35 protein-coding genes are annotated in these 42,449 nt (G+C 69.0%); 14 read left to right on the top strand and 21 right to left on the bottom strand.

The window, feature by feature from the left end; translation table 11 throughout:
- Positions 1–273: 273 nt before the first annotated feature.
- Positions 274–357: a putative leader peptide gene (locus JS521_RS37500; protein ID WP_311307964.1), complete on the bottom strand. Its 84-nt coding sequence runs from the start codon at positions 355–357 to the stop codon at positions 274–276.
- Positions 358–449: 92 nt separating this feature from the next.
- Here JS521_RS37500 and JS521_RS10780 point away from each other — a divergent pair, with 92 nt between their 5' ends.
- Positions 450–872: a YjbQ family protein gene (locus JS521_RS10780; protein ID WP_205082504.1), complete on the top strand. Its 423-nt coding sequence runs from the start codon at positions 450–452 to the stop codon at positions 870–872.
- 273 nt (positions 873–1,145) lie between these two features.
- Here the strand turns inward: JS521_RS10780 and JS521_RS10775 are convergent, their stop codons facing one another.
- The 10 genes from JS521_RS10775 to JS521_RS10730 form a co-directional block, all read right to left on the bottom strand.
- A complete protein-coding gene (locus tag JS521_RS10775; protein WP_205082503.1) occupies positions 1,146–1,796 on the bottom strand; it encodes a CoA transferase subunit B in 651 nt (216 codons plus the stop codon).
- Positions 1,796–2,551, bottom strand: coding sequence for a CoA transferase subunit A (locus tag JS521_RS10770; protein ID WP_205082502.1), 756 nt, complete (start codon positions 2,549–2,551; stop codon positions 1,796–1,798). The genes JS521_RS10775 and JS521_RS10770 overlap by 1 nt, the downstream gene beginning before the upstream one ends.
- Positions 2,552–2,566: 15 nt before the next feature.
- Positions 2,567–3,346 carry an SDR family NAD(P)-dependent oxidoreductase gene (locus tag JS521_RS10765; RefSeq protein WP_205082501.1) on the bottom strand — a complete coding sequence of 260 codons (780 nt, stop codon included), beginning with the start codon at positions 3,344–3,346 and terminating at the stop codon, positions 2,567–2,569.
- Positions 3,346–4,089 carry an SDR family NAD(P)-dependent oxidoreductase gene (locus JS521_RS10760; protein WP_205082500.1) on the bottom strand — a complete coding sequence of 248 codons (744 nt, stop codon included), beginning with the start codon at positions 4,087–4,089 and terminating at the stop codon, positions 3,346–3,348. The genes JS521_RS10765 and JS521_RS10760 overlap by 1 nt, the downstream gene beginning before the upstream one ends.
- Positions 4,086–5,057 carry a fumarylacetoacetate hydrolase family protein gene (locus JS521_RS10755; protein WP_205082499.1) on the bottom strand — a complete coding sequence of 324 codons (972 nt, stop codon included), beginning with the start codon at positions 5,055–5,057 and terminating at the stop codon, positions 4,086–4,088. Before JS521_RS10755 ends, JS521_RS10760 begins: the two co-directional genes overlap by 4 nt.
- A 191-nt stretch (positions 5,058–5,248) precedes the next feature.
- Positions 5,249–6,187, bottom strand: coding sequence for a VOC family protein (locus JS521_RS10750; RefSeq protein WP_205082498.1), 939 nt, complete (start codon positions 6,185–6,187; stop codon positions 5,249–5,251).
- Between the two features lie 23 nt (positions 6,188–6,210).
- Positions 6,211–7,221: an amidohydrolase family protein gene (locus JS521_RS10745; RefSeq protein WP_205082497.1), complete on the bottom strand. Its 1,011-nt coding sequence runs from the start codon at positions 7,219–7,221 to the stop codon at positions 6,211–6,213.
- Between the two features lie 26 nt (positions 7,222–7,247).
- Positions 7,248–8,387 carry an FAD-dependent oxidoreductase gene (locus JS521_RS10740; RefSeq protein ID WP_205082496.1) on the bottom strand — a complete coding sequence of 380 codons (1,140 nt, stop codon included), beginning with the start codon at positions 8,385–8,387 and terminating at the stop codon, positions 7,248–7,250.
- 130 nt (positions 8,388–8,517) lie between these two features.
- The gene (locus JS521_RS10735; RefSeq protein ID WP_205082495.1) at positions 8,518–9,480 is read right to left on the bottom strand and encodes a cyclase family protein; all 963 of its coding nucleotides are present in this window, start codon (positions 9,478–9,480) and stop codon (positions 8,518–8,520) included.
- Complete coding sequence (locus JS521_RS10730) at positions 9,477–10,469, bottom strand: fumarylacetoacetate hydrolase family protein (protein ID WP_205082494.1); 993 nt, start codon at positions 10,467–10,469, stop codon at positions 9,477–9,479. Before JS521_RS10730 ends, JS521_RS10735 begins: the two co-directional genes overlap by 4 nt.
- Before the next feature lie 125 nt (positions 10,470–10,594).
- On the opposite strand from JS521_RS10730, the gene JS521_RS10725 reads away from it, so the two are divergent.
- The 6 genes from JS521_RS10725 to JS521_RS10700 all read left to right on the top strand — a co-directional run bounded on the left by JS521_RS10725 (position 10,595) and on the right by JS521_RS10700 (position 18,249).
- Positions 10,595–11,518, top strand: a complete 924-nt coding sequence (locus JS521_RS10725; protein WP_205082493.1) for a LysR family transcriptional regulator — start codon at positions 10,595–10,597, stop codon at positions 11,516–11,518.
- A gap of 351 nt (positions 11,519–11,869) precedes the next feature.
- Positions 11,870–14,335 carry a beta-glucosidase gene (locus JS521_RS10720; protein WP_205082492.1) on the top strand — a complete coding sequence of 822 codons (2,466 nt, stop codon included), beginning with the start codon at positions 11,870–11,872 and terminating at the stop codon, positions 14,333–14,335.
- Between the two features lie 161 nt (positions 14,336–14,496).
- Positions 14,497–15,735: an FAD-dependent monooxygenase gene (locus JS521_RS10715; RefSeq protein WP_205082491.1), complete on the top strand. Its 1,239-nt coding sequence runs from the start codon at positions 14,497–14,499 to the stop codon at positions 15,733–15,735.
- Positions 15,736–15,777: 42 nt separating this feature from the next.
- A complete protein-coding gene (locus JS521_RS10710; protein ID WP_205082490.1) occupies positions 15,778–16,809 on the top strand; it encodes a cupin domain-containing protein in 1,032 nt (343 codons plus the stop codon).
- A 37-nt stretch (positions 16,810–16,846) separates the two neighbouring features.
- Positions 16,847–17,731 carry a fumarylacetoacetate hydrolase family protein gene (locus JS521_RS10705; protein WP_205082489.1) on the top strand — a complete coding sequence of 295 codons (885 nt, stop codon included), beginning with the start codon at positions 16,847–16,849 and terminating at the stop codon, positions 17,729–17,731.
- A gap of 95 nt (positions 17,732–17,826) precedes the next feature.
- Positions 17,827–18,249, top strand: a complete 423-nt coding sequence (locus tag JS521_RS10700) for a MarR family winged helix-turn-helix transcriptional regulator (RefSeq protein ID WP_205082488.1) — start codon at positions 17,827–17,829, stop codon at positions 18,247–18,249.
- A gap of 24 nt (positions 18,250–18,273) precedes the next feature.
- On the opposite strand, the gene JS521_RS10695 is transcribed toward JS521_RS10700, so the two are convergent.
- The 5 genes from JS521_RS10695 to JS521_RS10675 form a co-directional block, all read right to left on the bottom strand.
- Positions 18,274–19,527, bottom strand: coding sequence for an ABC transporter substrate-binding protein (locus tag JS521_RS10695; RefSeq protein WP_205082487.1), 1,254 nt, complete (start codon positions 19,525–19,527; stop codon positions 18,274–18,276).
- 109 nt (positions 19,528–19,636) lie between these two features.
- On the bottom strand, positions 19,637–22,222 hold the full coding sequence (locus JS521_RS10690; RefSeq protein ID WP_205082486.1) for a family 78 glycoside hydrolase catalytic domain: 2,586 nt from the start codon (positions 22,220–22,222) through the stop codon (positions 19,637–19,639).
- A gap of 49 nt (positions 22,223–22,271) precedes the next feature.
- The gene (locus JS521_RS10685) at positions 22,272–23,063 is read right to left on the bottom strand and encodes a carbohydrate ABC transporter permease (protein ID WP_307847836.1); all 792 of its coding nucleotides are present in this window, start codon (positions 23,061–23,063) and stop codon (positions 22,272–22,274) included.
- A gap of 106 nt (positions 23,064–23,169) precedes the next feature.
- Positions 23,170–24,054, bottom strand: coding sequence for a carbohydrate ABC transporter permease (locus JS521_RS10680; RefSeq protein ID WP_205082484.1), 885 nt, complete (start codon positions 24,052–24,054; stop codon positions 23,170–23,172).
- 123 nt (positions 24,055–24,177) lie between these two features.
- Positions 24,178–25,491: an ABC transporter substrate-binding protein gene (locus JS521_RS10675; protein WP_307847833.1), complete on the bottom strand. Its 1,314-nt coding sequence runs from the start codon at positions 25,489–25,491 to the stop codon at positions 24,178–24,180.
- A gap of 247 nt (positions 25,492–25,738) precedes the next feature.
- Between JS521_RS10675 and JS521_RS10670 the strand changes: the two genes are divergently transcribed.
- Positions 25,739–26,782 carry a LacI family DNA-binding transcriptional regulator gene (locus tag JS521_RS10670; RefSeq protein ID WP_205082482.1) on the top strand — a complete coding sequence of 348 codons (1,044 nt, stop codon included), beginning with the start codon at positions 25,739–25,741 and terminating at the stop codon, positions 26,780–26,782.
- Positions 26,783–26,827: 45 nt separating this feature from the next.
- Here the strand turns inward: JS521_RS10670 and JS521_RS10665 are convergent, their stop codons facing one another.
- The gene (locus tag JS521_RS10665) at positions 26,828–29,419 is read right to left on the bottom strand and encodes a family 78 glycoside hydrolase catalytic domain (RefSeq protein ID WP_307847832.1); all 2,592 of its coding nucleotides are present in this window, start codon (positions 29,417–29,419) and stop codon (positions 26,828–26,830) included.
- Positions 29,420–29,429: 10 nt separating this feature from the next.
- Positions 29,430–31,241 carry a glycoside hydrolase family 3 protein gene (locus JS521_RS10660; protein ID WP_205082480.1) on the bottom strand — a complete coding sequence of 604 codons (1,812 nt, stop codon included), beginning with the start codon at positions 31,239–31,241 and terminating at the stop codon, positions 29,430–29,432.
- A 262-nt stretch (positions 31,242–31,503) separates the two neighbouring features.
- On the opposite strand from JS521_RS10660, the gene JS521_RS10655 reads away from it, so the two are divergent.
- The 5 genes from JS521_RS10655 to JS521_RS10635 all read left to right on the top strand — a co-directional run bounded on the left by JS521_RS10655 (position 31,504) and on the right by JS521_RS10635 (position 38,259).
- The gene (locus JS521_RS10655) at positions 31,504–32,199 is read left to right on the top strand and encodes a TetR/AcrR family transcriptional regulator (protein ID WP_205082479.1); all 696 of its coding nucleotides are present in this window, start codon (positions 31,504–31,506) and stop codon (positions 32,197–32,199) included.
- A 135-nt stretch (positions 32,200–32,334) separates the two neighbouring features.
- The gene (gene rhaI, locus JS521_RS10650; protein WP_205082478.1) at positions 32,335–33,495 is read left to right on the top strand and encodes an L-rhamnose isomerase; all 1,161 of its coding nucleotides are present in this window, start codon (positions 32,335–32,337) and stop codon (positions 33,493–33,495) included.
- Positions 33,496–33,550: 55 nt separating this feature from the next.
- Positions 33,551–35,596 carry a bifunctional aldolase/short-chain dehydrogenase gene (locus tag JS521_RS10645; RefSeq protein WP_205082477.1) on the top strand — a complete coding sequence of 682 codons (2,046 nt, stop codon included), beginning with the start codon at positions 33,551–33,553 and terminating at the stop codon, positions 35,594–35,596.
- Between the two features lie 135 nt (positions 35,597–35,731).
- The gene (locus JS521_RS10640; protein ID WP_205082476.1) at positions 35,732–37,216 is read left to right on the top strand and encodes a rhamnulokinase; all 1,485 of its coding nucleotides are present in this window, start codon (positions 35,732–35,734) and stop codon (positions 37,214–37,216) included.
- The gene (locus JS521_RS10635; RefSeq protein ID WP_205082475.1) at positions 37,213–38,259 is read left to right on the top strand and encodes a LacI family DNA-binding transcriptional regulator; all 1,047 of its coding nucleotides are present in this window, start codon (positions 37,213–37,215) and stop codon (positions 38,257–38,259) included. Before JS521_RS10640 ends, JS521_RS10635 begins: the two co-directional genes overlap by 4 nt.
- A gap of 371 nt (positions 38,260–38,630) precedes the next feature.
- On the opposite strand, the gene JS521_RS10630 is transcribed toward JS521_RS10635, so the two are convergent.
- Complete coding sequence (locus tag JS521_RS10630) at positions 38,631–39,248, bottom strand: hypothetical protein (protein WP_205082474.1); 618 nt, start codon at positions 39,246–39,248, stop codon at positions 38,631–38,633.
- 179 nt (positions 39,249–39,427) lie between these two features.
- On the opposite strand from JS521_RS10630, the gene JS521_RS10625 reads away from it, so the two are divergent.
- Positions 39,428–39,784, top strand: coding sequence for a hypothetical protein (locus tag JS521_RS10625; RefSeq protein ID WP_205082473.1), 357 nt, complete (start codon positions 39,428–39,430; stop codon positions 39,782–39,784).
- 118 nt (positions 39,785–39,902) lie between these two features.
- On the opposite strand, the gene JS521_RS10620 is transcribed toward JS521_RS10625, so the two are convergent.
- Positions 39,903–40,832 carry a MurR/RpiR family transcriptional regulator gene (locus JS521_RS10620; RefSeq protein ID WP_205082472.1) on the bottom strand — a complete coding sequence of 310 codons (930 nt, stop codon included), beginning with the start codon at positions 40,830–40,832 and terminating at the stop codon, positions 39,903–39,905.
- A 100-nt stretch (positions 40,833–40,932) separates the two neighbouring features.
- The gene (locus JS521_RS10615; RefSeq protein ID WP_205082471.1) at positions 40,933–42,258 is read right to left on the bottom strand and encodes a cyanophycinase; all 1,326 of its coding nucleotides are present in this window, start codon (positions 42,256–42,258) and stop codon (positions 40,933–40,935) included.
- Positions 42,259–42,449 lie beyond the last annotated feature (191 nt).

Genomic DNA, 42,449 nt, shown 5'->3' with positions numbered 1-42,449 from the left:
GGGCAGGAGGGGGCACGGCCACGGGCACGCCGGAGCACCCCCGTACCCACGAAGCCGGGACCGACCGAGGGACGGCAGGGGCGAGGAGGGCGGAAGAACGAGAGGAGCAGGAGGGGCGGGCGCGCTCAGTGGGCGCGGGGTGGCACGGAGCCGGACGCGACTACGGCAGGACGAGCGACGGAGAACCGTGAAGAACGCGGCTACCGCAGGCCCAGGTCCAGGCGCAGGAACAGCCGTACGGCCGGAAACGGCCCGGAAGTCGCTGAGAGAACGTCAGCAGCCGCGACAACACGCGGCGGAAGCCACTCGCAGCAGGTCGATGTGACCGCGCGAAGTGAGCAGAGCTGATCGGAACATGGCGCTGAACGTAGCCACCCGGTCGGGACACGGTCAATGTCGTCTCGGAGCGTGGACGCGTCATCTCACCGCTGTGCGGTGATGATGGAGGCATGTCCGATTCCTTCACCACCACGGTACTGAACATCACCACGGGTACGGCCGAGACCGTCACGGACCTGACGCGCGCCTGCGAGGAGTTCCTCACCCGCACCGCCCCCGGCCGCGACGGCCTGCTCAACGTCTTCGTCCCCCACGCCACGGCCGGCATCGCCGTACTGGAGACCGGGGCGGGCAGCGACGACGACCTCCTGGCCGCCGTCCACCACCTGCTCCCCGCCGACGACCGCTGGCAGCACCGCCACGGCAGCCCCGGCCACGGCCGTGACCACGTGCTCCCAGCCCTGGTCCCGCCCCACGCCACCCTGCCGGTGATCGGTGGCCGACTGGAGCTGGGGACCTGGCAGTCGGTCTGCCTGGTGGATACAAATCGCGACAATGCAAGCCGCCAGGTGCGTCTGACGTTTCTCGGGTAGGCCCCAAGAGGTGACGACTGTAGGGGTGTTTCCCGGCCTCACCAATCGAGAGGGACAGACCGAGCGGCCCAGGCGCTGCCTGCCTCGGGGTGGGCATCCCTCGGGGGGACGCCTGCAACAACACGGCGAAGCGGCTTGTTTCGCCGCATCTTTCGTCCAGGCCTGGCGCGAGGGAAGCCCCACCTCGTCGCTGATGAGCCTGCATCAGGCTCTCTGCGCGGCAGACCTCCAGCGTGCCAGGGTCAAGCCCGTGCCGGGCAAGGCTGTACTAGGTCAACAGGCGGCGAATGGATGCTCGGTGCGAAGGGGAGACGCGGTCAGCCGGGTGATGTCCTCGACGCTGACTCCTGGTGCGGTCTCCACCAGGGCCAGGCCGTTGTCGGTGACGTCGAGCACGCCCAGGTCGGTGATGATGCGGTCGACGCATTGCTCGCCGGTGAGGGGAAGTGTGCAGTCGGCGACGATCTTCGGGGTGCCGTACCGGGCCGTGTGTTCCATCAGGACGATGACGCGCCGGGCGCCGTGCACGAGATCCATCGCGCCGCCCATTCCCTTGACCATCTTGCCGGGGATCATCCAGTTGGCCAGGTCCCCGCGGGCCGATACCTGCATGGCTCCCAGGACAGCGGTGTCGATGTGACCGCCGCGAATCATCCCGAACGAGAGGGCCGAGTCGAAGAACGACGCACCGGGGAGGACGGTCACGGTCTCCTTGCCGGCGTTGATCAGGTCGGGGTCGACCTCGTCCTCGACAGGGTAGGGCCCGGTCCCCAGGATCCCGTTCTCGGAGTGCAAGGTGACGTGGAGGCCGGGCGGCAGGTGATCGGGGATCAGGGTGGGCAGTCCGATGCCGAGGTTCACGTACGTGCCGTCGGCCAGCTCGGTGGCTGCCCGCGCGGCCATCTGGTTGCGGTTCCAGGGCATCAGTTGCGCACCGTCCTCTTCTCGATCTGTTTGTCGGCCGCCTGGGCGGGGGTGAGGGGCACGATGCGCTGGACGAAGACACCGGGAAGGTGTATCTGGTCCGGGTCGAGGTCGCCCGGCTCGACGAGTTCCTCGACCTCGGCGATCGTGGTCCGCCCGGCCATGGCGGCCAGGGGGTTGAAGTTGGCCGAGGCGCGGCGGAAGACCAGGTTGCCGTGCCGGTCGCCGCGATAGGCCCGCACCAGTGCGAAGTCGGTGGTGATGCCGTGCTCCAGGACGTGCGTCTGCCCGTCGTAGGAACGTGTCTCCTTGGCGGGGGAGGCGACCGCGACACCTCCGTCGGCGGCGTACCGCCAGGGCAGTCCTCCGTCAGCGACCTGGGTGCCCACGCCTGCCGGGGTGTAGAAGGCGGGGATGCCGCAGCCGCCTGCCCTCAGCCGTTCTGCCAGGGTTCCCTGCGGGACGAGCTCGACCTCGAGCTCACCGCTGAGGTACTGGCGAGCGAACTCCTTATTCTCACCCACGTAGGAGCCGGTGACGCGGCCGATGCGCCCCGCGGTGAGAAGCACCCCCAGGCCCTGGCCTTCGACCCCGCAGTTGTTGGAGACGACCGTGAGGCCGGCCGCGCCCTGGGCGTGCAAGGCGCGGATCAGGGTTTCGGGGATGCCGCTGAGGCCGAAGCCGCCCACGGCCAGGGATGCGTCGTGAGGGATGTCGGAGACGGCTTCCCCCGCGGTACGGATGACTTTGTCCACGAGCGTGTGCTCCTTTCAGGCGGGTGAGCCCGGTAGTACGGGGGACCATGCGCCATCGACGACGAGGTTGGTCCCGGAGATGTTGGAGGCATCCTCGGATGCGAGGAAGACCGCTGCGGCAGCGACGTCCTGGGGGAGCCCCAGGCGGCCGAGAGGAAGGTGCCACGTGGTGTCGTGTAGCCGGAAGGCCTCGGAAGGAAGGTGGCTGCGGGACCTGTCGGAGCCGATCAGGACGGGGCTGACACAGTTGGCTCGGATGCCCAACTCTGCTCCCTCGGCCGCGAGCCGGCGGGTCAGGGCGGCCACCTCGCCCTTGGCCGCAGAGTGCGTGGTTCGGTGGGTAGCCATCGAGTCCGTGAGCCCTGCGGCCGAGTCGACAGTGATGATGCAACCGCGGCTTCTGACCAGGTGCTGCCAGGCCGCCCGGGCGGTCAGCCTCACTGAGTCGAGCTCTGCTCGCACGGTTGCCGGGCCGTCGTCGTAGGACTGATCGGCGAGGGGCCCGAACCACACCGATCCGGCATTGACGAGCACGATGTCGACGCCTCCGAATGCGGCGGCCGCCTCCTCCACCCATGCTGCGACGGATTCGGGGGAGGTGACGTCCAGGGGGCCTGGGGTGAGAGCAGTGCCGCCGTCCCGGGCGATCTGCCGCTGTGTCTCGACGGCCTCGTCGTGCAGGAGGTCGCCGACCACGACAAGGGCGCCTTCCGCGGCGAACATCAGGGCTGTGGCCCGGCCCAGCCCCCGAGCGGTCCCGGAGACCAGCGCGACCTTTCCCTCCAACCGCCTCATCATGCGGTCTCGGCGAGCAGGGTGTCGGACACCGACTTCACCCCGCCGTGCGAGGTGAGCCCGCCATCGACCGGGATCTCGGCTCCGGTGATGAATGACGACTCGTCGGACAGCAGGAACACCACCAGCGGCGTGACCTCGCCCACGGCCCCCACACGCCCCAGAGGCGTCTCGCGGATGTTCGCCTCCCGGAACGCCGGGGCGGCCGAGGCCGTCATCTCCGTCTCGATGAACCCGGGATGAACGGTGTTCACCCGGATCCCCCGCGGCCCCAGCTCCATCGCGGCGGTCTTCGACAGACCGCGCAGCGCCCATTTGCTTGTCGTATAGGCCACCGGATAGTGGGCGGTCAGGGCGGCGGAGGAGCCGACGTTCACGACCGACGAGCCCGGAGGCATCAACGGTGCCAGGTGCTGGATGCCCAGAAGCGGGCCGTGGACGTTGACCGCCTGTACGCGGGCCATGTCGTTCGGGTCGACCTCGCCCAGCCGGGCACGCCAGGTGATGCCGGCGTTGTTGACCAGCCCGTGCACCGCGCCGAACCGCTCCCGCAGTTCGCCTGCGAGTCCGGTCCAGTCCTCGGCGCGCGTCACGTCGAGGCGGCGTACGCCGTCCCCGCCGCTCACATCAGTGGCGATGACCGTGGCACCTTCATGGCCCAGAGCCGCCGCCTCGGCGGCGCCCTGGCCTCGCGCGGCGCCCGTGACGACGATGACCTTGTCCGCCAGCCGTCTGCCGTTCACGGCCGTTCCCTCTTCCGGCGTCGCCCCTGGGGCAGCGGTACAGGATCGACTCCGGGAACCACCCGTGTGGTCAGCGAACCGATTCCCTCGACGCCCAGGGTGACGATGTCGCCCGGCTTCAGCGGCGGGGGAGTCTGCTCACCTCGGCGGCCCCAGAGCTCGGCCAGACAGCCGCCGTTGCCGCAGGTGCCCGATCCGAGAACGTCACCGGCGAGAACCCGGGTACCGCGGGAGGCATAGGCGGCCATCTCCTCGAAGGTCCAGCTCATATTGGACAGCAGGTCACTGCCGACCTGCTCGCCGTTGACCTCGGCGGTCAGAGCCAGGCGCAGGAACCCGTCGCTGTCGCGGTAGGGCTCCAGCTCGTCGGCGGTCACCAGGTAGGGGCCGAGAGTGGTGGCGGTGTCCTTGCCCTTGCACGGTCCGAGCCCGACGCGCATCTCGGCCGACTGCAGGTCCCGCGCGGACCAGTCGTTGAAGACCGTGTAGCCGACGATGTGATCCCGTGCCCGCTCGGGGGTGAGGTCGCGGCCGTCCCGGCCGATGACCGCCGCCACTTCGAGTTCGAAGTCGAGCACACGGGAGCCGGGCGGCATCGGGACGTCGTCGGCGGGACCATGGATCGCATGCGGGTTGGCGAAGTAGAAGGTGGGCGCCTCGTACCACTGCTCCGGTACGCCGGACTCGCCGCTCACGGACCGGCGCACACCTTCGACATGCTCCTCGAACGTCACGAAGTCCCTTACGGACACGGGCTGCAGAGGCGGCAGAAGCCGCACCTGGGAGACATGAGGCCCCGGCGGTACGTCCAGTGCCGCGGCGCCCGCGGCGAGAAGGCCGGCGAGCCCGTCCGTCTCGCGGATGAGGTCAGCCAGGGACGTGACGCCGGGCAGGGGAAGGAGTGTCTCGTCGTCTTCCACGACGGCGACCCGGCTGGTGTGCCGGTACTCGAAAGACGCGAAGCGCATGATGCGGCTCCAAGATGAGGAGAGGGAGATACGGGCACGAGCCGGGCTGCCCCGGGTCGGAGCGGTGGCCCGTTGACGGTGTTCTCCGGGCGACTTCGGCCTCGTGGACCGGAGGCCGGAAACGCGACGGCAGGAGTCAGGGCGGGACACCGCCTGCCGCGTTCCCGAAGATCCGGCGGGTCTGCTGGTTGCTAGACCGGCGGGGCGACGAAGCAGCCGTGGTCGGGGTCGTTGAAGGACTCCTTGGCGACGAGCTCGTTCATCGCGTTCGCCGTGCCCCACTGGTCGGTGACCTCCGGATCGGAGAAGTCGTAGACGTGGGGATGCCAGGTGTCCTCGTCGAGGTCCTCCAGCTCGGTCGTGTACTCGACGGTGTTGCCGTGCGGGTCGAGGAAATAGGTGAACGTGTTGTCGCCCGCCATGTGCCGGCCCGGGCCCCAGATCTTCGTGAACCCGGCGCGGATCACCCGTCCGGAGCCGCGCATGTACTCGTCGATGCCGCGCATCTCGAAGGAGATGTGGTGCAGAGACGTGTGGGGCCCCTTGGCGAGAGCCATCGAGTGGTGCTGGCTGCTGATCCGCATGAAGTGCATGACCTCGCCCATGTGCGGCGAGCTGAGGCTGTCGGAGAGGCGGAATCCGAGGTGCTGCTCGTACCAGCGCCGGGTGCGCTCGAGGTCGGGGGAGTTGAGGACGACGTGGGAGAGCTTGACCGGGATGGCCTCCTTCTCCTCGATCTTGCGGTGGCGCCGCACGCCGACCTCGGCGGAGACCTCGATGGTGCGACCGTCGACGTCGAAGAACCTGAAGCCGTAGCCCCCTCCGGGGGTGTCCACGCTGCCGGGCCGGCTCAGGAGTTCGACCCCGCCGGCCAGAAGCCGCTCGGCGAGGGTGTCCACGTCAGCTGCCGTCGCGGCTCCGTAGGAGACCAGGTCCAGGCGCTTCTCGTCGGCCTTGCGAAGCCGTACGACGTACTGCTCGGGGCTGCCTTCCGCGGCGAGGAAGGAGATTCCCGAGTCCTCGGCCACCTTGCTGAGGCCCCAGACACCGGAGTAGAAGTCGAGCTGTTTGTCGTAGTCGGGCACGGCCAGGTCGACGTGTCGAAGATGGGTGAGCAGACGGGCGCTCATGATGGTTCCTCCTCGTTGAGGTGTCAGGTCAGGCGCAACAGGGCAGCGGCGTTGGCACCACGCACGGCGTGGAACTGGCTCTCCGGGAGGCGGGCCGAGTGCAGCGCCGCTACGGGGTCCTCCCTGCCCATGTCGAACGGAAAGTCGGATCCGAGCAGGACGCGGTCGGGTCCAGCCACGCGGACCAGTTCCCGCAGCACGTGCGGGTCGTGGACCAAGGAGTCGAACCAGATCCGCCGCAGATAACTGCTGGGCAGGTGGGCGCAGGAGGCACCCGCGTCGGAACGCGTGGACCAGGCATGGTCGGACCGGCCGATGTAGGTGGGCAGATACCCGCCGCCGTGGGCAGCGACGATCTTCAACTCCGGATGGCGGTCGAGCACGCCGGAGAAGATCAGGTGCGAGAGCGCGACGGCGTTCTCGACCGGCTGCCCCACCGTGTTCGACAGGTACCACTGGTCCAGCCGCGCGTCGAGCGTGCACCCGAACGGATGCAGGAAGATGACCGCGCCCGTCTGCTCCGCGCGCTCCCACAAGGGTTCGTAGGCGGCATCGGAGAGTTCCCGGCCCGGCGCGTGACTGGAGATCTCCACCCCGAGAAGCCCACGGCCCAAGGCGTGCTCAAGGGCATCCGCGCACAGGTCGGGATGTTGCAGCGGCACGAGGCCCAGCCCGCGCAGACGCTCGGGGGCACCGGCGCAGTGCGCGGCGGTCGCCTCGTTCGCCGTCTCGAACACCTTCGTGGCTGTCTGTCGATCGGCCCAGTAGTGATAGTGCGAGGGGGAGGGGGATACGACCTGGACGTCCACCCCCTGACTGTTCATGGCCGCGATACGGGTATCGACATCCGTGAGACGTCCGATACGCGAGGCGATCATCGGGCCGTTCACCGCGATGGCCTGCGGCCCGTTCCGGCGCGCGTCGAGTGCGCGCGCCTCGGCCAGCGCGGGGGCGTCGGCAACCAGAGCCTCGACCTCGGGCAGCAGCAGATGGGCGTGGACGTCGACGGTGGGGCACGCAGGGTCGGTGTTCACGTCGGGGACCGGTGGTCGAGAGACGTTCACGGCAGTTCCTTCAGCATGTTCATGGTCCGGCCCATGAGGCCGGGAATGTCGGCGTCGTGGACACCGTCGAGCTGCCACCGGCCGATCTGCACCGACGCCTCGACCACGGAACGCACCCGCGGCATGCGGCGCTCGTAGTAGCCCTGGAGCAGGTCGTCGTCCCAGACATCGCCGCCCGTCAGCAGCTCAGCCAGAACGAGCGCGTCCTCAAGGGACATGGCGGCGCCCTGGGCGATGGTGGGCGGACAGCAGTGCGCGGCGTCGCCGACGAGTACGACCCTTCCGCGGTGCCACGAGCCCTCGACCAGCATCCGGTCGAACCAGGTGTAGTTGATGGTCGAGGTCTCGGTGATGTGGGCGCTGATCGCAGGCCAGGCCCCGCCGTAACCCGAGGTGAGTCCGCGCATCTCGTCGGCGTACGTCTCCGGGGCGATCGACGCGCGGTCCCGGTTCTTCTCGACGACGTAGGCGTAGAGGGTGGTGTCGGACGTCGGGCAGTAGCCGGCGATGAACGCAGGCCCTCCGTAGGCGAGGTCGGTCCGCGTGACGCTGTCGGGCCTGGGAACGGCGACTCTCCAGATCGCCATGCCCGTGGGTTCGGGTCTGTCCGTGATGCCGATGGCCGCGCGGGTTGCGGAGTTCAGTCCGTCGGCGGCGACGACCAGGTCGTACCTGTTGCTGCTGCCGTCGCTGAAACGGACGAGCACGCCGTCGGCGTCCTGTTCCAGGCTGTCCGCCGTGGTCCCGAGGCGAACGGTGGTGCCGCTTGCGCGGACGGCCTCGATGAGGATCTGCTGCAGCTTGGGGCGTTGCATCCCGACCGTTGCCGGCAGGTCGTCGCCGCCCGCGCGCAGGTCCGGTGCGACATGGAGGACCGTTCCGTCCACGGCCGTGATACCGACCTCGCTGAATGCGTAACCGGACTCCTCGACCTGCTTCCACACCCCGAGTTCACGCAGGACCCGCAGCGCGTTGCCGCCGAGGGTGATCCCGGAGCCGGCGGCGGCGTTCCAGTCTTCCTTCGCTTCGATCAGGTCCACGGAGATGCCAGCTCGCCGTAGCAGGATGGCGACGGCGTTGCCCGAGGCTCCTCCGCCGATGACGAGGACGGAACGGGTGGGCACTGCATCGGTCATGTCGGGGTTCCTCCCGAGAAGGCCGCGCGGCTCGGCGTCGGCGGTGACGTATGCGGATGTGCGGCAGATGCCGCTGGGAAAGCCCGAGTGGCCGCCGCTGTCCCTGTGCGGCCTCTCGGTTCCGGGGTGGCTACTTGACGGCCACGGGATTGACGGGTGAGCCGACGGCTCCGGTGATGGGCAGCGGCGCGGCGGTCAGCCAGAACTCGTACACGCCATCGGCCACGCAGTCCTCGGCGAGGGCGTCCAGGTCCCACATCTCACCGATCAGCAGCCCGATGTGCGGGATCGCGACCTGGTGCAGTGGCTGGAAGGCATGCTCGAACTCGTTCGGCCGCACCTCGAACCCCCAGGTGTCCGTCGCGACGGCGGCGATCTCCGTGCCGTGCAGCCAGCCCGCTGAGGTGAAGGAGAGTCCGGGGGCGGGTCCTCCGGCGTATTCGCCCCACCCTTCGCGGCGGGCCCTGGCGAGCTGGCCGGTGCGGACGGTGACGATGTCGCCGCGGCCCACCAGGACGTTCTGGGCCGCAGCGGTGCTGCGAAGGTGTTCCTCGGTGATGGCGAAACCGTCGGGCAACTCACCCCCCTCGCCCAGGTGACGGCCCACATCGAGCAGCACCCCCCGTCCGGCCACCTGCGCGGCCATGTGCTCGATGCCGGTCACCTGATCACCGGCCGAGGTCACCACCTCGGCCGCCGAGCGCCCGTTCCACGCCTTGCCGTGGTCGAAGATGTGACCGAGCCCGTCCCATTGGGTGGAACACTGCAACGGCATCGCGATGACGTCGTCCGCACCGCCCAGTCCGTGCGGGAAGCCCTGGATTCCGAGGGACGCCTCGACGCCGGTGTCGAGCATGGTGTGGACCGGGTTGGTCCGGCGCCGCCAGCCCCTCTGAGGCCCGTCCATGTCGAACGACTGGGACAGGGAAAAACTCGCTCCGCGTCGGATGAGTCCCGCTCCTTGACGGCGCTTGGCCTCGTCCAGGAAATTGAGCGTTCCGAGTACATCGTGCTCGCCCCACCGGCCCCAGTTGGAAAAGGCCCCGACGGCCTTGGCGATCTCGGCCTCGGGCGCGTGTCGGTCGAGGGTCATGACGATTCCGCCACACATCGGGTGCGCTGGGTGCCCAGACCGGTGATGGAGCCCTCCATCAGGTCGCCGTCGCGCAGCAGACGGCCCCAGTGCATGCCGTTGCCGGCCGGGCTTCCGGTCAGGACCACGTCGCCGGGCAGCAGACGGGCGTACTGAGATGCGTAGGACACCATGCGGGCGACGGAGAAGATCATGTCCTTCGTCGACTCGTCCTGCATGACGTCACCGTTGAGCTTCAGGGTGACCTGCAGATCATCCGGGTTCGGGAGCGAGCCCGCAGGCACGATCCAGGGCCCGAGCGGGGTGAAGCCCGGGGCGTTCTTGGACGCGAGCCAGTCGGTTCCGATCTGTGGCATGTCCCGGCGGAAGACGGTCGCCCGGTCGGTGAGGTCGTTGGCGATGGTGTATCCGGCAATGTGATCAGCGGCCTCCTCGATCGTCACGCGGTAGGCCGGTCGCGAGATCACGGCGGCCAACTCCAGTTCCCAGTCGGGTTTCTCGACCGAGTAGGGCAGAGTCACGTCGTCGAAGGGGCCGGTGATCGAACTCGGGAGACCGAGGAAGACGTAGGGGAGGTCGTTGGCGGCGCGCTGGTCCATGAGGGCCGCGGCCTCGGCCCGGGCCTCCTCGGGCGAGAGGGCGTCGTCCGGGGCCCGGTGTGCCACGTGCAGGTCGATCACGTGCTGCCGGTAGTTCGCGCCGGACTGGAAGACCTGACGCGGCTCCACGGGGGGATGAACGCGCAGTCCCTCCAGAGTCTGCCAAGCCTGGTCACCGTCCTCGGCGAGGGCCTGCAGCCGGGGGAGAGCAGCGGCCCAGCTCTCCAGCAGGGAACGGATCGTCAGCGTGGGCTCGGCGAAGACGGCCCGCAGGTCCAGCGCACTGCCCTGAGGGAGAACGAGCGCGGGAAAGGCGGGGCTCGCAGGCTCGGAGAGCGTCGCGAGGGCGAAGGGGCCTGCGAAGAGCGGAGTTGTGGCGGCGGGTTTCACGGACGTGTCCTCCTGGTTGCGGTAGGACTAATCTGGACCCGCCCGCGCAATCAGGGAAATCGATTGTATGGATAGGGATCATCCATGGTGTTTATGCTCGGTGGTAGACGGCTGCGGGGGGCGACATGAACCTCGCGAGTCTGGACCTCAATCTCGTCGTCGCCCTCCGGGCACTGCTGGAGGAACGCAACGTCACCCGCGCGGGTCGGCGCATGGGGCTGAGCCAGCCCGCCATGAGCGCCTCCCTCGCCAGGCTGCGCCGTCACTTCGACGACGAACTGCTCGCCAGGGTGGGTGGCCAATACGAACTCACCGCGCTCGGACAGGTGCTGTTGGATCGGACGTCCGCAGCCTGCGACCTGCTGGAGAGACTCTTCACCAGCCAGGCCGACTTCGACCCGCGGACCGAGTCGCGTGAGTTCACCCTCATCGCGTCGGACTACGCCGTCGCCGTCTTCGGAGCGGCGCTCGCCCGTGCTGTCCACGAGGAAGCCCCGGGCGTCACGCTGCGCTTCGTCCGGACTCCCATCACCGTTGTCGACGACACGGCGACACTGCTGAGCACCACCGACGGCCTCCTGATGCCGCACGGCGTCGTCAGCGGTATGTCGTACAACGACCTGTACGACGACGAGTGGGTCTTCCTCGTCGCCGCGAACAATCGGGAGGTGGGCGACAGCCTGAGCCGGGAAGATCTCGCTCGCCTCCCCTGGGTCACCTACCAGCGCACCTACGACGCCCCAGCCGTACGCCAGCTCGGCATGCTCGGCATCGAACCCCGCGTCGAGGTATCCGCCGACAGCTTCCTCAGCCTGCCTTTCCTGGTCGAGGGCACCCGCCGCGTGGCTCTCCTGCAACGGCGCCTGGCCCGGCTGCTCAGCGGCTCGGCCGCAGTCCGGGTCCTCGACCCGCCCTACGAGGCCGTACCTCTGAGGCAGGCCCTGTGGTGGCACCCGGTTCATGCCCATGACGCCCCCCACGCCTGGCTCAGGGAAACGGCCCTGCGCGTCGCCGCCGGCATGCGCGACGTGTCGTCGATGCAGGACTGACCCGCCCGTACGCCGCGCGAAACGAACCGGCTGCGTTCCCTCCCCTGGGAGAGGCCTGCCGTCAGCCGGTATCGACGCGGCCAATGGCCCGCATCACACCCTTCGATGGAACGACGTCTTCCGCCCTGCCGTGGACATGCCGCACGGTTGCCCAGGGCACCACGCCCGGTCGTACCCACACGCCCGGGCCAACCTGCCCCGTGTGCGCCCGACTTCCGGGCTTCCGGAGCCGATACGCGCTCCGCCGCACGATCACGCCCCCACCGAACGGCCTGCGGAAGGCACCCCCACCCCCGGAACGACCGGGGCCGCCCCGCGAGCCGCAGCTGCCCGATTCACCCTGGAGCCGCCATGAATCGCCGCACCTTCCTGTCCGCAGCCGCAGCCACCGCGCTCGTCATGGGCCCGGCCGCGTCCCTCGCGCACAGCCGCCCGCCGAACGCCGGCGCGGAGTCCCGCGTCGAGGAGATCCTCGCCTCGATGACACCTGCCCAGAAAGAAGCACTCATCCGGTGCGACTTCGCAGCCCTGAGCTCACTGGGCATTCCCGCGCTCACCATGGTCGACGCCCCGGCCGGCCTGCGTGGCGAAACGGGAGTGACCGCCTTCCCGGTGCCGATCGCCCAGGCCGCCACCTTCGACACCGACCTCGCCGCCCGGCTGGGCACCGCCATCGCCACCGAAGCCCGCGCCAAGGGATTCAACAACGCACTCGGCCCCACCGCGGACGTCCATCGCACCTGGCACTTCGGCCGCCAGGCCGAGACCCTCGGCGAGGACCCCCTGCTCGCCGGAGCCATCGCCACTCGCATCGCCCAGCAGATGCCGCAGCAGTACGTGCTGCCCACGGTGAAGCACTTCGCCGCCTACACCCAGGAAGTCGACCGATTCTTCGGCGATGTGAGGGTGTCGGAGCGCGCCCTTCGCGAGATCTACGAGGAGCCGTTCCGACGTATCGTCGCGGCTGCCCCGAACATCTCGGTGATGATGGCCTATCCGAAGATCAACGGGACCTTCGCCACCCAGAGCCCCGCGCTTTTCGACGACGTCAAGAACGTCCTCGGCCTCAAGGGCTACACCGTGCCGGACTTCTGGGCCGGGGACGACCCCATCGCCGCGGCCCGATCCGGCATGGACCTCGCCGGCCTCGGCCCCGGAGCCGTCAAAGTACCGGAGGGAGGACTGACCGACGGGAGCATCCCGGACAGCCGCCTCGACGACGCCGCCCGTAGGATTCTCACCAGCATGGTCGCCTCCGGCCTGCTCGACCACCCCGTCCCCCCGCCAGCCCAGAACGTCAGCACCCCCGAACACCGACGCCTCGCCCACGAAGCCGCCGTCGGCGCGACGGTGTTGCTCACCAACCGCAACAGCGCCCTGCCCCTCACGGCACCCCTCGCGAACGTTGCCGTGATCGGCCCGGCGGGCAGTGACGCCCTGACGGGAGTGGCAGGCTCCGCCTACGTGGATCCCGGTGACTGGGACACCCCACTGACCGCCCTTCGCGAGCGTGCGGGCACCGGGACCACCGTCACCCACGCACAGGGCACCCTCGGAGACACACCGCTGCCCGTGGTACCCGCGAGCGTCCTCAGCCACGACGGCACACCTGGCCTTGCCGGTTCCTACTACGCGGGTCCCCAGCCGTCAGGAACGCCCGTGGCATCGGGAATCAGTACGACGCTCGATTTCACCACCCCGCCCGAGAGCCCGCTGCCCGACGTCTGGTCCGCCCGATGGACCGGCCGGATCACGCCGACCTTCACCGGGCTGCACCGGTTCTCCCTGCTGATCTCCGGCACAGCCAAGCTGACCGTCGGCGGCACCACCGTCATATCGGGCACCCGGCGGATGCGGCGCTTCTTCCTCGGCCCCTACGACTATCCGCTCCAGGGAACCGTCCAGCTCACCGCTGGACAGCCGACCGAAATCCGGATCGAATACACCAACAGCACCGCCGAGCCCGGCAACTGCGGCCTCACACTCGGCTGGCAGCCGCAGTCGCTGATTCCCGCCGCCGTCGCCGCCGCCCGGGCAGCCGACGCCGCGGTCGTGTTCGTGAACCGGATGGCCGGCGAGGAGATGGACCACGCGGCTTTCGGTCTCCCCGGAGACCAGAACCAGTTGATCAGCGCCGTCGCGGCGGCCAACCCCCGGACCATCGTCGTGCTCAACACCGACGGCCCCGTCGACATGCCGTGGCTGCCGGACGTCGAAGCCGTGATCCAGAGCTGGTACGGAGGCCGCGGTATGGGTACCGCGCTCGCCGCCGTGCTCTACGCGGACTCCGACCCCTCGGGCCGTCTTCCCGTCGCCTTCCCGGCCGACGCCTCCCAAGGGCCCGGGACCACGCCCGCCACCTACCCGGGAACGGGGGCACGCGTCGAATACGCCGAGGGTACGTCCGTCGGCTACCGCTTCTTCGACGCCAAGAACCAGAGTCCGAGATTCCCGTTCGGACACGGACTGTCCTACACGACCTTCGCGCTCGGCGGACTCGAAGTTTCCTACAGCGCATCCACCCAGCAGGTCACAGCCTCCGTCGCCGTCACCAACAGCGGCGGACGGCAGGGGACCGAGGTCGTGCAGCTCTACGCAGCCCTGCCGGCGGCGGCAGGGAGCGACCCCCGTCGACTCGTCGCCTTCCGCAAGGTGACGCTGGACAAGGGAGCCTCCACCCGCCTCGACTTCACTGTTCCGGCGCGAGACCTCGCCGTCTGGTCGTCCGGAGCCTTCAAGACCCTGCCCGGCCAGTACCTCCTTCTCGCAGGGCGTTCTTCACGAGACCTCACCGTGCAGCGCGCCTTCACCATCTGAGCACCGGCCCGGGGTGCCGCAAGGGCGCCCCGGGCATACGCCCCTCCCATTGACCCGCCCCGCATCCCCATCTATGGTCGTCAGTGCATCAATCATTGGTGTACTGATTATTTGGATGTGTCGCCCCCCATCCGCCCACACCCGATCTCCGAGGAGATCCCATGCCCACAACCCACCCCGCACAGCGCATAGCCGTCATCGGCGGCGGCATCGGCGGACTGGCAGCAGCCCTGGCAGCAGCCCGCGCCGGGCGGCCCGTGACGGTCTTCGAACAGGCCGCACAGTTCGGAGAGATCGGCGCCGGTCTCCAGCTCGCCCCCAACGCATCCCACGCCCTCGACGAACTCGGCGTCCTGCCGGCCGTCCGGCACAGCGCCGTCGCTCCACACCGCCTGGCCATGATGGACGCGCTGACCGGGAACGAGATCGCCACCCTCGACCTCCGCGGAGAGGCCTACCGCGCCCGATTCACCCACCCCTATCTCGTCACCCACCGCACCGACCTGCACACCGCGCTCCTCAACGCCTGCCACGACGACGACCTGCTCACGCTGCGCACCGGCTACACGGTCACGGACGCCCAGCAGGACACCAACGGCGTCACCCTCGCCTTCGCCGAGCCCGACCACTCCGCCTTCACGGCGGATGCCGTCATCGCAGCCGACGGCCTCCACTCACGGCTGCGTCAGGCCCTGGTCGGCGACGGCGACCCGATCTGCTCCCGCTACGTCGCGTACCGAGGCACGATTCCCACGGCCCGCATGACGGGCCCGATGTCGAAGCTCGCCGCCACCTCGGCGGTCATGGTCTGGGCAGGCCCCCGTATGCACCTGGTGCAGTACCCCCTCCGCAGGGGCGAGCTGTACAACCAGGTCGCCGTCTTCGAGAGCGACCACTACACCCCCGACTCCGACGACTGGGGAACCGAAGCGGAACTGGAACACCGTTTCGCAGACACCTGCAGCACCGTTCGCGACGCCCTTCCTCTCGTCGGCCGCGACCGCCGCTGGCCCCTCTACGACAGGGACCCTCTCGTCACCTGGACGCACGGCCGCATCACCCTGCTCGGCGACGCGGCCCACCCGATGCTCCAGTACCTCGCCCAAGGCGCCTGCCAGGCACTGGAGGACGCGGTCACTCTGGGACGCGCTCTCGCCCACCACGACGACACCGCCACCGCCTTCACGGCCTACGGGAACGCCCGCCGGGACAGGGCCGCCCGCATTCAGACCAACGCCCGCTCCTTCGGGGAGATCTGCCACCTCGAAGGAATGGGCGCCACCCTGCGCAACCTGCACCTCGGAGGACGGGACCCGCACGACTTCGACGACATCGCCTGGGTGTGGACCCCCACCTCGGAGCCAGCGGCGGCCGCACCGCGGCTCCACGCCCCTGCCTGAGCCTCCCACCACGCCCCGGGAACCAAGGAAGGAACCTCACCCATGAAGGACGACCCCGCGTACAAAGCCCTCGCAGACATCGGCGCAGCACCACTGTGGCGCTTCTACGGCAACCTCTTCCCGGCCGAGCCCCGCAGCAGGGCCGTGCCCTACGTCTGGAGCTGGCAACAGCTCAGGCCGCACCTGCTGCACTTCTCCACGGCACTCTCCCTCGATGAAGCCGAACGCCGCGTGCTCATGCTGGTGAACCCGGCCCTCACCGATCCGCCCGCCACCGTGAACACCCTTTACGCAGGCCTGCAGATCATCCTCCCCGGCGAGACAGCCCAGGCCCACCGCCATACATCGAACGCCTTTCGCTTCATCCTGGAGGGCGAAGGTGCCTACACCACGGTCAACGGCGAACCCGTTCACATGAGCCCCGGCGACCTTCTCCTCACTCCCGGCTGGCACTGGCACGACCACACCCACAAGGGCGACGCGCCGATGATCTGGCTCGACGCACTGGACTATCCCCTCGTCAACGCGCTCGAAGCCGGCTTCTACGAGCAGTACCCCGAACGGCTCCAGCCGGTGACCCGACCCGACGACACCGGCAGCCGCCAGTTCCTTCACGGCCGCCTCACCCCCACCTGGATCACCCCCGAGGGCCCCAACTCGCCGATCACCCGCTACACCTGGACCGAGACTGCCCGGGCACTCGACGCCATCGCCGACACCGCGGAAGGCAGCACCGTCGACGGAGTCGTCCTGGAGTACACCAACCCCTGGACCGGCGGCCCCGTCATGCCGACCATCGGCTGCCGCGTCCAGCGACTGCGGCCCGGGTTCGACGGCACCGGTCATCGCCACACCGCCTCCACGATCTTCAGCGTCGTCCGAGGCGAGGGCGCCACCGTCGTCGACGGCGTCCGCCTCGACTGGTCCGAGCACGACACGTTCGCCATACCGTGCTGGTCCACCTACCGCCACATCAACACCTCGACGTCCCACGACGCCGTGCTCTTCTCCTACAGCGACGAGCCCGTCATGCGCTCTCTCGGCCTCTACCGCAGCGAAACCGCCGACGCCTGACCGGGCACCAGTACCGCCGAACCAACCGGAGTCCCCTATGCGCCTCACCCTGTTCGACGACGGCCGCCTCGGCGCCGTCATCGGAAGCGACATCCTCGACCTCACCACCCAAATCGCCTCTGCCCAGGCCCACGGGCCCGCCGGCGCCCTCCACCACTACATCGACCGGCTGGCCCAGGGCGGCGCACTCCTCGACCTGGGTAGCGGCGCCCGGAAGCCGCTCGCCGAGGTGACACTCAGGGCACCGCTGCCCCAACCCGGAAAGATCATCGGGGCTCCCGTGAACTACCTCGACCACAAAGCGGAGATGAAGTATTCGACCTCCATCGCCGAACTCGGGGTTTTCCTCAAGGCCAACTCCTCGGTGATCGGCCCCGGCGAGGACATCCGGCTGCCCTACAGCGACAAGCGCACGGACCAGGAGGGCGAGCTGGGCGTGGTCATCGGCCGAACCGCCTCCCACGTCTCCGCGGAGGACGCCTTCCACTACGTCTTCGGCTACACCTGCCTGCTGGACATCACCGTACGGTCCGACGAGGACCGTTCCACCCGCAAGTCGTTCGACACCTTCACCCCTCTGGGCCCCTGGGTGGTCACGGCCGACGAGGTGCCCGATCCCGACGCACTCGAACTGCGCTGCGACGTCAACGAGAGCACGCGGCAGAAGGTCAACACACGCGACCTCATCTTCGGCGTTCCCGAGCTCGTGGCCTACATCAGCTCCGTGATGACGCTGCACCCCGGGGACGTCATCGCCACCGGAACCCCTGCGGGGGTCGGACCACTCCACCACGGCGACAGGGTTGTCGTGGACATCGACACCGTCGGACGCCTGGAAGTCGGCGTGGACGCAACCCGGGCCGTCGCCTACGACCAGCGCCCCGGCCGACGGGCCACGGTGCCCGCTGCCGACCGCCACTGACCGCGGTCCGTACGCAAGCTGCCGCCCCGCTCGTAAACTCGCCGTACACGGCGTGCCCGGCGGGGCGGCACCACCACGGCGGAAGAAGAGAACCCATGACCCAGGCACTCGATCTGGAGGCCTACGTCGGTCATCTCATCCGCCGCGCCGAGCAGAAGCACACCGCCCTCTGGTCCGCCCAGGTCTCCCGTGAGGTGACCTCGCAGCAGTTCGCCGTCCTCAACGCGCTGGCCGCGAGCCCGGGAATCGACCAACGCACCTTGGCCGCGGCCACCTCGCTCGACCGGTCCACGGTGAACATCATCCTCCGCCGTCTCACCGACCATGCCTACGTCAGTCAGAACCGCGACCCGGAGGACCGCCGCCGTACGGTCCTGCGGCTGACGGCGGAGGGGATCCGGCTGATCGAGACCCTCATCCCACGCGCGCAGAGCGTCAACAGCGAACTTCTGCAGGTGCTCCCGGCCGGCGACCGGGAAGCGGCACTGCGCATCCTCCGCCGGCTGGCCGGCGCATAAGCTCTGAACAGTGGTGGGCCGAGATCACTCCGGCCTGGTGCGATACGCCTGGTCCATGGCTGCGAGAGCGGACTCCGGGGTGGCCTGTCCATTGAACAGGTTCCTGATCTGCTCGAAATGCTCCTGCTGTACGCCGGGGTGGGGCCAGAGCTGATCCATGAACGGGACAGTGGTCCCGTTTCGCTGACGCTCGGCCAACTCGGCGAGGGCCGGATTGGCCTTGAACTCGTCGTTCGGAATCGCAGGCAGCGTGGCACCACCCTGGTTGTACAGGTTCTGACCGGTTGCCGACCCGAGGAAGTCCACGAACTTCAGGGCGTTTGTCATCCGGTCGCTCTTGGCATTGACTCCGTAAGCAGCGGATACGGCGCCTGGCATCCGCGTGTTCTCCGGATCGTTGTCGGCGGGCAGGGCGAAAAAGTCGAACTCTTCCCCCGGAGAAGCATCCTGGATCTCGGAGAGGCTGCTCGCCACCTGAACCACACCGACGGCGTCCCCCTTCGCGACCATGCGCAGGGTCTGTTCGTACGTGGTGGCCAGTGGGCGTCCGTTGAAGCAGCCGCGGCTGTTCATCTCCTGGTACTTCTCCAGGGCGACCTTCCAGCCCGACGAGGAGAACGATGTCTCCGAGAAGCGCAGCTTCTCGTCGAAGTCGGGCGTTTTCCCGTAGACCGTCGTGGCTGCCAGTGCGTAGCTGACCAGTTGTGTCACCCAGGGCGTCTTGTTTCCCAGGGCAAGGAGAGGCGAACCGTTCTCTCGGGCCTTTTCGCACAGAGTCAGCAGCTCATCCCATGTCCGTGGTTCGACCGCACCGAGACGCTTCAGGGACCCTGAACTGTAGATGACCCCGATCCCGCTGTAGTTGACCGGGACGACATAGGTGTGCAGATCGATCTTGGTCACCGGTTCGGCACCCTCAGGAATCAGAACCGAGAATCTCCTGGTGCTGAGATCTCGCAAATGCTTCTGACGTACGAGTGCCTGGACGGAAGCAGGATTGCCACTGCCTGGCCAGACGGTGAAGACGTCGGGACCTTCCCCCGAAGCGAGTCGGCTTCCCAGACTCTTCTGCAAGGTGTCCGTCTCTTCATAGGCAACCTTCACCTCCACGTCAGGATGCTCATTCCTGAAGGCTTCAACGACGCTCTCCATCGAGGCGCGATCGGTCACATTCGCTATGATCTCCAGCGCCGAACCGCTGTCGGACGCGCCGCATGCCGCGACAGGCGCAACCAGGAGCGCGGCGGCAGCGCTCCGGAGTATGAGACGGGTGGACACATCGCGCTCCTGGTGAACTGGTGTGGAAGAGGGGCGGGTACGTACGGCGCTGCGCTTCTGTGTGACGGCTGTCGGAGAGAGGTGAGAGGGCTGCAGCCGCCCGGACACATCAGGCCCCCGGGCCGTTCGTCCCGCGGATGGCATGCTCGCCGGGCCCCACCGGAACAGCCTGACCATCCGGCAGGTGGATCACTCCGCGGCACCCCTCCGGAACCCGGACACTGACGTGCAGGTCCGCGCCGTCGAGCTCCCAGCGCAGAGCCGCCAGGCCATAGGGGGTCGTGTGCTCGGCGTGCGCCCAGGTGAGGTCCCCTCCGGGCCGGGGACGGAAGGAGATCTCCCGGTATCCGGGAGCTGCGGGAGCGATCCCGGCGACGACACGGTGGAGCCAGTCGGCAACCGCTCCCAGGGCGTAGTGATTGAACGAGGTCATCCCGCCGGGATTGAGGGAGCCGTCCGGACGCAGACTGTCCCACCGCTCCCAGGTGGTGGTGGCTCCCTGTGCCACCGCGTAGAGCCAGGACGGGCACCGGGTCTGCGTGAGCAGCCGGTAGGCGGTTTCCAGGTGGCCCGTGTCGGTCAGGGCGTCGCAGATCAACGGCGTGCCCACGAACCCTGTCGCGATACGGGCGTCGTCGGCCAGGATCAGTTCCTCGAGCCGATCGCCCGCGCGTCTGCGCGCGTCCTCGCCGTCGAGCAGGCCGAAGGAGATCGCCAGGCAGTACGCGGTGGGTGCGTCGCTCGTCATCCGGCCCGAAGGAAGGACGTAGCGCTGCTGGAATGCCGTGGTCACCTCGTCGGCGAGCCGGGCGTACCGTGCGGCGTCGTCCGTTTCACCGAGAACCTCCGCCGACCATGACATGTGCCGGGCGGACCAGGCGAAGTAGGCCGTGGCGACCAGACCGGGATCGGTGCGGCCCGCACCCGGATCGTCAGGGGGCGCCGCGGGGTCGAGCCAATCGCCGAGCTGGAACCCGGTGTCCCACAGCCGGTCCGGGCCGGCCAACCGCTCCACGAGGTTCACCCAGGCCGTACCCATCGCATAGTGCCGTCTCAGCAGTTCCTCGTCACCGAAACGCTGGTAGAGGACCCACGGAGTCAGGGCCGCCACGTCGCCCCAGGCGGCTCCAGGCCGGATCGGCGTCCACATGGGGCCGCCGGGGATCACCGGCACGTACCAGGGCACGGTGCCGTCGGGGAGCTGCTCGACGCCCACGTCGGTCAGCCACGAGTCGAGCATGCCGGAGCAGTCGTAGAGGAAGCTGGCTGTCGGGGCGAAGACCTGGATGTCGCCTGTCCAGCCGAGACGCTCGTCGCGCTGGGGGCAGTCCGTCGGGATGTCGACGAAGTTGCCGCGCATGCTCCAGACGACGTTCTCGTGGAGACGGCTGATGCGTTCGTCACTGCAGGCGAACCAGCCGGTGCGGTTCATGGCCGTGTGGTGTACGAGCGCTGTGACGTCTTCGCCGCGCAGTTCTCCCGGCCAGCCGCTGATCTCCGCGTAGCGAAATCCGTGGAGGGTGAAGCGCGGCTGCCAGGTGCGAGGGCCGTCGCCGGCCAGGACGTAGGTGTCGGTGGCGTAGGCCTCTCGCAGGGGGCCGGTCGCCAGTTCGCCGTCCTGCAGCACTTCGGCGTGCCGAAGCCGGATTTCCGCTCCGGCCGGACCGTCGACGGTGATGCGTAGCCGACCTACCAGGTTCTGGCCGAAGTCCAGGATGTGACGGCCGTCGGAGGTCCGTTTGACGCCGGTCGGTGAGAGCTCTTCCGTGCAGCGGACAGGGGGGCCCGTCGGCGCGACGAGGGTCTGCGGATCCCGGCCGTGGACGGTGACGGGAGTCCACGCGACAGTGTCCGGGGCGTCGGGGGACGACCACCCCGGCACCTCCAGGCGCTCGTCGAAGTGCTCTCCCTCGTAGAGCCCGCTGGTGACGATCGGGCCGGGCGCGGCGCTCCACGACGCGTCGGTGGCGAGCAGAGTCACGGAGCCGTCGTCATGCGCGATCTCCAGTTGTGCGATCAGGGACTGATCCGTGCCGTAGATGTTGCGTGTACCGCCGTCGAATCCGAATCGGCCCCGGTACCAGCCGTCGCCGAGCCAGGCGCCGATGACGTTCTCACCGTCCGACAGGTGGGAGGTGACGTCGTAGGTCCGGTAGCGCAGCCGCTCGGGGTACACCGTCCACCCCGGGGACAGGGCGTCGTCTCCGACGCGTCCACCGTTGATCTCCACTTCGTACAGGCCGTGCGCGCTGACGTAGAGACGGGCCCGATGAACCGGCCGGGACAAGGTGAACTGTCTACGTACGCGTGCCGGGCGTCGCTCGGCGAGGGGGTCTTCCTCCCAGCCCGCGCCGACGGGCTGGGCCTGCCAGTCGGACGGCTGGAGCAGACCTGCCTCGACCGCGGCCGGCTCGCTCCACTCCGACGTGTTCCCGTCCGCGTCCCATGTGCGGACGCGCAGGACGACGCGCTCACGCGATCGCAGCGGTTGTTCGGGCCAGGGGACCAGGAGGTGGTCGGAGCCGGGGACGCGTCCGGTGCGGCGGGACCCGCCGTCACGGTTCAGTTCGAGTTCGTAGGCGGTCTGGGTCGTGGATCCGGCGGGAAGAGTCCAGGACAGGCGAGGTCGAGCGTGACCGGTGCCGAGGCCTTCAAGCAGGTGCTCGAATCTCACGGGGCCGGGGGAGTGCAGCATGGGTGGGCCTTTCACGTGCGCGGGGAGGACAGCTGCGAGTGCAGCGGGGTCATCCCTTCACTGCTCCTCCGGCCAGGCCCTTCATGACCTTCTGATTGAGGAAGAGATAGATCAGGAGCGTGCCGAAGACGTTGATGCAGATGGCGGCGAACAGCGGCCCGTACTGCGTGGCGCCGAACTCGCCGCTGAAGTTGAGCAGTCCGACCTGGATGGTCCTCAGGTCCTGGTTGTTGGTGAAGGTGAGGGCGATCAGCAGGTCGTTCCAGATGAAGAAGAACTGGACCAGGCCCACGGTCAGAACGGCGTTGCGGACCATGGGGACGCTGATGGACCAGAACGAGCGCAGGATGCCGGCGCCGTCGAGCGTCGCTGCCTCGAACATCTCGCGGGGGATGGTCTTGTAGTAGGTGGCCATCATGAACACGGTGAGCGGCAGACCGCTGCCCGTGTAGGTGAGAATCAGCGGCCACAGGGTGCCGGAGAGCCCGACCTGGAAGTACACCGTGAACAGGGGAAGCAGAATCATCTGCGCGGGAACCATGATGCCCGCGAGGAAGAGGAGCAAGGTGACGCTGCGCCCCTTCCAGACCATGATCTGGAGGGCGAACCCGGCCGCGGTGCCCATGAGTAGGATGAGGGCCAGGGACGGAAGCACGGCCAGAAGGCTGTTCTGTACGTAGAGGCCGATGTTGCCGGTGGTCCAGGCCTCGGTGTAGTTGCCCCACTCCCAGGTCGTGGGCAGGCTCCAGGAGGGGTTGTTGAGGTAGTCGTCGTTGGACTTGAGCGAGGTCAGAAACATCCACAGGAGCGGATACAGCTCGACGACCAGGAGGACTGCCACAATCGGCTTGATCCACAGCCCCCTCAGTCGCCTGCGGGTGGGTGGCTTGGTCCTGAGGGGAAGAGCGCGGGGCGAGAGCTTCTCGGGCGTGCCGACGGACATGGGTTCAGCCCTTCGTGAGGTCGCGCCGGGACAGGCGGAAGACGACGAGGCTCACGACGAGACTGAGCACCGTCAGCAGCAGCGCGATCGCGCTTCCGTAGCCGTAGTCGCTGTAGGTGAACGACGTCTGGAACATGTACAGGGTGAGTGGCGTGGTGTCGTTGCCGGGCCCGCCGTTGGTCAGGGCCACCACGGAGTCGAAGACCTTCAGGGTTCCGTTGATGCTGAAGATCAGCGATGACATCAGCACGGGCAGGGACAGCGGCAGGACGATGTGCCGGATGGTCTGCAGGCCGGACGCGCCGTCGAGCCGCGCGGACTCCAGTACCTCGTCGGGGATGTCCACCAGACCGGCGAACAGCAGGACGGCGTAGAAGCCCATGGAACGCCAGACGTCCATCAGGATGAGCACCCAGAAGGCGTTGCCGCCGTCGCTGAACCAGTCGACACTGCCGAGGCCGACCGCCTCCAGGAGTGCGTTGACCGGGCCGTTCTGCGGTGCCACCTGGAACATCTGCTTGAAGAGGAGGCCGACGGCTACGGTCGGCAGGATCACAGGGAAGAAGACCAGCGTGCGGATGAGCGCGGAGGCCTTCTTGAGGAAGAAGACGTAGAGCAGCGCGAGCAGGTAGCCGGCTACGACCTGCCCGGCCGTCACGGCCACGGCGTACTTCAGGGTGAACCACAGGGCTTCGTGGACTGCTTCGTCGGTGAGCAGTCGTTCGAAGTTCGCCACGCCGTTGCCGGTGAAGCCGTTGATGGCGTTGCCTTTGGTGAAGGCGTACCCCAGTGACCACACCATGGGAACCAGCATGATCAGTGAATAGACGAGCAGCGCGGGACCTATCAGGATCAGAATCGCCCTGCGGTCACCGAGTACACGGTGCATGAGTGGAGTCCAGTTCGTAGATGGGGCGGGCCCGGCACGGTCCCGGGCCCGCCGTCTGTCACGCATGCCGGGTGCGGGAGGCCGGCGGCAGGTGCGTCCCTCGGGCCAGGGGCACCTGGAGGGTCAGTTGGACGCCAGGGCGTCCTGAACCGTCTTCATGAACTCCTGCGCGCTCATGGAGCCGGTGACCAGTCCGGGGGCGCTCGTGTTGCTGATGGTCGTGGCCTTGGTGCTGAACAGGGCCTCGAACCAGAGCACGTTCTGCTTGGACTCGCCGATGGTCCTGCGGACCTGGGTCGTCACCTCGTTGGAGTCCTTGACCTCGGTGTTGACCTTGAATCCGGAGATCGCTCCCTGGTCTTCGAGCACCGTGCTGCCGTAGTTCTTGGCGATGCAGGTGACCCAGGCGCCCGTCTTGTCGTCGAAGGACTTCGCGCCCAGCGTCACGCCGAGGCCGATGTTCGACGGGTACTGGTCGATGGACCCCTTGCCGCCGGAGACCGCCGGGAAGGGCATGAAGCCGACGTTCTCGGCGCCGATCTTGTTCTGCTCGGGGTTGGAGATGCTCGCCAGGGCCCAGCTGCCCATGTAGAACATGCCGGCCTTGCCGTTCAGGAAGGTGTTCATGGCCGTGTCGTAGTCGATGGAACCGACACTCTTGCCGAAGTAGCCCTTCTTGCCGAGGTCGGCGATCTCCTGCGCGGCCTTCACGTACTCGGGGTCGGTGAGGTTCGCCTTGCCGTCGGCGACGGCCTTCATCGCCTCGGGACCCAGAGTGCGGTACAGGTACCCGCTGACCAGGCGGGTGATGGGCCAGCCCTGCTGCCCGGAGGCGGCGAACGGCTGCACGCCTGCCTTGTCGAGCTTCTGCGCCGCGGCCTTGAGCGCGTCCCACGTCGCCGGAGTGGTGATGCCGTTGTCCGAGAAGATCTTCTTGTTGTAGAAGATCCCCTCGATGTTGTACTCGTAGGGCAGGACCGCGAGCTTGTCGTTGTACAGCGCCTTGATCGTGGAGATCGCCGCCGGTTCGAGTTCTTCGTAGGCTCCGAGCGCCTTGAGCTCCTTCTCCAGGTCAGCGAGCTTGCCCGACGAGTTCAGCTCGTTGGTCAGGGCCGGCGCGTTACCCGCGGCGAACTGGACCGGCAGCGCGTCCTGGCCGGCGAGCAACTGGAGCTTCTGGTCGAGACTGGCCTGCGGGACGGTCTCGACCTTCAGCGACTGCGCTTCGTTCTCCTTCTTGCACGCGTTCTTCGAGAGCGTGGTCAGGGCGTTGCGCACGGTGGTGTTCTCCGTGGCGCTGAGGTAGCTGAACTCCTTCGCCCCCTCGGCGGCTCCGGATCCGCCGCCGCAGGCGGAGGCGACGAGCACGACCGCGGATGTCGCGGCGGTCAGGCCGGCGAGACGCGTGTTTCTGGCACGGGACAGATGAGTGGTCACAGCTGGCTCCTGAGGTGCGGGAAAGGGCCGGAGGCAAGGGAGGCAGGGTTCGAGAAGGGAACCCGCAGAAGACGAGTGTGTAGAACGTTCTTCACTCGAAGTGGCACCACCCTGCACTCCGGCACTGCTGCCGTCAAGACATGAGGGCGTAACGTTCCCGAAAACGGGCTGTACCCGGCACTGTGCCTGCGTGCCATGATGTAGACCGTTGTTCACACTGACGGGATGCAAGGGGGAGCGGCCAGCCATGGAGCCGACATCTGAACGCAAGAAGCGGGTGACCATCACGGACGTGGCACGTCACGCGGGTGTGTCCACCGCTGCCGTCTCCAAGGTGCTCCGCAACGCCTACGGCGTGAGCGATGCCATGCGCGACAGGGTGCGCGCATCCATGGCCGAACTCGAGTACCGTCCGCATGCCGCCGCCCGCGGCATGCGGGGCCGGACCTACACGATCGGTGTCCTGCTCGACAACATCCGCAACGCCTTCTTCGCGGACATCCTCGACGGCATCCGGGACGAACTGCACCAGAGCGACTACACCGTCCTCATCGGCGCCGCGGGATTCGACGCGGACGACCAGGCACGCACGATCCGCTCCATGGCCGACCGGCAGATGGACGGAATGATCCTCATCGCACCCAGCTCACCGCGCAGCGAAGTGCTCGCCACGGCCAGGACCCTTCCCACTGTCGTCATCGGGCACCACGACCCGTCCGACGCCTACGACTCGGTCGTGGACGCCGACGGCGCCGGCGCAGCGCTGGTCGTGGACCACCTCGTCGCCCTCGGGCACCGGCGCATCGCCCTGGTGTCGGCAGCGGGCACCAAGGGCAGCATGTGGCAGCTCACCCCCGAAGCCGTTCTCACCGACGGCTACCGCAAGGCGATGGCCCGCCACGGGCTCAAGGCGGAAACGCAGGTCGTGCACGCCAGTTACTCCGACGACGGCGGTTACAAAGCGGGCATGCAGCTCCTCACGGCCGAGCGGCGCCCGACCGCGATCATGACCGGAGCGGACGTGGCCGCACTGGGGGTGTATCGCGCCACCGACAGCCTCGGACTCAAAGTCCCCGACGACCTCTCCCTCGTCGGCTACAACAACACGGCGATCGCGGCCCTCAGCTCCGTCCAGCTCGCCAGCGTCGACCAGGCCGGCCACACCATGGGGTCAGCGGCAGCGCGCATGCTCATCGAACGCGTCGAAGGCCGCCGCGACCGTGCGATGCAGTCCACCATGACACCCCGCCTCGTCGTCCGCCGGACCACCGCGGAACCCGCACGCGTCTGACCTGCCGCCCGCGGCAGCCCATGGACGCCGCGGGCAGCAGGACCCCTACGCGTGGAAGGTGCGCATGCCCGCCCCCACCGTGACCGGCTCCAGCCCCGGCAGATCCACCACGGCCTCGCAGCCCGGCGGCACCGTCACCTCGACCGTCAGGCGGCCCTCCGTCCTCCGCCACGACACCTCCGCGCGCCCGTACGGGGTGTCGTGCGCGGCACGTGCGCGGCTCAGTCCGCCGCCCGGGCGCGGCCGCACCAGCAGCGTGCGGTAGCCGGGAGCCGCGGGGGCCAGGCCGGCGACCGTGCGGTGCAGCCAGTCGGCCACCGTGCCGAGCGCGTAGTGGTTGAAGGAGGTCATCTCACCGGGATTGACGCTGCCGTCCGCCAGCATGCTGTCCCAACGCTCCCACGTCGTGGTGGCGCCCATGTCCACCTGGTACAGCCACGACGGGCAGGACCTTTCCGTCAACAGCCGGTACGCCGCGTCCTCGTGACCGGTCGAGGTCAGCGCGTCGCAGACGAGGGGAGTGCCGAGGAAGCCCGTCGCCACCGTGAACCCCGCCTCCGCCACCAGGTCCGCCAGCCTCGCTCCCGCGGCGGCACGTTCGCCGTCGCCCTCCAGCAGGCCGAAGCCGATGGCCAGCGCGTACGCGGTCTGCGTATCCGCCGCCAGCCGCCCCTGCCCGTCCGTGAAGGTACGGACGAACGCGTCCCGGACCTCCCGCGCAAGCGCCGCGTAGCGCTCCTGGTCGACGGGGCGGCCGAGCAGGCCGGCGACCTCGGCGAGGACGGACGCACTGCGCGCGAAGTACGCCGTGCACACCAGGGCCTTCGGCGTGCGGCTCTGCGCCGCCTCCTCCGGTGGTGCTGCCGGGTCCAGCCAGTCACCGAACTGGAAGTCGTCCCGCCAGACGCGATCCGGGTCCGCCGCCTTCTCCACCGTGTCGACCCACCGGTGCATGTCCCTGTACTGGCGCTCCAGCAGGCCGAGATCGCCGTAGCGCTCATAGAGGGCCCAGGGCACCAGGACGGCCGCATCGCCCCACCCGGCCATGGGGTGATTGCCCTCCGGGACCTCGAAGGGAAGGATCACGGGGATCTGGGGCGACCAGTTCGGCGTGACCCCGCCGGGGTCTCTGTCCGTGTCTGCCGCGAGGTCCTTCAGCCAGGACGCCAGCAGGCCGGCGCAGTCGTACAGGAACGCGGCCGTCGGCGCGAAGACCTGGATGTCACCCGTCCAGCCCAGCCGCTCGTCACGCTGCGGGCAGTCCGTCGGAATGTCCAGGAAGTTGCCGCGCATGCTCCACACGACGTTCTCGTGCAGGCGGTTGAGCCCCTCATCGGAACAGTCGAAGTAGCCGGTACGCCGCATGTCGCTGTGGATGACCACGGCGGAGACGTCCTGGGGGCGCAGAGTGCCGGGCCAGCCGCTGATCTCGGCGTACCGAAAACCGTGCGTCGTGAACCGTGGCTCCCACGTCTCGCCCACCGCCGAGCCCCGCACCACATAGCGGTCGGTCGAGGTCGCGTTCCTCAGGGGCCTGGTGCACAGCTCTCCGTCCTCCAGTACCTCCGCGTGGCGCAGGACGACGGTCGCTCCGTTCTCACCGCTGACGGTGATCCGCAGGCGACCCACCAGGTTCTGCCCGAAGTCGACGACGTAACGCCCATCCGGTTTCCGCGCGACGGACGCCGGTTCGAGTACCTGGGTGCGCCGTACCGGCGGGCCGTCCGCGGCCACCAGGACTCCCGGGTCGAGAGGCACTTCGGCGACCGGCGACCAGCCCGAGGTGTCGTGCCCCGCGGCCGACCATCCGGGCCGCTCCCGCCGGGCGTCATACGTCTCGCCTTCCAGCAGTCCGCTCGCGAGTACCGGCCCGTCCGCACAGCGCCAGGTCGGGTCGGTGACGACCGTGAGGCGAGAGCCGTCCGCCAGGATGATCTCGAGTTGGGCCAGCACCGCGGTGCGTTCGCCGTAGATGTCACGGATCCCGCCGTTGAAACCCAGTCGGCCCCGGTACCAGCCGTCGGCCAGGTGAGCGCCCCAGGCGTTGGCACCGGGCCGCAGCAGGTCCGTGACGTCGTAGGTGCGATAGCGGAGCCGGTCGTGGTAGCTGGTCCAGCCGGGGGAGAGGACGTCGTCGGTGACGGGGAGCCCATTGATCTCCATGTCGAAGACGCCGAGCGCCGATGTGTACAGGCGTGCCGCCATGACGGGTTGAGCGATCGCGAACTCGTGCCGCAGCAGGTAGGCGGGACGAGGATCCGCAGGAGCGGAGACGTCGTCGCAGAGCGGGGTGATGGCGGCAGCGCTCCAGTCCACTGCCTGCAGGAGGCCGGCTTCGACCGGGGCGTAGTCGCTCCACGGCCCCGGCGGCCCGGATCCCCGGACACGTACACGCACCTCGCGACGTTCCCGTGATTCCAGAGGGGTGCCTACCCAGGGGACGAGCACGCTGTCGGCGCTCTCGACCCGGCGGCTCGCGATGCGGCCGGCCCCGTCCCGTACCTCGATCTCGTAGCCGCGCTGCTGCTCTGCGCCGTCGGGGGGATCGGGCGCGACGGTCCAGCTGAGCCGCGGTGACGGCTCACCGATGCCGAGGGGATCACGGTGATGTTCGAATCGGATGTCTCTGACGTGCACGTGCAGGTCCTTATCGGGAAGAGGGGGCCGCATAGCGCAGTCCGTGGCCGAAGGCGTGGACGGGGGCGGTGCTCTGCTGCGGCTGATCGGGGTGACCGGCCGTGACCTCTGCCATCGACCGGGGCAACTGGAACGGCAGTTGGCCCTCGGGAGCGAATCGCCCGAAGAGCACGTCCAGCACGGCACGGTCGTCCGCCCCGTAGTCCGCGAGCAGGGCGAGCGCGCGCTCGGAGATCTCGGGGATGATCGCGGGCCGTTCCAGACGGATCACCACGACCGTCGGCACCCGGCCCAGCAGACGGAGGATCTCGTCGAGTCTCGGCTGAGTGAAGTCGAGCCGGCCCGCGCGGAAGAAGGACTCGAACACGCCCGGCCGGGGTTCGTACGGGGTGTCCAGCCGCAGCACGGCGAAGTCGGCGGCGGCGGGCTCGGGCACGACGTCGGCGTACTCGGCAGCGGTGCCGGCGTCCATGCCGTCGAGGTACAGCCGTGGCCGACCGGTGAGCGGCAACGGGGCGGTCGCGCCGGCCCTGCCGTTGGTCAGCAGGGTCAGCGAGCGCCGCTGAGCCCGATCGCCGGCGGCCCGGAAGTCGGCGCGGCCGACGGTCGCCTCCGCCACGTCCGGATCGACGTAGCGGCGTTCGTCGAAGAGCCCGAGGCGGAACTTCTCGGCCAGCAGCAGGCTCACCGAGGCGTCCAGGCGGGACTCGGCGAGTTCGCCCGACCGGACGAGATCGACGACCATGTCGTAGCAGGTCTCGCCGCCGAATTGGTCGACTCCGGCGTTCAACGCCTTCAAGAGTCGCTGCTTGGGCGTCAGGTGCTCGACGCCCCAGGCACGCGCTGCCTGCGGCTCACCCATGACGTTGCCGTCGGTGAGTACGCCCCAGTCGGCGACGACGATGCCGGTGAAGCCCAAGCGCTCGCGGAGCAGGCCGGTCAGGATGCCCCGGTTGAAGCCGAAGGCGACTTCCTCGTACTCCGTGCCCACGGGCATGCCGTAGTACGGCATGACCTGCGTTGCGCCGGCGGCGATGCAGGCGGCGAAGGGCTTCAGGTGGTGCTCGAAGAAGCCGCCGGGGTAGACCTGCTCGCGGCCGTAGGGGAAGTGCGGGTCTTCGCCGTCCTTCTGGGGGCCGCCGCCGGGAAAGTGCTTCACCATCGCCGCGACGCTGTCGGGCCCCAATTCGTCTCCTGGGCCTCGCAGGCCCTCAATGTACGCGGCGGCCAGGCGTGCGGTGAGATCGGCGTCCTCGCCGAACGTGCCGGAGATGCGGGACCAGCGAGGCTCGGTGGCGAGGTCGACCTGGGGGTGCAGAGCGACACGCAGTCCGACGGAGAGATATTCGCGCCGTACGGTGTCCGCGAAGTCGCGCACGAGACCGGCGTCACGCACCGCGGCCAGGCCCAGAGTCTCGGGCCACTGGGAGAAGGGGCCTGCATGCATACCGGTCCCGGGGTTGTCCGTGAAGGCGTGCCGAGGATCGGTGGACAGCGTCACCGGGATACCGAGGCGGGTATCGGCGGCCAGTTCCTGGAGACGGTTGTGCCACTCGGCCATCTCCCGCGCTCCGGCGGACCCGAGCAGATTGAAATGCGTCATGTGGCGATCGAGAACCATCTGCCGCGCGGTGGCGCCACCGGGGGCCCTTTGCGGGTCGTCGGCGAGTCCGCCGTTCTCACCCGTCATCACCATCGTGTGGAAGAGCTGACCGGCCTTCTCCTCCACGGTCATGCGGTGGAGAAGGTCCGTGACGCGCTCGGCCACCGGACGGTGTGCCTGTTGGTAGACGAGGGGCTTCTGGGCCAATGGTCGAGGCATGGCGGTCTCCCTGGCGAAGTGATCGATGCCGTCCTCGCGTGGAACCGGGCGGGCGGCTGCGCCGGAGGCGGGGAGGCGGCGGGGCTGCGAAATGCGAAGAACGCCGTGGCAGCGACGGCTTCGCCAGACCGCACGGCCCGCAGACGGCCCGACCGTAACCTAAAAACAGATGGCCTTGTAGGTTTTTAGTGCTGTGGTGTGAGGCACACCCCGGCCCGGCGGGCCGGGAGCTGGAGGCCGTGTGCCTTCGTATGCTCGACCCATGTCCGCCCCCGAGGAAGCACCCCACCAGGCCGAACCGGCCCCGGCGCGCCCCCGTGCGCGCCGCCGCACGGGCACCTACCGTGCCGCTGACCAGCGACGCGGAGAGATCCTCGACGCCGCCGTTCGCCAGTTCGCGCGCAAGGGCTACCTCAGCACCTCCATGCAGAAGGTCGCGGAGGATGTCGGCATCTCGCACACCGGCCTCCTGCACCACTTCCCCAGCAAGCGCCACCTCCTGATGGCTGTCCTGGAGGCCCGGGAGGACCAGGCCGTCACTCGGTTCTACGGCGAACTCGACCCGCAGGCCCCCGATGTGGTGCGTCTGCTGGGCCTCGTCGCGGCACAGTCGCGCCTGAACGTCTCGCAGCCCGGGCTGATGCAGATGTACGCCGTCCTCGCGGCCGAGGCCGGGAGCGAGGAGCACCCCGCGCACGCCTACTTCCAGCAGCGCTACGAACGCGTCATCACCGTCATCGACTCGGCGATCCTGCACGGCATCACCGCCGGAGTCGTGATCCCCGGCACCGACGGAAGGGCCGTGGCCCGGGAGATGCTCGCCGTCGCGGACGGACTTCAGATCCAGTGGGCCCTGTCCGGCGGATCGCTCGACCTGCCTGCCGCCCACCGGGAGTACCTCGACCGCGTCTGTCGGCGGATCACCGTCTCCGGCCAAGGGCTCGGGCCGGCGGACTGACCCCAGGGCGGCCGACATGGAGCACGGCCGCTCGGGCTGAAACCTTTCAATCGGTTCACCGCGGAGGCTTGACAGCGCTGCAGGGCGCTCCATAACGTCCGCGTAGAACGTTTTACATTCGAGAAGGAGCTCTCGTTGCCCTCCCTCACGTCCGTCAAGGCCGCCCTGGCGACCCAGGCCATCGAGACCCCCTCCTGGGCCTACGGGAACTCCGGAACCCGCTTCAAGGTGTTCGCACAGCCCGGCGTCCCCCGGTCAGCCTTCGAGAAGCTGGACGACGCCGCCCGCGTCCACGCCCACACCGGTGTCGCCCCGACGGTGGCCCTGCACATTCCCTGGGACAAGGTCGACGACTACGCCGCCCTCGCCAAGCATGCGGAGGACCAGGGCCTTCGGCTCGGCACGATCAACAGCAACGTCTTCCAGGACGACGACTACAGGCTGGGCAGCGTCTGCCACCCTGACGCCGCAGTGCGCCGCAAGGCCATCGATCACCTGCTCGCATGCGTCGACGTCATGGACGCCACCGGATCCCGGGACCTCAAGCTGTGGTTCGCCGACGGCACCAACTACCCCGGACAGGACGACATCCGCGCACGCCAGGACCGTCTGGCCGAAGCCCTTTCCGAGGTCTACACCCGTCTCGGTGACGACCAGCGCCTGCTGCTCGAGTACAAGTTCTTCGAGCCCGCCTTCTACACCACCGACGTACCCGACTGGGGCACCGCCTACGCGCACTGCCTCAAGCTCGGAGACAAGGCCAAGGTCGTCGTCGACACCGGGCACCACGCACCGGGCACCAACATTGAGTTCATCGTCGCCAGCCTGCTGCGCGAGAACAAGCTGGGCGCCTTCGACTTCAACTCCCGCTTCTACGCGGACGACGACCTCATGGCCGGAGCCGCCGACCCGTTCCAGCTGTTCCGGATCATGTACGAGGTGGTCCGCGGCGGCGGCTACACCCCCGACACCGCGTTCATGCTCGACCAGTGCCACAACATCGAGGCCAAGATCCCCGCGATCATCCGCTCGGTGATGAACGTGCAGGAAGCCACGGCCAAGGCGCTCCTCATCGACCGCGAAGGCCTTTCCGCCGCGCAGACCAGCGGCGACGTCCTCGCGGCCAATGCCGTTCTGATGGACGCCTACAACACCGACGTCCGGCCGCTGCTCGCCGACGTCCGCAGCGAACGGGGCCTCGACCCCGACCCCATCTCCGCGTACCGACGCTCCGGCTGGGCCGACCGGATCGCCACCGAACGCGTCGGCGGAGCCCAGGCCGGCTGGGGCGCCTGAACCACCCCATCACCCGCAGACCCCGAGCGCTCACCACCTCCCCGAAGGACCCGTCATGGCACCCGCCCTCCACCCCGAAGCAGCCGAACTGCTCGAACGATCACGCCGCCTGGGCGCGGACCCCCGCAACACCAACTACGCCGGCGGCAACACCTCCGCCAAAGGCACCGCCACCGATCCCGTCACCGGGCACGACACCGAACTGATCTGGGTCAAAGGCTCGGGGGGCGACCTCGGCACCTTGACGGAGAGCGGCCTCGCCGCCCTGCGAGTCGACCGGTTGCGCGCCCTCGCCGACGTCTACCCCGGGGTGGAGCGCGAGGACGAGATGGTCGCCGCGTTCGACTACTGCCTGCACGGCAAGGGCGGCGCCGCACCGTCCATCGACACCGCGATGCACGGACTCGTGGACGCCGCTCACGTCGACCACCTCCACCCGGATTCCGGCATCGCGCTGGCCTGCGCCGCCGATGGCGAGAAGCTGACCGCCGAGTGCTTCGGCGACCGTGTGGTCTGGGTGCCCTGGCGGCGTCCCGGCTTCCAGCTCGGCCTCGACATCGCCGCCGTGAAGGCGGCCAACCCGCAGGCCATCGGCTGTATCCTCGGCGGCCACGGAATCACCGCCTGGGGCGACACCAGCGAGGAGTGCGAGGCCAACTCGCTGCACATCATCCGCACCGCCGAGGCCTTCCTGGCCGACAAGGGCGAGGCCGAGCCGTTCGGGCCGGTGCTCGACGGGTACGCGGCACTGCCCGAGACCGAACGGCGGGAGCGGGCCGCCGCCCTCGCCCCCCACATCCGGGCGATCGCCTCCCGGGACCGGGCGCAGGTCGGACACTTCGATGACTCCGAAGCCGTTCTGGACTTCGTCGCCCGCACCGAGCACCCCCGCCTGGCCGCGCTCGGTACCTCCTGCCCCGACCACTTCCTGCGCACCAAGATCCGCCCGCTGGTCCTGGACCTGCCCCCGGCCGCCCCGCTGGAGGAGACGCTGGCCCGGCTGGACGAACTCCACACGGCCTACCGCGAGGAGTACGCCGCCTACTACCAGCGGCACGCCGCACCGGACTCACCCCCGATGCGCGGCGCCGACCCCGCGATCGTCCTGATCCCGGGCGTGGGCATGTTCTCCTTCGGCAAGGACAAGCAGACCGCCCGGGTGGCGGGGGAGTTCTACCTCAACGCGATCAACGTGATGCGGGGCGCCGAAGCGGTTTCCGCGTACGCGCCGATCGAGGAGTCTGAGAAGTTCCGTATCGAGTACTGGACGCTGGAGGAGGCCAAGCTCCAGCGGATGCCGAAGCCCAAGCCTCTCGCCACCCGCGTCGCGCTCGTCACGGGTGCCGGCTCCGGCATAGGCAAGGCCATTGCCCGCCGACTGGCCGCGGAGGGCGCCTGCGTGATCGTCGCCGATCTGAACGGTGACAACGCCGCCATGGTCGCCGACGAGTTGGGCGGCCCCGACAAGGCCGTGGCCGTCACCGTCGATGTCACGTCCGAGGACCAGATCGCCGCCGCGTTCCGGCAGGCCGCGCTGGCCTTCGGCGGAGTGGACCTGATCGTCAACAACGCCGGGATCTCCATCTCCAAGCCGCTGCTGGAGACCACCGCCAAGGACTGGGACCTCCAGCACGACATCATGGCCCGCGGCTCGTTCCTCGTCTCGCGAGAGGGCGCCCGGTTGATGGCCGCACAGAAGCTCGGCGGCGACATTGTCTACATCGCCTCCAAGAACGCCGTCTTCGCCGGTCCCAACAACATCGCCTACTCCGCCACGAAGGCGGATCAGGCCCACCAGGTGCGCCTGCTCGCCGCCGAACTCGGCGAGCACGGCATCCGCGTCAACGGGGTCAACCCCGATGGCGTTGTCCGCGGCTCCGGGATCTTCGCCGACGGCTGGGGAGCACAGCGCGCGGCGACCTACGGCATCGAGGAGGACAAGCTCGGCGAGTTCTACGCCCAGCGCACCATCCTCAAGCGCGAGGTGCTCCCCGAGCACGTCGCCAACGCCGTCTTCGCGCTGACCGGCGGCGACCTCACCCACACCACCGGGCTGCACATCCCCGTCGACGCGGGCGTCGCCGCGGCCTTCCTGCGCTGACACCCCCAGGCGCCTGCCGCCCGGCTACCTGACCGGGCCGAGCCGCAGGCACGTCGCCGACGGGACGGAGCCACTCATCCCCGCACAGCGCTCCGCCCCGTCGGCGGCCCCCGAACAAGCACACCGAGGACCCACGTGACCACGACCACCCGATCGCACGCCCACTCCTCCACGTACGCCGCCGTGGACCTCGGAGCCACCAGCGGCCGCGTCATGCTGGGCCGCGTGGGCAGAGGGCACCTCGACCTCACCGAAGTACAGCGATTCGACAACACACCCCTGCGCTTGGCCGACGGGCTGCACTGGAACATCACCGCACTCTTCCAGAGCACCCTAGACGGACTGCGCATCGCGGGAAAGGCCGCCGACATCGCGTCCATCGGCATCGACACCTGGGCCGTCGACTACGGCCTTCTCGACGCCGACGGCACCCTCATCGGCTCACCGTTCCACTATCGGGATGCCCGCACCGACCACACGGCCCGCCGCGTGACCAAGACCTTCGACGAGAGCGAGCTCTACCGCATCACCGGCCTGCAGCACCTCCCCTTCAACACGATCCACCAGATCGCCGCCCACCGGACGACGGCAGCCTTCCCCGCCGCGGCGAAGCTGCTGCTCATTCCCGACCTCCTCACCAACTGGCTCACCGGAACAGTCGGCGCGGAGGTGACGAATGCCTCCACGACCGGTCTCTTCGACGTGAGCAAGGCGACTTGGTCCCTCCCACTGCTCAGGCAACTCGGCATACGCCCGTCACTCCTTCCACCCCTGCGCCGGCCCTGCGACCCCGCAGGCACCCTCCTTCCACACATCGCCACCGTGACCGCTCTGCCCGCGAGGACCCCGCTGACCACCGTCGCCTCCCACGACACCGCCTCCGCCGTCGCAGCCGTGCCCGCCAGGGACGACCAATTCGCATACATCTCCTGTGGCACCTGGTCTCTTGCCGGACTGGAACTCGACACACCTGTCCTCACCGAGACATCCAGGCGGGCCAATTTCACGAACGAACAGGGCATCGACGGCACCATCCGCTACCTGCGGAACATCATGGGCATGTGGCTCCTCGAGGAGTGCCGCCGCACCTGGGACGAGCAAGGCCTCCCCACCCACCTGCCCGGTCTGCTCACAGCAGCCGAGCACGCCGAGCCCTTCGCCTCGGTCATCGACCCCGACGACCCTTCCTTCCTGGCTCCGGGCGACATGCCACGCCGTATCAGGGACTTCTGCCTACGCACCGGACAACCTGTCCCCACCAACCAAGGCGCCGTTGTCCGGTGCATCCTGGAGAGCCTTGCGCTGGCGCACCGCGCGGTACTCGCCCGAGCCGCCACGCTCGCGCGACGCACCATCACCAGAATCCACCTCGTGGGCGGTGGCTCCCGCAACGCGCTGCTCTGCCAGCTGACCGCAGACGCCACAGGGCTACCCGTCACCGCAGGACCCGCGGAGGCCACAGCACTCGGCAACGTCCTGGTCCAAGCACGCGCGACCGGCGTTGTCAGCGACCTGGGCCACATGCGAGCACTCATCGCCGACACACAGGCCCTGCGCCAGTACACGCCCCAGGGACGGCAGACGGACTGGGACACCGCCGCAGCCCGGCTGAGACCATGAACGACACTGGCCAGTCCTCTCAGGCCGCCCGCTCTCCGGGCCCCAGCATCAAGTATGTCGCGCACCACGCGGGCGTGTCCGTGGGGACCGTCTCCAACGTGCTCAACACCCCCCGCCGCGTCTCGGAACGCACCCGAGAGCGGGTCCAGACCGTGATCAAGGAACTGGGCTACGTCCGCAGCGAGCACGCCCGCCAACTCCGCGGTGGCCGAAGCCGCCTGCTCGCCCTCCTGGTCCTCGACCTGGCAAACCCCTTCTACGTGGAGATCGCCCGCGGCGCCGAGACGGCAGCGCGGGCTGCCGGACTGGGCGTTATGGTCTGCAGCAGCGGCCGGGGTGGCACGGACGAGTCGCACTACCTCGACCTGTTCGCGGAACACCGTGTACGCGGTGTCCTGGTCACGCCCGCCGCCACCAGGACGCCGGCCCTCGGAGCCCTCCGCCGACAAGGCATCCCCTATGTCCTGGCGGACTGCCGGGCCACTGGCCCGGACACCTGCTCCGTGTCCGTCGACGACGTCACGGGCGGCGAGATGGCCGGCCGGCACCTCGCTGCCGCAGGTCACCGGTCGATCGCCTATGTCAGGGGACCCGCTCACCTGCGTCAAGTAGCCGACCGTGGAACCGGCCTGCTCCGCGCACTCGCCGAGGCGGGCCAAACGGACCACGTCACGGAGATCCCCTCTGACACTGCTGACGTATCAGCTGGGAGGGACGCACTCGCGCGCCTGCTCGGCCTGGCCCGGAGGCCGTCCGCAGTCTTCTGCTCCAACGACCTGATGGCCCTGGGTGTGCTGCAGGCCGCCTACGAGGCCGGCATCAGCGTGCCGCGTGACCTGGCCATCGTCGGCTACGACGACATCGAGTACGCAGCGGCCGCGGCTGTGCCACTGACCTCCGTGCGCCAACCGGCATACGAACTCGGCTCCCGGGCCGTAGACCTCCTCCTTGGCGAGGCCAGCGGCAGCGCTGGCGGTGCCCATACCCATCGGAACATTGTCTTGCGGCCCGAGCTCGTCGTGCGAAAGTCAACACGCAGCTGAACCGCCAGTCCGCAAGGTAGAACTGACCTGCTCCAGCGCAACGCTGCTCCTCCGCGCTTGGCGGATATCTTGGCAGTTGCCTTAACGGAGTTTGGTGGATACAAATCGCGACAATGCAAACCGGCAGGTTGGTCTGTCGTTCCTCGGGTAAGGCTGCGTGCCGTCACTGTAGGAGTGATATCCGGCCGCACCAAGTGAGAGAGGCCCAGCTACGAGCAGGGCTGGGCGAGCGGTCCTGCGCGGCGACGCACACCTGGGGAGGATGCACACGATCGTGCATCAAACCGCTGACCATCTGTCCCTGCGCTCTGGTGCTTGGTTCCTGAACCCTGTGCCGCGTCTCCAGCCCTGTGTTGCGCGTTCGACAGAGCTCAGAGCGCGGCCAGCTCCTCCGCGACTTCCCGCAGTCCTGCCGGGGAGAGCTCCCCGCCTGCGAGCGCGACCAGGTCGATGAGCGGTGTGGCTCCGACGACCTGGAGGAGTTCGGAGTCGACGAGTCCCGGCAGGTGACGGCGCAGCACCTCCACCGCGACGGGGTCGGATATCAGGGCCTTGACGGGAGTGCGGAGCGTAAGGCGGCCGGCCGGGTAGTCGTCGGCGCGTGGCAGTGGTTCGGCCGATTCGCCCGCCTGGGCCGCCTGCGCACGGGCCAGCAGATGCTCCTGGCCCACCGGCCCTCCCGCCGGCAGCCCGAGCCGTTCGTACTGGCTGGGCGGCGCGTCCGTGGCCCGCATCAGTTCCACCAGGAGGGGAGCCATCCGCAGTTCGGCCGAGTCGTCGAGGAGAGGGGTGCGCTGCTCGGGATCGCTCTGGAGGTCGAAGAGGAGGGTGCCGTGCCGGTACGGGTTGAAGAAGGTTTGGCTGGGGGTGCGCAGGGTCGGCACGCCCTTGGCGAAGGTGAACTGCTCACCGTCACAGCCGACGACCTGTGCACCCGCCCTGAACTCCTGCGGGAATGCTTCGGGCCGGCCACGACAAGTCCGCTCCACACGAGCGTGGGCGGTACAGCCGCCGCCCCCTGACTACGCCCGATCGCCTACCAGCACATGCCCGAAGTCCTGCTTCCGTAGGCTCTGCAGACCTCCAACCCTTGGGGGTGCCGCAGCGGACAGCGCCGTAAGGAACGAACACCCTCAGTACAGCCGCGGGGAACGGTCGGCTGGGGGATGTGGGCGGCGCAGGAGCGGACTGCAAGGGACGGATCGGCCGCTATGCGGTACGGATGGGGAGACACAAGCGCGGTGCGGGTGCCGTCCGGGTCGGAGAGAAGTGGATCGCCCAAGCCCTCGGCGGCACTTCCGCGGGACGTGCTGATGCCGACGAAGTGCAGATCAGGGTTGCCGCTGGGCTCAAATGGTTCGTATTGGAGACTTCGGTCGAGGATGAGCTCGACGAGGTCAAGCGGAACGGTCGCCAGGTACTTCTGGAGTGGTCGGCTGAGCCAACGGTGGTGCAGCCGACCGTTGTCGGGGTCTTGAAACTCGTCTACACGAGGACGGCCTGGCTAACGGCCTCGTCGATGTAGCGGGGTTCGTTCAGGGGGTGGCCCGCGTACGTCAGGAAGGGCGCCGACGCCATCGCGACGTCGGTCCCGATGAGATCGGCACCCCGGCATGGCGAGGATTCCTTTCACCGGCGCCGCTTCAGTAAAGCCCTGTCCGCCGTGCGACGTCCTCGCCGTGCTGCATGCGCTTTCTGGCCTCGTCGCCCAGTGCCTTGATGACGCCCGCCACGACGGTCTCCAGCACGGCGAGGGTCGGCACGAGGCTGTCGTAGGGGGAGGGCGCCGTGACCCGGCTGGGCAGTACGACCTCGGCGTGCGGTGCGGCGGGGGAGAGCCAGGTGTCGGTGAACAGGACCACTTTGCCGCCCTGCTCCTGGACGAGTGCCGCCATGGTGGTCTTGTCGCTCTCGTAGCGGCGGTAGTCGAAGACGACCAGCACGTCGCGCCGGGTGAGCGCGGCGAGGACCGCGGTGCGTTCGACGTCACGGTCGGGCAGGAACCGCACGTCGTCCCGCAGTTGCATCAGGTGCAGGCCGAGGTACTGGGCGAGCAGGTGGGTGAAACGGCCACCGGCCAGGGTGATGCGGCGCTTCCGGTCCGAGAGGAGCCGTACCGCGTGTTCGAAGTCGTGCGGTGGCAGTTCGGCGAGGGTGGCGGTGACGGCCCCGGTGAAGACCTGGCTGCCGCGCCGCAGGAGCGCCGAGTCCGGGCCGGTGTCCTCCTGAGTCCTTCGGCGCGTGCCGTCGTCCGGCGTGCCCCCGTCCCTGCCCTCGTCCGCTTCGCTCCGGCCGAAGCCGGCCGACTCGTAGAGGGAGAGCGGGGAGGCGTTGCGCGCGTCGAGTTCTTCGCGCAGGACGGCCTGGAAGTCGGGGAAGCCCTGGTAGCCGAGTCGGTTGACGAAGCGGATCACCGTGGGCGCGCTGACGGCGGCCCGCTCGGCGAGCACCGCGACCGTCTCGAACCCGGCCGCCGGGTAGCCCGCCAGGATCACGCGGGCGACCTTGCGCTCGGCCGGGCTCAGCGTGCCCAGCTTCTGCCGGATGTCGTCGGCGAGCGTCGTTGAGGCCATCTGTCCGGCTCCCTTCTGAGATGTGCGGGTTCTCCGGGAGCCTACTGGCGTGACCTGCCGCCGCTGTCGACCGGTCCCGCCGGGAAGGGCGCGCTCATGACTACCGGTCGGTTACGCGGATGCTCAGCCCGGTCAGGGTCTGCGGGGTTGCGCCGTCACCGCTCCACGCGGTGAACCCCGGAGACTTCGCGAAGGTGACCGTGAAGCGCGGCCCGTCCTCGTAGCTCGTGGCCTCGGCCGTGCGCTGGGCGGCGGTGGCCGCCAGGGCGCGGGCGGTGGTCAGGAAGGAGTACGGGGCGCCTGCGGGGTTGGCCGCGGAGTGGAAGACGTCGGTGTTGGCGGGAACGGGCGTGGTCGAGCGGGGTGCGAGGGGGCGCTTCCCGTAGGCCGGGAGCGTGAGCCGGAGCCAGGGGTCGTAGCGGTCGCCGTCCGTCAGATAGTCGTAGCGCACACCGCTCAGCGACCAGGTGGCGCGCTTCCCGTCGACGCCTCGTCCGGCGGTCTTCGGCCCTTCGTGGACGCGAGCCCGCCGCATGTCGAACACGGCTACGCCGCGCGGTCCGAGCACCCGCACGCGCTCGCGCGGTCCGCCGGGGTGCTCCACCAGGAGGGCGGTGTTCTCCTCCAGCGCGTACACCCGGTCGTGCCCGGTGTCGACGGCCAGCCGCATCGCCCGGCCCTCGCGGCCGTACGCCCCGGTGTGGGTGTCTATCAGTCCGGAGCGGAGGAAGCCAAAACCGCCCTCCGGCTCGTACCCGAGGCGTGTCGCGTCCTCGAAATAGCCGGGGCTGCTGCCGTCCCGCAGCCCTTCGTACGACTCGCCGCCCGTCACCATGTGGGCGCCCGCGGTGATCTGCGCCCCGGCGCTGGAACCTGACACGACGGCTCCAGCCGCCAGTTTGGCGCGGATGGCCGCCAGCACCTTGGAGTCCCTGTGCGCGGCCCCGTTCAGGAGAGTGGTGAGGTAGCGGGACTGGTCCCCGCCGCCGAAGAAGAATCCGCTCATGGAGTTGACCTGCCGGACGACGGCCTCCGAGTCGGCGTTCGCGATGTGGTCGAGATCAACGGGGATCCACTGGGCGTCAGCCGCGCCGTGCCGTTCGAACACCTCGGAGTAGTACGCCCCGTTGCACGCGGAGTTGCTGCACTTGTCGGGGTCGTCGGCGTACGGGTCCTGGCTGGCGGGAACCGAGGAGGCGGTGATCACGCCGATGCGGGCGCGGGCGCCGCCGGCCCGCTCGATGATCTCACCGTAGACCTGGGTGTTGTCCTCTTTCAGGCCGCCGCCGACGAGCACGAGGGAACCACCCTGCCGCGAGGGCCGGCTGGTGTCCGCGGTGGCGGTCGGGCTGATGGCCAGGGTGAGTACGAGGGCGGCTGCGCCGCCGGTCAGAACGGTACGTCGGGAGCGGAACGGGGTGCGCATGGAACCTCCTGAAAGACGCGGTGACGAGGGGAAGGGATGGGTGTGGGGCCGAGTGGGCGGGTAGGGGGCCTGGTCCGTATCGCCGGCGGCGGCCGCGCCCCCCGCGGCGGGGCCCCCCGGGCGGCACACGGGGGGCCCCCCCCCCCCCGGGGGGGCCCGGGGGGGGCGCCCCCCCGCCCCCCCCGGGGCGG

Source organism: Streptomyces durocortorensis, from assembly GCF_016901035.1.
Taxonomy (GTDB): domain Bacteria; phylum Actinomycetota; class Actinomycetes; order Streptomycetales; family Streptomycetaceae; genus Streptomyces; species Streptomyces durocortorensis.
The sequence above is the reverse complement of the archived record's forward strand: the minus strand, read 5'-3'. Positions and strand labels throughout refer to the sequence as shown.

Excerpts from the sequence above, each read along its gene's own strand:
- JS521_RS10705 (WP_205082489.1), top strand. The coding sequence starts at position 16,847 with ATGCGCCTCACCCTGTTCGACGACGGCCGCCTCGGCGCCGTCATCGGA.
- JS521_RS10655 (WP_205082479.1), top strand. The coding sequence starts at position 31,504 with ATGTCCGCCCCCGAGGAAGCACCCCACCAGGCCGAACCGGCCCCGGCG.
- JS521_RS10715 (WP_205082491.1), top strand. The coding sequence starts at position 14,497 with ATGCCCACAACCCACCCCGCACAGCGCATAGCCGTCATCGGCGGCGGC.
- JS521_RS10765 (WP_205082501.1), bottom strand. The coding sequence starts at position 3,346 with ATGAGGCGGTTGGAGGGAAAGGTCGCGCTGGTCTCCGGGACCGCTCGG.
- JS521_RS10725 (WP_205082493.1), top strand. The coding sequence starts at position 10,595 with ATGAACCTCGCGAGTCTGGACCTCAATCTCGTCGTCGCCCTCCGGGCA.
- JS521_RS10660 (WP_205082480.1), bottom strand. The coding sequence starts at position 31,241 with ATGCCTCGACCATTGGCCCAGAAGCCCCTCGTCTACCAACAGGCACAC.
- JS521_RS37500 (WP_311307964.1), bottom strand. The coding sequence starts at position 357 with ATGTTCCGATCAGCTCTGCTCACTTCGCGCGGTCACATCGACCTGCTG.
- JS521_RS10645 (WP_205082477.1), top strand. The coding sequence starts at position 33,551 with ATGGCACCCGCCCTCCACCCCGAAGCAGCCGAACTGCTCGAACGATCA.
- JS521_RS10700 (WP_205082488.1), top strand. The coding sequence starts at position 17,827 with ATGACCCAGGCACTCGATCTGGAGGCCTACGTCGGTCATCTCATCCGC.
- JS521_RS10735 (WP_205082495.1), bottom strand. The coding sequence starts at position 9,480 with ATGACCCTCGACCGACACGCGCCCGAGGCCGAGATCGCCAAGGCCGTC.
- JS521_RS10720 (WP_205082492.1), top strand. The coding sequence starts at position 11,870 with ATGAATCGCCGCACCTTCCTGTCCGCAGCCGCAGCCACCGCGCTCGTC.
- JS521_RS10670 (WP_205082482.1), top strand. The coding sequence starts at position 25,739 with ATGGAGCCGACATCTGAACGCAAGAAGCGGGTGACCATCACGGACGTG.
- JS521_RS10710 (WP_205082490.1), top strand. The coding sequence starts at position 15,778 with ATGAAGGACGACCCCGCGTACAAAGCCCTCGCAGACATCGGCGCAGCA.
- JS521_RS10615 (WP_205082471.1), bottom strand. The coding sequence starts at position 42,258 with ATGCGCACCCCGTTCCGCTCCCGACGTACCGTTCTGACCGGCGGCGCA.
- JS521_RS10740 (WP_205082496.1), bottom strand. The coding sequence starts at position 8,387 with ATGACCGATGCAGTGCCCACCCGTTCCGTCCTCGTCATCGGCGGAGGA.
- JS521_RS10680 (WP_205082484.1), bottom strand. The coding sequence starts at position 24,054 with ATGCACCGTGTACTCGGTGACCGCAGGGCGATTCTGATCCTGATAGGT.
- JS521_RS10750 (WP_205082498.1), bottom strand. The coding sequence starts at position 6,187 with ATGAGCGCCCGTCTGCTCACCCATCTTCGACACGTCGACCTGGCCGTG.
- JS521_RS10780 (WP_205082504.1), top strand. The coding sequence starts at position 450 with ATGTCCGATTCCTTCACCACCACGGTACTGAACATCACCACGGGTACG.
- JS521_RS10775 (WP_205082503.1), bottom strand. The coding sequence starts at position 1,796 with ATGCCCTGGAACCGCAACCAGATGGCCGCGCGGGCAGCCACCGAGCTG.
- JS521_RS10690 (WP_205082486.1), bottom strand. The coding sequence starts at position 22,222 with ATGCTGCACTCCCCCGGCCCCGTGAGATTCGAGCACCTGCTTGAAGGC.
- JS521_RS10755 (WP_205082499.1), bottom strand. The coding sequence starts at position 5,057 with ATGCGCTTCGCGTCTTTCGAGTACCGGCACACCAGCCGGGTCGCCGTC.
- JS521_RS10635 (WP_205082475.1), top strand. The coding sequence starts at position 37,213 with ATGAACGACACTGGCCAGTCCTCTCAGGCCGCCCGCTCTCCGGGCCCC.
- JS521_RS10620 (WP_205082472.1), bottom strand. The coding sequence starts at position 40,832 with ATGGCCTCAACGACGCTCGCCGACGACATCCGGCAGAAGCTGGGCACG.